This window comes from Kitasatospora sp. NPDC005751 (genome assembly GCF_040630835.1).
Lineage (GTDB): Bacteria > Actinomycetota > Actinomycetes > Streptomycetales > Streptomycetaceae > Kitasatospora.
The window spans coordinates 1-54,628 of the sequence record NZ_JBEXYC010000047.1 but is presented as its reverse complement, the minus strand read 5'-3'; the positions used below and the strand labels follow the sequence as shown (position 1 = coordinate 54,628).

At 72.3% G+C, this 54,628-nt stretch carries 50 protein-coding genes and 2 pseudogenes; 22 read left to right on the top strand and 30 right to left on the bottom strand.

Features of this window, described 5'->3' with window-relative positions:
* The first annotated feature begins 107 nt into the window (after nucleotides 1-107).
* From ABZ497_RS28760 to ABZ497_RS28745, 4 genes are all read left to right on the top strand, one after another.
* A complete protein-coding gene (locus ABZ497_RS28760) occupies nucleotides 108-278 on the top strand; it encodes a hypothetical protein (protein ID WP_359809359.1) in 171 nt (56 codons plus the stop codon).
* 207 nt (nucleotides 279-485) lie between these two features.
* Nucleotides 486-626 (top strand): hypothetical protein, encoded by a 141-nt coding sequence (locus tag ABZ497_RS28755; protein ID WP_359809357.1) that lies wholly within the window; start codon nucleotides 486-488, stop codon nucleotides 624-626.
* A gap of 366 nt (nucleotides 627-992) precedes the next feature.
* Nucleotides 993-1,430, top strand: coding sequence for a very short patch repair endonuclease (locus ABZ497_RS28750; RefSeq protein WP_359809355.1), 438 nt, complete (start codon nucleotides 993-995; stop codon nucleotides 1,428-1,430).
* Nucleotides 1,427-2,803, top strand: coding sequence for a DNA cytosine methyltransferase (locus tag ABZ497_RS28745; protein ID WP_359809353.1), 1,377 nt, complete (start codon nucleotides 1,427-1,429; stop codon nucleotides 2,801-2,803). Before ABZ497_RS28750 ends, ABZ497_RS28745 begins: the two co-directional genes overlap by 4 nt.
* Here the strand turns inward: ABZ497_RS28745 and ABZ497_RS28740 are convergent.
* Genes ABZ497_RS28740 through ABZ497_RS28730 form a run of 3 tightly spaced genes read right to left on the bottom strand, consistent with a single transcriptional unit; the run spans nucleotide 2,731 to nucleotide 6,769 of the window.
* Nucleotides 2,731-3,630: a DUF6339 family protein gene (locus ABZ497_RS28740; RefSeq protein ID WP_359809351.1), complete on the bottom strand. Its 900-nt coding sequence runs from the start codon at nucleotides 3,628-3,630 to the stop codon at nucleotides 2,731-2,733. The two genes, ABZ497_RS28745 and ABZ497_RS28740, sit on opposite strands and share 73 nt — an antisense overlap.
* Nucleotides 3,627-4,631 (bottom strand): hypothetical protein, encoded by a 1,005-nt coding sequence (locus tag ABZ497_RS28735; RefSeq protein ID WP_359809349.1) that lies wholly within the window; start codon nucleotides 4,629-4,631, stop codon nucleotides 3,627-3,629. Before ABZ497_RS28735 ends, ABZ497_RS28740 begins: the two co-directional genes overlap by 4 nt.
* The gene (locus tag ABZ497_RS28730) at nucleotides 4,628-6,769 is read right to left on the bottom strand and encodes a helix-turn-helix transcriptional regulator (protein ID WP_359809348.1); all 2,142 of its coding nucleotides are present in this window, start codon (nucleotides 6,767-6,769) and stop codon (nucleotides 4,628-4,630) included. The genes ABZ497_RS28735 and ABZ497_RS28730 overlap by 4 nt, the downstream gene beginning before the upstream one ends.
* Before the next feature lie 482 nt (nucleotides 6,770-7,251).
* On the opposite strand from ABZ497_RS28730, the gene ABZ497_RS28725 reads away from it, so the two are divergent.
* From ABZ497_RS28725 to ABZ497_RS28705, 5 genes are read left to right on the top strand one after another with little or no spacing between them, the layout of a single operon-like run.
* Nucleotides 7,252-7,461, top strand: a complete 210-nt coding sequence (locus tag ABZ497_RS28725; protein ID WP_359809346.1) for a hypothetical protein — start codon at nucleotides 7,252-7,254, stop codon at nucleotides 7,459-7,461.
* 54 nt (nucleotides 7,462-7,515) lie between these two features.
* The gene (locus tag ABZ497_RS28720; RefSeq protein WP_359809345.1) at nucleotides 7,516-12,282 is read left to right on the top strand and encodes a DEAD/DEAH box helicase family protein; all 4,767 of its coding nucleotides are present in this window, start codon (nucleotides 7,516-7,518) and stop codon (nucleotides 12,280-12,282) included.
* Nucleotides 12,279-14,195 carry a UvrD-helicase domain-containing protein gene (locus ABZ497_RS28715; RefSeq protein ID WP_359809343.1) on the top strand — a complete coding sequence of 639 codons (1,917 nt, stop codon included), beginning with the start codon at nucleotides 12,279-12,281 and terminating at the stop codon, nucleotides 14,193-14,195. The genes ABZ497_RS28720 and ABZ497_RS28715 overlap by 4 nt, the downstream gene beginning before the upstream one ends.
* Nucleotides 14,192-17,455 (top strand): helicase-related protein, encoded by a 3,264-nt coding sequence (locus ABZ497_RS28710; protein WP_359809341.1) that lies wholly within the window; start codon nucleotides 14,192-14,194, stop codon nucleotides 17,453-17,455. Before ABZ497_RS28715 ends, ABZ497_RS28710 begins: the two co-directional genes overlap by 4 nt.
* A complete protein-coding gene (locus ABZ497_RS28705) occupies nucleotides 17,452-19,317 on the top strand; it encodes a DUF1998 domain-containing protein (protein ID WP_359809339.1) in 1,866 nt (621 codons plus the stop codon). The genes ABZ497_RS28710 and ABZ497_RS28705 overlap by 4 nt, the downstream gene beginning before the upstream one ends.
* A 53-nt stretch (nucleotides 19,318-19,370) precedes the next feature.
* On the opposite strand, the gene ABZ497_RS28700 is transcribed toward ABZ497_RS28705, so the two are convergent.
* The 6 genes from ABZ497_RS28700 to rpe form a co-directional block, all read right to left on the bottom strand.
* Nucleotides 19,371-20,378, bottom strand: coding sequence for a DNA cytosine methyltransferase (locus tag ABZ497_RS28700; protein WP_359809338.1), 1,008 nt, complete (start codon nucleotides 20,376-20,378; stop codon nucleotides 19,371-19,373).
* 1,198 nt (nucleotides 20,379-21,576) lie between these two features.
* Nucleotides 21,577-22,044, bottom strand: a complete 468-nt coding sequence (locus tag ABZ497_RS28695) for a hypothetical protein (RefSeq protein ID WP_359809337.1) — start codon at nucleotides 22,042-22,044, stop codon at nucleotides 21,577-21,579.
* 97 nt (nucleotides 22,045-22,141) lie between these two features.
* Nucleotides 22,142-22,276 (bottom strand): hypothetical protein, encoded by a 135-nt coding sequence (locus tag ABZ497_RS28690; protein ID WP_359809336.1) that lies wholly within the window; start codon nucleotides 22,274-22,276, stop codon nucleotides 22,142-22,144.
* Nucleotides 22,277-22,366: 90 nt separating this feature from the next.
* On the bottom strand, nucleotides 22,367-23,326 hold the full coding sequence (locus ABZ497_RS28685; protein WP_359809335.1) for a pirin family protein: 960 nt from the start codon (nucleotides 23,324-23,326) through the stop codon (nucleotides 22,367-22,369).
* A gap of 161 nt (nucleotides 23,327-23,487) precedes the next feature.
* Nucleotides 23,488-24,633, bottom strand: coding sequence for an alpha/beta hydrolase-fold protein (locus tag ABZ497_RS28680; RefSeq protein WP_359809333.1), 1,146 nt, complete (start codon nucleotides 24,631-24,633; stop codon nucleotides 23,488-23,490).
* A gap of 121 nt (nucleotides 24,634-24,754) precedes the next feature.
* A complete protein-coding gene (gene rpe, locus ABZ497_RS28675; RefSeq protein ID WP_329486720.1) occupies nucleotides 24,755-25,438 on the bottom strand; it encodes a ribulose-phosphate 3-epimerase in 684 nt (227 codons plus the stop codon).
* 371 nt (nucleotides 25,439-25,809) lie between these two features.
* Between rpe and ABZ497_RS28670 the strand changes: the two genes are divergently transcribed.
* Nucleotides 25,810-26,667, top strand: a complete 858-nt coding sequence (locus ABZ497_RS28670) for a hypothetical protein (protein ID WP_329486721.1) — start codon at nucleotides 25,810-25,812, stop codon at nucleotides 26,665-26,667.
* Between the two features lie 114 nt (nucleotides 26,668-26,781).
* Here the strand turns inward: ABZ497_RS28670 and ABZ497_RS28665 are convergent, their stop codons facing one another.
* The 5 genes from ABZ497_RS28665 to ABZ497_RS28645 form a co-directional block, all read right to left on the bottom strand.
* Nucleotides 26,782-27,534 (bottom strand): C39 family peptidase, encoded by a 753-nt coding sequence (locus tag ABZ497_RS28665; protein ID WP_359809330.1) that lies wholly within the window; start codon nucleotides 27,532-27,534, stop codon nucleotides 26,782-26,784.
* Nucleotides 27,535-27,639: 105 nt separating this feature from the next.
* Complete coding sequence (locus ABZ497_RS28660) at nucleotides 27,640-28,191, bottom strand: DUF4188 domain-containing protein (RefSeq protein ID WP_359809328.1); 552 nt, start codon at nucleotides 28,189-28,191, stop codon at nucleotides 27,640-27,642.
* Nucleotides 28,192-28,322: 131 nt separating this feature from the next.
* Nucleotides 28,323-28,925, bottom strand: coding sequence for a TetR/AcrR family transcriptional regulator (locus ABZ497_RS28655; protein ID WP_359809327.1), 603 nt, complete (start codon nucleotides 28,923-28,925; stop codon nucleotides 28,323-28,325).
* Nucleotides 28,926-29,114: 189 nt separating this feature from the next.
* Nucleotides 29,115-30,101, bottom strand: a complete 987-nt coding sequence (locus ABZ497_RS28650; protein ID WP_352290815.1) for an aldo/keto reductase — start codon at nucleotides 30,099-30,101, stop codon at nucleotides 29,115-29,117.
* 212 nt (nucleotides 30,102-30,313) lie between these two features.
* Nucleotides 30,314-30,694 carry a helix-turn-helix domain-containing protein gene (locus ABZ497_RS28645; RefSeq protein WP_359809325.1) on the bottom strand — a complete coding sequence of 127 codons (381 nt, stop codon included), beginning with the start codon at nucleotides 30,692-30,694 and terminating at the stop codon, nucleotides 30,314-30,316.
* A gap of 228 nt (nucleotides 30,695-30,922) precedes the next feature.
* Here ABZ497_RS28645 and ABZ497_RS28640 point away from each other — a divergent pair, with 228 nt between their 5' ends.
* Both ABZ497_RS28640 and ABZ497_RS28635 read left to right on the top strand, forming a co-directional pair.
* Complete coding sequence (locus ABZ497_RS28640; protein ID WP_359809323.1) at nucleotides 30,923-32,113, top strand: serine hydrolase domain-containing protein; 1,191 nt, start codon at nucleotides 30,923-30,925, stop codon at nucleotides 32,111-32,113.
* Between the two features lie 453 nt (nucleotides 32,114-32,566).
* Nucleotides 32,567-33,781, top strand: coding sequence for a serine hydrolase domain-containing protein (locus ABZ497_RS28635; RefSeq protein ID WP_359809321.1), 1,215 nt, complete (start codon nucleotides 32,567-32,569; stop codon nucleotides 33,779-33,781).
* Nucleotides 33,782-33,910: 129 nt separating this feature from the next.
* Here the strand turns inward: ABZ497_RS28635 and ABZ497_RS28630 are convergent, their stop codons facing one another.
* Nucleotides 33,911-34,738 (bottom strand): alpha/beta hydrolase, encoded by an 828-nt coding sequence (locus tag ABZ497_RS28630; RefSeq protein ID WP_359809319.1) that lies wholly within the window; start codon nucleotides 34,736-34,738, stop codon nucleotides 33,911-33,913.
* Nucleotides 34,739-34,815: 77 nt separating this feature from the next.
* Here ABZ497_RS28630 and ABZ497_RS28625 point away from each other — a divergent pair, with 77 nt between their 5' ends.
* Together ABZ497_RS28625 and ABZ497_RS28620 are read left to right on the top strand one after the other, a co-directional pair.
* On the top strand, nucleotides 34,816-35,466 hold the full coding sequence (locus tag ABZ497_RS28625; protein WP_359809318.1) for a sigma-70 family RNA polymerase sigma factor: 651 nt from the start codon (nucleotides 34,816-34,818) through the stop codon (nucleotides 35,464-35,466).
* A 63-nt stretch (nucleotides 35,467-35,529) separates the two neighbouring features.
* Nucleotides 35,530-35,982 carry a carboxymuconolactone decarboxylase family protein gene (locus ABZ497_RS28620; RefSeq protein WP_359809316.1) on the top strand — a complete coding sequence of 151 codons (453 nt, stop codon included), beginning with the start codon at nucleotides 35,530-35,532 and terminating at the stop codon, nucleotides 35,980-35,982.
* 136 nt (nucleotides 35,983-36,118) lie between these two features.
* Here the strand turns inward: ABZ497_RS28620 and ABZ497_RS28615 are convergent, their stop codons facing one another.
* The 3 genes from ABZ497_RS28615 to ABZ497_RS28605 all read right to left on the bottom strand — a co-directional run bounded on the left by ABZ497_RS28615 (nucleotide 36,119) and on the right by ABZ497_RS28605 (nucleotide 38,338).
* Complete coding sequence (locus ABZ497_RS28615) at nucleotides 36,119-36,928, bottom strand: alpha/beta hydrolase (RefSeq protein ID WP_359809314.1); 810 nt, start codon at nucleotides 36,926-36,928, stop codon at nucleotides 36,119-36,121.
* 589 nt (nucleotides 36,929-37,517) lie between these two features.
* Nucleotides 37,518-37,727 (bottom strand): hypothetical protein, encoded by a 210-nt coding sequence (locus ABZ497_RS28610; RefSeq protein WP_359809312.1) that lies wholly within the window; start codon nucleotides 37,725-37,727, stop codon nucleotides 37,518-37,520.
* A 167-nt stretch (nucleotides 37,728-37,894) separates the two neighbouring features.
* Entirely contained in the window at nucleotides 37,895-38,338 is a 444-nt protein-coding gene (locus tag ABZ497_RS28605) for an ATP-binding protein (protein WP_359809310.1), read from the bottom strand.
* Nucleotides 38,339-38,524: 186 nt separating this feature from the next.
* On the opposite strand from ABZ497_RS28605, the gene ABZ497_RS28600 reads away from it, so the two are divergent.
* The 3 genes from ABZ497_RS28600 to ABZ497_RS28590 all read left to right on the top strand — a co-directional run bounded on the left by ABZ497_RS28600 (nucleotide 38,525) and on the right by ABZ497_RS28590 (nucleotide 41,323).
* Nucleotides 38,525-39,385 (top strand): helix-turn-helix transcriptional regulator, encoded by an 861-nt coding sequence (locus ABZ497_RS28600; RefSeq protein WP_359809308.1) that lies wholly within the window; start codon nucleotides 38,525-38,527, stop codon nucleotides 39,383-39,385.
* A complete protein-coding gene (locus ABZ497_RS28595) occupies nucleotides 39,382-39,615 on the top strand; it encodes a DUF397 domain-containing protein (protein WP_329486737.1) in 234 nt (77 codons plus the stop codon). Before ABZ497_RS28600 ends, ABZ497_RS28595 begins: the two co-directional genes overlap by 4 nt.
* Before the next feature lie 178 nt (nucleotides 39,616-39,793).
* Nucleotides 39,794-41,323, top strand: coding sequence for an IPT/TIG domain-containing protein (locus ABZ497_RS28590; protein WP_359809306.1), 1,530 nt, complete (start codon nucleotides 39,794-39,796; stop codon nucleotides 41,321-41,323).
* Nucleotides 41,324-41,344: 21 nt separating this feature from the next.
* Here ABZ497_RS28590 and ABZ497_RS28585 read toward each other — a convergent pair whose 3' ends face one another.
* A complete protein-coding gene (locus ABZ497_RS28585) occupies nucleotides 41,345-42,163 on the bottom strand; it encodes a methyltransferase (protein WP_359809304.1) in 819 nt (272 codons plus the stop codon).
* 275 nt (nucleotides 42,164-42,438) lie between these two features.
* Here ABZ497_RS28585 and ABZ497_RS28580 point away from each other — a divergent pair, with 275 nt between their 5' ends.
* On the top strand, nucleotides 42,439-42,567 hold the full coding sequence (locus ABZ497_RS28580) for a hypothetical protein (RefSeq protein ID WP_359809302.1): 129 nt from the start codon (nucleotides 42,439-42,441) through the stop codon (nucleotides 42,565-42,567).
* A gap of 184 nt (nucleotides 42,568-42,751) precedes the next feature.
* Here ABZ497_RS28580 and ABZ497_RS28575 read toward each other — a convergent pair whose 3' ends face one another.
* The gene (locus ABZ497_RS28575; RefSeq protein WP_359809300.1) at nucleotides 42,752-43,273 is read right to left on the bottom strand and encodes a putative immunity protein; all 522 of its coding nucleotides are present in this window, start codon (nucleotides 43,271-43,273) and stop codon (nucleotides 42,752-42,754) included.
* Nucleotides 43,274-43,391: 118 nt separating this feature from the next.
* On the opposite strand from ABZ497_RS28575, the gene ABZ497_RS28570 reads away from it, so the two are divergent.
* Nucleotides 43,392-43,745: an NUDIX hydrolase gene (locus ABZ497_RS28570; protein ID WP_359809298.1), complete on the top strand. Its 354-nt coding sequence runs from the start codon at nucleotides 43,392-43,394 to the stop codon at nucleotides 43,743-43,745.
* Nucleotides 43,746-43,859: 114 nt separating this feature from the next.
* Here ABZ497_RS28570 and ABZ497_RS28565 read toward each other — a convergent pair whose 3' ends face one another.
* The 6 genes and pseudogenes from ABZ497_RS28565 to ABZ497_RS28540 form a co-directional block, all read right to left on the bottom strand.
* Nucleotides 43,860-43,985 (bottom strand): hypothetical protein, encoded by a 126-nt coding sequence (locus tag ABZ497_RS28565; protein WP_359809296.1) that lies wholly within the window; start codon nucleotides 43,983-43,985, stop codon nucleotides 43,860-43,862.
* Between the two features lie 116 nt (nucleotides 43,986-44,101).
* Nucleotides 44,102-45,415: a UDP-glucose/GDP-mannose dehydrogenase family protein gene (locus tag ABZ497_RS28560; protein ID WP_359809295.1), complete on the bottom strand. Its 1,314-nt coding sequence runs from the start codon at nucleotides 45,413-45,415 to the stop codon at nucleotides 44,102-44,104.
* A gap of 69 nt (nucleotides 45,416-45,484) precedes the next feature.
* Nucleotides 45,485-45,931 carry an NUDIX hydrolase gene (locus ABZ497_RS28555; protein ID WP_359809293.1) on the bottom strand — a complete coding sequence of 149 codons (447 nt, stop codon included), beginning with the start codon at nucleotides 45,929-45,931 and terminating at the stop codon, nucleotides 45,485-45,487.
* A 28-nt stretch (nucleotides 45,932-45,959) separates the two neighbouring features.
* Nucleotides 45,960-46,631: pseudogene (locus ABZ497_RS28550) on the bottom strand (asparagine synthase-related protein); the annotation flags it as partial.
* Between the two features lie 120 nt (nucleotides 46,632-46,751).
* Nucleotides 46,752-46,918, bottom strand: a pseudogene (locus ABZ497_RS28545) (hypothetical protein); the annotation flags it as partial.
* Nucleotides 46,919-47,235: 317 nt separating this feature from the next.
* Nucleotides 47,236-47,724 (bottom strand): hypothetical protein, encoded by a 489-nt coding sequence (locus ABZ497_RS28540; RefSeq protein ID WP_359809291.1) that lies wholly within the window; start codon nucleotides 47,722-47,724, stop codon nucleotides 47,236-47,238.
* A 273-nt stretch (nucleotides 47,725-47,997) separates the two neighbouring features.
* Here ABZ497_RS28540 and ABZ497_RS28535 point away from each other — a divergent pair, with 273 nt between their 5' ends.
* Complete coding sequence (locus ABZ497_RS28535) at nucleotides 47,998-49,389, top strand: sporulation protein (protein WP_359809289.1); 1,392 nt, start codon at nucleotides 47,998-48,000, stop codon at nucleotides 49,387-49,389.
* A 114-nt stretch (nucleotides 49,390-49,503) separates the two neighbouring features.
* On the opposite strand, the gene ABZ497_RS28530 is transcribed toward ABZ497_RS28535, so the two are convergent.
* A complete protein-coding gene (locus tag ABZ497_RS28530; protein WP_359809288.1) occupies nucleotides 49,504-50,061 on the bottom strand; it encodes a MarR family transcriptional regulator in 558 nt (185 codons plus the stop codon).
* Nucleotides 50,062-50,189: 128 nt separating this feature from the next.
* Here ABZ497_RS28530 and ABZ497_RS28525 point away from each other — a divergent pair, with 128 nt between their 5' ends.
* Nucleotides 50,190-51,074, top strand: a complete 885-nt coding sequence (locus ABZ497_RS28525; protein WP_359809287.1) for a haloalkane dehalogenase — start codon at nucleotides 50,190-50,192, stop codon at nucleotides 51,072-51,074.
* Nucleotides 51,075-51,139: 65 nt separating this feature from the next.
* Here the strand turns inward: ABZ497_RS28525 and ABZ497_RS28520 are convergent, their stop codons facing one another.
* A complete protein-coding gene (locus ABZ497_RS28520; RefSeq protein WP_359809285.1) occupies nucleotides 51,140-51,643 on the bottom strand; it encodes a carbonic anhydrase in 504 nt (167 codons plus the stop codon).
* A gap of 429 nt (nucleotides 51,644-52,072) precedes the next feature.
* On the opposite strand from ABZ497_RS28520, the gene ABZ497_RS28515 reads away from it, so the two are divergent.
* On the top strand, nucleotides 52,073-52,975 hold the full coding sequence (locus ABZ497_RS28515; protein ID WP_359809283.1) for an aminoglycoside phosphotransferase family protein: 903 nt from the start codon (nucleotides 52,073-52,075) through the stop codon (nucleotides 52,973-52,975).
* Here the strand turns inward: ABZ497_RS28515 and ABZ497_RS28510 are convergent.
* Complete coding sequence (locus ABZ497_RS28510; RefSeq protein WP_359809282.1) at nucleotides 52,965-53,942, bottom strand: AraC family transcriptional regulator; 978 nt, start codon at nucleotides 53,940-53,942, stop codon at nucleotides 52,965-52,967. The genes ABZ497_RS28515 and ABZ497_RS28510 overlap by 11 nt on opposite strands.
* A 49-nt stretch (nucleotides 53,943-53,991) precedes the next feature.
* Complete coding sequence (locus ABZ497_RS28505; protein ID WP_359809280.1) at nucleotides 53,992-54,462, bottom strand: NUDIX domain-containing protein; 471 nt, start codon at nucleotides 54,460-54,462, stop codon at nucleotides 53,992-53,994.
* Between the last annotated feature and the right edge of the window lie 166 nt (nucleotides 54,463-54,628).

Sequence of the window (54,628 nt, the reverse complement as noted above, 5' to 3'; positions counted from 1 at the left end):
TCAGTTGCGCTCGCGTCACACACCACGGTCTACCGGATCAGGACCCGCCGCGAAGGTGAATCGCCAAGATTGATCACGACCGAATACGTGCCCTAGGCAACCGGGTTGTGCTGGAGGCTCTCTCGGCGATCGCGCGGCGTCGCAAGGATCAACGCGACGACACCGCCTGGGACCGCCGCGAACCGCTGTTGCATGGACGAGTGGCCGACGAACAACTCGCGCGTATCGACAACGGCCAGGTACACGGCCACACGCACACTGCGGGTGACGGCCAGTAGCGGACCGCCTGCCGGATCGGTGGGACACCTGGTGCGCTGCCGTCCGGCACACCCACGCGCAGCCGTGGTGGGCGGGGGCCTTGGGCTTGCGGCTGATCAGGGTGCCGGCCGACGGCCGAATCCGCCCGCCTCGTGCTGTTCTCGGTCGTCGACCTTCCGGACCTACTCGGCCACTGATCGGGCCGGCTGCTCCTCTCCCTCGGGGTCGTGCTCACCGCGTCGTTCGCGATGATCCGGCTCGTCCCCGGCGACCCAATCCGCGCCGCGCTCGGCGTCGACGCCGCCCCCGCCCTGGTGGCCGCGCGCCGTCAGCAGCTCGGGCTCGACGCGCCGTTCCCGTCCCAGTAGCGGCACTACCTGAGTGGCCTCGCGCACGGCGACCTCGGCACCTCGCTGGTCACCGGGACCCCGGTCGCCAAGCTGGTCCGCACCCGGCTGCCGGCCACCCTGGAGATCGCCGGCCTTGCCTTCCTCGTCACTCTCGCCGCCGTCCGCACCCGCGACGGCCGCCACCCACGCAGCGAGCTGGCGTTCACGGCACTGACCTCCGGGCTGGCCGGCGTGCCGGACTTCGTCCTGGCCGCGCCGACACCGACCTCACCAACACCCCCATGTCCACCGCCCTCACCCGCCTCCACTACCACAACACCACCCGCCGCCTGATCCTCTCCACCCCCTGACCCCACCCCGCCCCCGAAGCGTCAGAATGGAACCATGCCCTCCCTGGAGACCACTCCGAAGATCCGCGCGCGGATGAGCAAGCAGCGCAGCCGCGACACGGACATCGAGATCGCCCTCCGCAGGACCCTGCACGCCGCCGGTCTCCGCTACCGGGTCCACCGCCGGCCGCTCAAGGGCGTGCGACGCGAGGCCGACATCCTCTTCGGTCCGGCGCGCGTCGCGGTCTTCGTCGACGGCTGCTTCTGGCACGGCTGCCCCGAGCACGCGACGTGGCCGAAGAACAACGCCGATTTCTGGCGGGAGAAGATCGAGAAGAACCGCACCAGGGACCACGACACGGACACCCGCCTCGCCGAGGCCGGCTGGCTGTCGGTGCGCGTCTGGGAGCACGAGAACCCCACCCAGGCCGCCGAGCGGATCGTCACCCTGGTCCGCGACCGCCGCGCCGCCGGCTACACTCTCACCACATGACCAGCTCCGACGCAGCCGCCCCATTTCTCGAGAAGCCGTACATGCTGGACCTGTTCGCCGGTCCGGGCGGGCTCGACGTGGCTGCACACATGCTCGGGGTGCAGTCGCTCGGGATCGAGTGGGACAAGAACGCCTGTGACACGCGCTACAAAGCCGGGCTGGAGACGTGGCACGCAGACGTCAGCGCGGTGCGTCGGGACAGGTTCGACGAGCTCCCCGCAGAGCTGAACGTGCTGGCTGGCGGCCCGCCGTGCCAGACGTACTCGGTGGCGGGCAACGGTGCCGGCCGCAGGGCGCTGGGCGAGGTGGAGAAGCTCATCCACGCGTTGATCGAAGGTTCCTCCGACGAGGAGATCGACGCGCAGCTGGAAGAGCTCGAGAAGCTGACCGGGGACCACCGGACGACTCTGGTCCTGGAGCCCCTGCGGTACGCGGTCAAGGCGCTCAGCTGCGAGAAGCGGGGCAATCGCCCCTTCGACGTGATCGTTCTCGAGCAGGTTCCCCAGGTCAAGAACCTCTGGAAGGTCTACAAGGAGGCCTTGGAGAAGGGCTTGCCTGGAACGGACGGGACGAGGGTGAAGTACAAGGTCGCCGAGGTCGCGACCCTGCACACCGAGGCGTACGGCGTCCCCCAGAGCCGCCGGCGGACGATCCTGATCGCGCGACTCGCCGAACACGGCAACCCTCACCTTCCGCGCCCGACTCACCACACGTTCAGCCCGCACAATCCGGCACTGGGCGGCCCGGACGACGAGAAGGTGATGGCCCAGCCTTGCCAGACGGCACTGCCGGTGGCGGAAGGCACCACACCGCTCAAGCCCTGGGTCTCGATGGGTGAAGTGCTCGGGGTGAAGTCGGGACCCGAGCGCAGGAAGGTTCCGTTCCAGATCAGGTCGAACTACAGCACCGGTGGCGTCTCGGAGAATCGCGGTATCCGCACAGACCGGCAGCCGTCGTTCACGGTCACCGGGAAGGTCTCCCGCAACGCCGTCCAGCACCCGGATCTCAGTCCGCACCATCCGGAGCGTCTGTCCATTCGGGAGGCCGGCGTCCTTCAGACCTTCCCGCCCGACTACCCCTGGTCGAGCGGCGACCAGTCACAGCAGGTGGGCAATGCCGTGCCCCCACTGTTCGGCATGCACGTGCTGGCCTCGGCCCTGTCCCTGCCGACCGCGGCGGAGGAGAGGTTCCGGGACGCCTGGAAGGTGCCCACCCCCGAGGATCACGTCCTTCTTCGCAAGAAGGGTGGCTGCGACATTCCGGAGGTGGGCTGCGGCCCGAACTGCCCGAAGCCCGAGGATCAGTCCTCCCCCTCGACCTCCTCCGCCGCCCGTCCCCGGACGGCCGCATCCGCGAAGAGCTCGGCGAAGTAGTCCACCAGCCTGCTCACGGAGAGTTCCGGTGCCGGTTCCTCCTCGGGCCCGGTCGGGAGCACGTGCCGTGACACCTGGCGGGCGGTTTCGGCCTCGGCGATCCAGTCGAGCAGGGGCCGGGACTCACGGTCGGCGTCGGGGGCGATCACGTCGTACATCAGTGTCGCCGCGGAGACGTTCACGGCTCCGGCGAGCGCGTTGACCTCGCGGCCGGTGGTGACGACCCCCTTCGCGACCAGCCGGACGATCGCCTGGGCCGTAGGCCGGTGGTTGATCACGGACATGCGCAATGCGGTGTTGAGGATGTCCTGGCTCCCGCAGGCCGTGACGACGGGCTCGTAGTCCGCGCCGTCGCGGAAGAGCTCGGCCGCCCACCAGAGGCGGGCGAAGGCCTGCTTGTGGTACTGCCCCCGGAAGCGCTCGGCCGCCACCTTGCCGGGCTTGCCGTCCTTGGGCTCCGCCAGGTGCCGCCAGACCACGTAGTCCGGGGCGACGCCGAGCGCGAGGAAGTTCCAGAAGGCGGGGTCGGCCGCCTCCCTGCGGGAGAGCCGCAGCGCCGCATGGAGGCGCGGAGCGAGCCAGGCGTCGGCCTGGGTCGCCTTGAACCCGTTGCCGCGGCAGTAGCTCATGGCGTCCTCGGCCAAGTCGCGGACGGGTCGCAGCTCCCCCCTCCGGTCCTCGTGCGGAAGCCGTTCGGTGAGTTCATTGAGCTTGATGCTGGGCACGTCCCCGCGACCGCTGAGCAGCCCGTCGGTGAGGAAGTCCGCCGCCTCGGCGTTCGGCAGCAGGGCGAGGCGCTCCGGGAGGTGGACGGGTCGGTCGGTCATGCGTCGTCCCCCTGTGTGAGGCGTTCCAGGTCACGGATGGTGGTGGACAGCGTCCGGGGGACGCCGGCGCGCCGGGAGGCGGCGAAGTGGATCCGGGATTGGAGTTCCCCCCATCCGGTGGCGGAGGATCCTGTGCGCGCCGCGTGGACCGCCCGCAACGCCTGCTCCGGCTCCCGGTCGGCGTACATGTCGGGGAGCATCTCCCGGAGCACCTCGCCCTGCCAACCGTGCGGGAACACCGGGGTCCCGTCTTCCTCGACCTCCAGGTCACCGACGGCGGAGTGGAAGACCGCCGTCCAGATCTCGGAGCACATCTGCGCGAGGAGGAGTTCCCGTACGGTCGCCTCCGGTCCGGTGCCGCCGTCGGCACCCATCAGGTCACCGAGGCCGTCGAAGTCGGTGTTGACCCGGACGGCGGGGATCCGACCGGTGGTGTCGACCAGCCACGGGGAGTCCTTGTAGCGCTGGAGGCGGCTGGCCCCTGCCGCGAAGTTGACCATCCTGACCTCTAGTTCGCGAGCCAACGAGGGCGCGGTCTCGATGACGTCGACGAACCACTCCACGTCGGATGTGGCGATCACGCGACCCGGCACTCCGTCGACGGTGGCCACCACGTGCACCGTGAGGGAAGCCCGGTCGAGGAGGTCGCAACGATGAACGTACAGCTCGGCGGTCCGCTCGCGGGCATCCTCGGAGACGGCGGCGAACTCCACCGTCGTACGGGTGTTAGTGGCCCGCTCGGCGAGGACGGCGACCAACTTGACGTCCTGCCAAGGGCCCGAGGGATCGAGGGCCTTGGCCGGGAGGCCCGCGGAGAGGCGCAGTCGGGCCTGGGTCCAATCGGGGCGGTCCTCGTCGGGCCCGAGGGCGACGACGCGTTCGACGGTGGACAGGTACTTGCTCTCCACGTCCTCCCAGGGCTCGCCCTCCGCCTTGAGCTGGGCGCTGTCGACGCGCCAGGAGACGTTCCCGGTGAGCCGCCGATAGGGGTAGACCTTCACGCCTGCTCCCCCTTTCCGCTGCGGAGTTCGACGACCAGTCCGGTCAGCTGGGCCCGGACCGGGTGCCGGGAGACGTCGGTGACGCCCCGGAAGACGGCCTTGCGGCTTCCCGGCGACAGCTGCAGGGAGCCGTCGACGACCTCGCAACCGCTGATGGCGACGAGGTCCTTCCAGGGGGCGGCCGGCCGGGGGCCGGAGCGCACGTCGAACTTGGCGACCGGGGTGACCGGACGGTCCGTGTCCACCCCGGGGGACACCCGAAGGTCGACCGTGACCGACCACGCTCCCGTCTCGTCGATCAGGGCATCGACGTTGTCCAGCTCGGGCAATGCCGCTGCCACGGGACGTGCTTTCTTCGGGCCGCCGCCCACCTTGAGCCGGCCTGCGATCTTGGCTTCCCCCCCGTTGCGGCGCTTGGCCTTCGGCACGGCCACGAGGTCGCGCACGGCCGTGTTCGCAGCGGTGGTCAGCGCGGCGATCCGCCGGTAAGCGGAGGGTGAGTACGACAGCCGCAACTCCTCCGTCTGCCCCCACTTGTTGTGCTCGGGGGGCTCGGAGGCCCGCAGGAACTCCTCGGCCGCCTCGGCGCCGAGGGCCTCCGGGCCCGCCGCACGGCCGGCGAGGAGGATGGCCTGGAAGGGGTTGGTGCCGACCGGGATGTTGGTGACGGCACTGTCCTTGACGGTCATGCGGCTGCCACGCATCGAGACCATCCGGTTGGGACGGCCGTCGGCGTCCTCGGCGTCGGTGACCAGGACCACGGCCTCGTGCGGCACGGCACCGCGCGCCTGACCTCCGTGCAGCGGCACGTTGATCTGGACGCAGGCTCGGGCGACCTGCCCCGGGCCCGTGAGCCGGTCGACGGTGGCCCCCTCCAGGAAGGCCCGCAGGGCGCGGGTGCGGGAGGGCTGGGCCACGGCCGGATCCACGTGTTCCTCCGGGATCAGCACTTCGCCGTTGCGGTACGAGCGGACGGACGCCTCCAGGTGCGGCTTGCGATCGCCGCCTCCGGTCATCGCGGCCCAGAAGTTGCGACCGAGCGCGTCGACGAGCCGGGCGTGCATGCGGTGGACGGAATCGTCGTCCTCACCGGTCTCCTCGTCGTCCACGGCGCCGTTGACGGCCAGCAGGCTGGCCACGTCGTGGGCACCGACGATGAGGAAGGAGGTGCCGGGTGCCGCGCTCTCACGCGTGAGGTGCAGCTTCTCGACGGTCTCTTCGTCGGCCCACCAGGAACGGACCACGTCCGCGGACTCGCTGGTCGGATCGGGACGTCCGAACCAGGCCGGACCGGCACACGCCCGGTCGTCGACCTCGCGCCAGGGGAGGTCGAGCCGGCCGATGAGACGTCGCTCGGTGCGGCCCTCGTGGGGCTCCGAGAGGGTGGAGTTGATCAGCACCAAGCCGAGTCGGCTGGTGGCCCACAGAGTCGCCTTGCCCAGACCGTAGGAACCGCCGGCGCCGAGGTCCCGTTTGTGACTGTCGAGTTGACGACGGACGACGGCGGCGAAGAGCCCGTCCTCGTAGTCGCCGCCGGTCAGACCGGTGGCGTTGTAGTCGTCGACGCGGAGCAGCACGAGGCGGTCGTGCTGGTACATGTCACGCAGTCCGGCCGCGATCGTGCGCGAGACCTTGCTCTGCTTCCCGCCGTCGGCGGTGAGCGCGTCGTAGTGCGGCCGTAGGCGCTCCCAGTCGATGGCCTCGCGGAAGCGGGCGAGGGGCTCGCCGGTGAGTTCGTGCAGGGTGTACCGCACCCGCACGGGCTCGGCATGCTCGAGGCGCGCGTCGAGGCTGTTCTGCGTGGCTTCGCGGGCGAGCACCGAGACGTCGGCCTCGAACGCGAACGCCGCGGCGTTGCCGTACTCCCTGCCACCGTCGGCGTGGGCCGGCCTGTGATACCACTGGACGGGCAAGGCGAGTTGGGCGTCGGCGCTGCGCGTGTGGACGGTCTCCAGGTCGGTGTTGAGAACTTCGGCGATGCGCCGAATTGTCTCGTCCCGGGGCACGGACCGGCCGACGATCCAAGCCGAGACGGCGGCCCGGGTCACCTCCAGCTCCAGCGCCAGATCGGTCTGACTCTTCCCGGCATTCCTGAGCTGGCGTGCCAGCCAGGGGCCGAACTCCTCAGCCGCCTTCACGTCCTACCTGCTTCCGAATGGCCTGTCTCACGAGGTGAGGGCCACGCTATCGCATCACTGTTGACAGCGACACCCCCTTGTCAATCGACCTTTGACAGGTGGCATGTCCAGTGGAACCGAGCGTCGAACACGATCGAATATCGAAACGGGGAAGGACTCCCGAACCTGCCCGATTTTGCGCGAAAAGCCCGAAGAATCCGCGTTCGACCCGGGGTTGCACACCGCCGGGCTCCATGTGCTAAGTTTTCTGCCACTTCCGCGGCGGGCGCCGTGGAAGTGGCCCTGCAACAGGGTGTGGCATGCCCGTTTTCCTGGGGGAATTCCTTACGGCCGCCTCCGGAGTCCTTCACGGATTCCGCCGTTCCGCACGCGATCCGTCTCCCTCCTGCACCACCTCGCACCACTCCATCGTGCAAGTCCACGAAAGCGAAGCGAAAGCGCAGGTAGCTCCGGTGTCCCCGCAGAATTCCCCGCTCCACCGCATGCGTTCCATCGTCACCACGTACGACCGGCTCACCGCCGAGGCCCCGCAGGACCTCGGCGCCTACCTCTACCTCTACGGCATCGACCACGACATGGTCGCTACCTACCGGAACGCCATCTGCGACGCCGAGGCCCGGGCGCGTCGCCCGCGTCGAAACCCCGGTCACTGCCAGCGCATCGTCAGGATCACCGTGCGCCGCGCCCGCTGACGGCGCCTCCGACATACGTTCCCACCGCCCACCGCATCCGAAGTGGAAACATTCGTGGCCGATCCGCAGTCCCCGGTGATCCGTACCGTCGTCGAGCAGTCCCTCCGCGTCCTGGAGACCTACGGCATCGATCCGGGCCTGATCCCCGAGCACGCCAACGGCGAACGCCGCATCACCCAGGGTGGGTACGGCGACCGGCAGCTCTTCGAGCTCGTCCAGAACGCGGCCGATGAGCTGCGCGGCGAGCCCGGCGGCCGGATCCACGTCGTCCTCACCGGCACCCACCTTTACTGCGCCAACCAGGGTGACCCCGTGACGCCCGAGGGTGCCGAGACCATCCTGCGCATGAGCATGTCCCGCAAGCGCGGCGGGCAGATCGGCCGCTTCGGCGTGGGCGTGAAGTCGGTCCTGGTGGTGACCGACGCACCCGAATTCTTCAGCAGCGGAGGCAGTTTCGGCTTCGACCGGGCCTGGTCGTACGAGCTGATCCGGAATGTGCCCGGCGTTCGCGAGCGGCTCGGCGAGGACTTCGAGGCGCCCGTGCTGCGAATGGCCCGCGAGCTGGACATGGCCGCCGAGCGCCGCCGGGACCCCGTACTGGACGAGCTGCTGGAGTGGGCCACCACGGTGGTCCGCCTTCCGCTGCTCCCCGGCGCCGCCGATCGGCTGGGCAAGGACATGCACGGCCACCAGGGCGTGGCCGGCCACGACACCCGCGAGGAGTTCCCCTCGGGCTTCCACCTCTTCTCCCCGCACGTGGGCCCGGTGGTGCTGGAGGACCGCCGGCCGGGCCGGATCGCGCGCCGTGCCCTCCGGTCCGAGCAGGACGGCAGCCTGCACACGATCCACGAGGACCGCGTCGGCAAGCAGCCGGCGAGCTCGCAGTGGCGGGTCTTCACCATCGCCCACGAACCGACCGAGGCGGCCCGCCGCGACGCCGGCGAGCTGCACGACCGGGTCTCCATCGACCTGTCCTGGGCCGTTCCGGCCTACCGCGCCGACGAGAAGACCGGGGTGCTCAGCGCGGCCGACGCCCGAGGCCGGGGCAGGTTCTGGTCCTTCTTCCCGACCAAGTACGAGATGACCCTGAGCGGCATCCTGAACGGCGCCTGGAAGACCAACGAGGACCGCCAGAACCTGCTCGATTCCTCGCCGTTCAACGTCGAGATGATCCGGGTCGCGGCCCGGCTGGTGGTGGAGTCGCTGCCCGAGCTCGCCCCGGCGGAGGACCCCGGCGCGTACCTCCCGCTGCTGCCCGGTCGCAGCAAGGGCGTGGAGACGATCAGTTGGGCCGACCGCCTGCTCACCGAGCAGATCTGGGCCGCCGCGGCGGCACGCCCGTCGTTGCCCGACCAGGACGGTGTGCTGCGCACGCCCCGTGACCTGAACATCCATCCCGACCTGGGCAAGGACAGCAGCGCGGTCAACCGCTGGCTGCGGATCTGGCACGCGTACGCCGGCCGTCCTCGCGACTGGGTGCACCCCTCGGTCGAGGTCACGGACCTGCGGTCGGGCAAGGTCCAACACATCCTGGCCGCCGCCGGACGGCAGCGGGCCTCGGTCGTCACCTGGTTGGAGGCGCTGGCCTCGGACGGCTCGGCGCCGGCCTCGGCGGCCGCCATCCGGATCGTCGCCGACATGATCGTTTCGAACGCCGCCTGTGCCGCCGAGGCCCGGAAGGCGAGGATCGTCCTCACCGAGGAGCACGGACTGGTCGCCCCGCTGGGCAGCGTGGTGTACCGGCGTACCGAGGAGGACGGGCTGCGGGAGTCGCTGGTCTACGTCGACCGCGCCCTGTCCGACGACCCATCGCTCTCCTCCGTCCTCACCACCCTCGGCATCCAGGAGGCCGACGTCCGGGGGCGTTTCGTGAGCGTCCTCGACCAGGGCTTCGCCTCGTACGGTCCGCAGAAGTGGACCCGCTTCTGGGAGTTGTTCCACCGGGCGGGTTCCTCGGTGGTGGGCCACGAGGTGACCGACCGGGTGCCGGCGCCGACGGACACCCTGATGGTGCGCACCGCGGACGGTCGCTTCCGCCTCGTCCGCGACTGTCTGCTTCCCGGGGTCGTCGTCACCGCGGAGAGCGACCCCGAGATCGCGGTGGACATGCGCTTCCACTCCGATGACGCGGGATTCTTCCGTGAGTTGGGCCTGCGGGACCGTCCGACTCCCGGCCACCGGCCCAAGGACGAACCCTGGTTCGAGGAGTACCGGGAGGCCATTCACAGGGCGTACTGCCGCAGGCTCGACGACCAGGCGAGTCGGCCCACCCTGGCCAGGACCAGGATCGAGGGCTCGCCCGTCGGCGGGCCGCTGCACCTGCTGCCCCTGCTCTCGGACGAGGCCCGCGCGGCCTTCCTGCAGGCGCTGCCCGAGGAAGCCCTGATCGAGAGCTGGACCCTGCAGATCGGAGCACAGGCCGGCACGCGCCAGTCCGTGGCGTCCCCGATCCGCTGGATGCTCGGTCGGCACGGTCGGGTGAGGACCTCCCAGGGGCTCAAGCTCCTCAAGGAGGCCGTGGGACCCCAGCTCGACGCGTACCGTGACGTGCTCCCGGTGGCGTCGCTCAGTACCGAGAAGGCGCGCAAGCTCGGACTCGCGAGCAGCGTCGAGAAGGTCCGCCCGCAGCAGTGGGAGCAGCTCCTCGGGAAGCTGCAGGAGAGCGAGGACGACGCGTTCGTCGGCTCGACCTACGCTCTGTTGACCCGGTTGGAGATCGACTTCCCCGAGGACTCGCTGACCCGCTGCCGGGTCGGCGACGCCTGGGACACCCGGGAGGACGGCGAGATTGCCGTCGCCGCCGACCGGAACGAATACCGCTCGCTGCGCTCCGAGCGGGTGCCGGCGCTGCTGATGCCGGACCAGGAGTCCGCCGAGCTCATGGTCGAGCGCTGGGGCATGCTGCGCCACGACGACGCCGTCACCCGGGAGACCCGGCACGAGTCGACCGTGGAACCGGTCCCGCTGGTCGAGGAGTTCCCGACGCTGCGCCAGAGGATGGGCAACTCGGTCGGCACGTACACGTTGCTGCGCTGCACCGCGTTGGAGGAGGTGGTCCGCACCCCGCACCGCCCCCGAGCGAAGTCCCTGGAGAGTGCGCGCGACGGGAATGTGATCAAGGTCCTGGACTCCCTGGACCGACTCGGCGTGCTCCGCGCCGTGGACCAGGAGCTGGGTCTGCGCATGGGCGAGACGGGCTGCCGGGCGGTTCTGGACGCACAGACCCGCCAGGAGCAGGACGAGCAGGTGCGATCCACGCTGAAGGCGATCCGCGGGGCCGAGGACGTGACGGCCAAGCTGGAACTGCTGATCGGGGCGCAGGCGCTCCGCGACCGGCTCCCCGCCGGACTCCTGGAGGCCGAACTCCAGGAGTCGGACGGCAAGGAGCCCTCCGGTCTGCGGATCGCCCAGATGGCGTTCAACGCACACGGCGACACCGTGCTCAAGATCCACGCACGCGACATCCTGGAGCGCTTCCCGAGCGCTCCCTCCTCCTACACCGGTGGTCCGTCGGCGGTCTCCTTCGTCGCCGACCTCGGTCTGCCCGCGCCCTTCGCCGGCTACCGGGCCCCGGCCCTCGAACAGAGCCTGACCGTGGAAGGCCCCCGGGACTTCCCACGCCTGCACGACTACCAGGAGCGGCTCGCCCTCAACATCTTCGAGATGCTGGACCGGTTCACCCCACAGCGCGCCATGCTGTCCCTGCCCACCGGCGCGGGCAAGACGCGCGTGACCGCCGAGGCGGTCATCCGCTGGGTCAAGCAGACCGGCGTACTCAAGGGCCCCATCCTGTGGATCGCCCAGACCGAGGAACTGTGCGAACAGGCCGTACAGAGCTGGCAGTTCGTCTGGAGCAGGGCAGGGGCACAGGACCGGCTGACCATCAACCGGCTGTGGACCTCCAACGAGGCGGCCCCGGTCACCGACGGGCCGCAGCTCGTGGTGGCCACCGACGCCAAGCTGCGGGTGTGCCTGGACACCGACCGGTACGCCTGGCTCCGCGCCGCCGCACTGGTGGTGGTGGACGAGGCGCACGTCGCGACCAGCCCGAGCTACACCGAGATCCTGAGCCTGCTCGGCCTGACCCAGCACCGGACCGAACGGCACCTGCTCGGCCTCACCGCCACCCCGTTCCGCGGCCACAACGAGGAGGAGACCCGCCGGCTGGTCAACCGGTTCGGCGCCCGCCGGCTGGACGAGGGCGTCTTCCCCTCCGGCGACGCCTACGGGCACCTCCAGGAGCTGGGCGTGCTCGCACGCGTCGAACACAAGGAACTGATCGGCGGCACCATCGTGCTGGACCGCCAGGAGCGAGCGAGCGCCGAACAGTTCAGCCTGCTCTCCAAGGCCGCCGAACAGCGACTGGCCGACGACCACGACCGCAGCCGACGCATCATCGCGGAGATCACGGCGATGGACGACGACTGGCCGGTGCTGGTGTTCGCCACCTCGGTGGAGCACGCCAAGTATCTGGCGGCCAAGCTGAGGGACCAAGACATCTCCGCCTCCTCGGTGGACGCCACCACCTCCGACAACGACCGCCGCGCCCGCATCCGGGACTTCCGTGACGGTCGCGTGCGGGTGCTCACCAACTACGGTGTCCTCACCCAGGGCTTCGACGCCCCCGCCACCCGCGCCGTGGTCGTCGCCCGACCCGTCTACAGCCCGAACGTGTATCAGCAGATGATCGGGCGCGGTCTGCGTGGCCCACGCAACGGCGGCAAGGACACCTGCCTGATCCTCAACGTCCGAGACAACATCCGGAACTTCGACACCGCCCTCGCCTTCACCGCGTTCGAGCACCTCTGGAGCAAGAAGTGACCCTCCCTGCCGAGGACGACCCGGTCCTCACGGCCGAGCAACAGGCCGTCGTGGACCAGCCCTGGGACACCCGCCTGCTGGTCACCGCCGGAGCAGGTACGGGCAAGACGCACACCCTGGTGCGCCGCATGGACGCGCTCGTCGGCAATGCCGACCCGGACGGGGCGCTGGAGGCCGGCGAGCTGCTGGTCCTCAGCTTCTCCCGCGCCGCCGTCCGCGAGCTTCGCGACCGCATCGCCCGGCACGGCGAGCACGCCCGACGGGTGCGGGTGCAGACCTTCGACTCGTGGGCGTACTCCCTCCTGGTGCAGGTTCACCCGGACGGCGAGTGGTCGGCACTCTCCTTCGACGAGCGGATCCGAGCCGCCACCGACGCGATCGAGAAGGGCGCGTTGGATGCCCTGGAGGCAGGTCCGCCCGCCCACCTGATCGTCGACGAGGTGCAGGACCTCGTGGGTGCGCGCCGCGAGATGGTGGAGGCACTGCTCGACCGCCTCCAGGACTCCTGCGGATTCACCCTCGTCGGGGATCCCGCCCAGGCGATCTACGACTTCCAGATCCAGGACCCGGAGGAGTACGCCGACCGGACCGACCTCTTCCTGCGCTGGGTCCGTGCCTCGTACGCCGACGACCTGGTGGAACTGCTGCTGACCCGGAACTTCCGGGCCGTCACGCCCGAAACGCGCACGGCGCTCCCGCTCGGCCGCGCCGTCCAGGGCATCGGCAGCGCGCCCGAGGGCGTCGACGCGGCGGCCGAACGGCTCCACGGCGAGCTGCGCGAACTGCTGCTCGACCTCCCGGACCTGGGTCCCCTCACCGACTCGTTCACCCTCGACTCGCTGCGCTCCTTCCCCGGCACCTGCGCGATCCTGACCCGCGACAACCGACAGGCCCTGCTCGTCTCGCAGCTGCTGCAGGAGCAGGGCGTACCTCATGCCCTGCGCCGCTCGCTCCAGGACCGGCCGGTACCGCACTGGGTCGCCGAACTGCTGCGCCGCACCGAGGCCGCCACCCTCACCGAGGCACGGCTGCGCGAACTGCTCCTCGCGATGCCACTGCCCGAGGGCACCGACCCGGACCGGGTGTGGCGGGCCCTTCGCGGGGCGGCCCGCGGCAACGGACGGGGCACCCTCGACGTGGCGCGGCTGCGCGGGCTGGTGGCGGAGCGCCGGTTCCCGGACGAGCTGGCCGACCCGGAGCCTGCCCGGCTGATCGTGTCCACGGTGCACCGTTCCAAGGGATTGGAGTTCGACCGGGTGGTGCTCCTCACCCCGCCGACCGTGACCGAACTGCGTCGACAGGACAACGAGCTCGACACGCCCGCTGAGGCCCGCGCGCTCTACGTCGCGATGACCCGGGCCCGCGAGGACCTGTACCGGATCGCGGCGCCCGTGACCGCGACGCTGCTCAAGCACAGGCCGACCGGCCGCTGGTACCGAGGTGTCCTCAACCCACGCCTCAAGTGGCGCCGCGACGGCATCGAGGTGCGGGCCGGCGACGTCTGCGCACGGGAACCGGCCGACGCCGCACACGACGCCCCCGCCGCCCAGTCGCACCTGCTGGAACGGGTGCGGCCGGGGGACGCGGTGACGTTCCGACTGCGGGACGCCCTCCCCCTGGGCGCCGAGCAGAGTCCCGGGTACGCGTTGCTGCACGAGGGACGGGAGATCGGGGACGCCTCCGAGGTCTTCAGATGCCACCTGTACGCGGTTCTGAAGGTGGGCCCGACCTGGGACATCCGGTGGCCCGAGGAGATCTCCGGCCTGCGCGTCGACTGTCTGGAGTCGGTCGCGGGCAGCACGGCCGCCGGGGCCAACGCGGGCATCGGCGACCGCGGGGTGTGGATCGCCCCGCGCATCAGCGGAATCGGACGATTCCGGCACCTCGCCGGAGCCGAGGAGGAGCAAAAATGACCATCCATGCAGGGCGCCACGAGGCGCACTACGAGGTCCGCGAGGACCTGGTGGCCCGGCTCCGCCGGGAGCTGCTGGGCCCCGACATCGACGCCGCCGCCGAGGACCGCGCCGAGGTCCTGGACCAGGACGCGCCGATCACCCGCTACCCCGTCGGCGTGCTCTTCCCCCGCCCGGCCGATGCCGACGCCCGCCTGCGCATCCAGGAGGACGCCGCCGAGGAGGAGGGCCTGGACGAGGAACCCGTCACCGGGGCGGACGGCGCGGACGAGTCCGGCCCGGGTGCCGAGCGCCCCCATGCCGGCGACCGACGCCCCTCCTCCGTCGGCCTGACCTTCGCGGTCGACCTCGACGAGGCGCGGGAGATCGTGGTATCGGCGCGCGCCGCGGTCTACGAGCCGGAGGACGCCGAAGGTCGCAAGGTCTCGGCCCGGCGCAGCGAGGCCCGCACCACCTCCGACCAGCGGGAACGCTGGCGCCGGGTGGAGCTGGACCTGCCGGACACCACGATCGACGTCACACGCCCGGGTCGTGGCGCGTCCCGTGACCTGTTCGACGGGACGGCGCGGTTGGAGGTCCACGTGCGCCGCCCGTCCCCGGAGACCGTCACCGTCACCGTCACCGTCGCCCTGGTCAACGTCCGGAAGGTGGGCGAACGCGAATTGCAGGACGCCTTCGCCCTCTTCCAGACCGGCCTGACGGTCCGCGCCGCCGACGGTTCCAGCGCCTTCGTGGAGCGCCCCGCCGCCCTGTCCGCCGTGGACGCGGAACTGGAGACCAGCCGACTGCTGCACCGGCACGCCCCTACCTTCGCCACCGGCCACGGCTGTGCGGCGGTGTGGGACTGGACGCCCGCCCCGGTCGGCCTCATGGACAAGACGGACGCGGCCGTGGCGGAGGTCCGCACCGAGTTCGTACCCACGCACGAGGTGCTGCTCACCGACTCCAATCCGGAGATCGACGACGAGGCGCTCACCATGCTCGGCCTCGCCGAGGCCCCCGACGTCGAAGTGATCGCCGCCCTGGAGGGCCTGGCATCGGGCTACGAGCGGTGGATCGGACGGAAGCGGGACGAGGCCGCGGAGCTCGCGGGCACGCCGTACGAACAGGCCGCGTCCGAGGCGATCCGGTCGTGTGGTGAGGCCCTGGACCGGATCCGGGAAGGCATCGCGCTGCTCCGCGACAAGCCCGACCTAATGCGCGCGTTCCGCCTGGCCAACCGAGCCATGGCGACCCAGCGGGCCCGGAGCGACTGGGTCCGGCACGGTCGGGAAGGCGAGCCGGACCTGGCATCCGCGCGCTGGCGTCCGTTCCAGATCTCCTTCGTGCTGCTGTGCCTGGCCGGGGTGGACGACCCGAACCACCCCGACCGCGGTGTGTCGGACCTGTTGTGGTTCCCCACCGGTGGTGGCAAGACCGAGGCGTACCTGGGCCTGATCGCGCTGACCACCTTCCTGCGCCGGATGCGACTGGGGCCTGCGGGCGGCGGCGTCACCGTACTGATGCGGTACACCTTGCGCCTCCTGACCCTCCAGCAGTTCGAGCGCGCCGCGATCCTGATCTGTGCCATGGAACGGATGCGCCGCGAGAATTCCGCCGAGCTGGGGCACGAGGAGATCTCGCTCGGCATGTGGGTGGGACGGTCCGCCACCCCGAACACCCTGAAGGCCGCCGCCGAACAGCTCGGCGCGGCCCGCGCCGGACGGGTGCTCCAGAAGGAGAACCCGGTCCAGCTGCACGCCTGCCCGTGGTGCGGGTCCGCCCTCGACGCCCACCACTACTCGGTCGACGAGGAGGCCGTCCGGATGGACGTCCGCTGCTCCGGCCCGGACTGCGCGTTCTCCGACGGACTGCCCGTGCACCTGGTCGACCAGACCATCTACCACGCCCGGCCGACCCTGGTCATCGCCACCGTCGACAAGTTCGCCTCGATGCCCTGGCGGAAGGAGAGCGCCGCCCTGTTCAACCGGGACCGGCAGGACTCCACCCCGCCCCCGGAGCTGATCGTGCAAGACGAGCTGCACCTGATCTCCGGTCCGCTGGGTACCCTGACCGGCCTGTACGAGACGGCCGTCGACGTGCTCGCCGACCGTCCCAAGGTGATCGCGTCGACCGCCACCATCCGCCGCGCCGCCGAGCAGGGCAGGGCGCTGTTCTCCCGTGAGGTCCGGCAGTTCCCGCCGGCCGGTCTGGACGCCCGGGATTCCTGGTTCGCCGTCGAGACCTCCGCCGGTGAGAAGGCGTCCCGCCGCTACGTGGGTCTGCTCGCGCCAGGGACCAGCCAGTCCACGCTGCTGATCCGTACCTACGCCACGCTGCTCCACCAGGCGATGCAGGCCGACACCACCGACCGGGTGCGCGACGCCTATTGGACCCTGGTCGGCTACTTCAACAGCCTGCGGCTGCTTTCCGCCGCCGAACTCCAGGTCCACGACGACGTCGTGGCCTACCTGGAACACCTTGCCGAGCGGGACGGCTGCGAGCCCCGTCCCGTCGACAACTACTCCGAGCTGACCAGTCGGGTCGACGCCAGCGACATCCCGACCCGCCTGAAGCAGATCGAGCGGCGGCTCCCGGGCGACGACGTGGTCGACGTCCTTCTGGCCACGAACATGATCGCCGTGGGCGTGGACGTGAACCGGCTCGGACTGATGGCCGTCATGGGCCAGCCGCAGACGACCGCCGAGTACATCCAGGCGACCAGCCGGGTCGGCCGCGCGCACCCCGGCCTGGTGGCGGTGATGCTCAACGCGGGCCGTTCCCGTGACCGATCCCACTACGAGAACTTCCAGCACTTCCACTCCGCGCTCTACCGCGAGGTCGAATCCACCTCGGTCACCCCGTTCTCGGCCCGCGCCCGCGCCCGGGGCCTGCACGCGGTGATCGTCGCCCTCGCCCGGATCGTGATCCCCGCCGCCCGCGAGAACGAGAACGCGGGTGACATCGACCTCTTCGTGGACGAGCTTAGGGAAACGATCCGCCCGAGGATCCTCGAACGGGTCGAGCAGGTCTCCCCGCCGGAGACCGCCGCCAAGGAGGTCGCCCACGTGGCCGCGGCCTTCGATGAGTTCGTCGACTGGTGGTACGACGAGGCCGAGGCGCACAACGGTCTGCTCTACGAGCCCAAGCGCGGAAACCCCGCCCGCTCGCTGCTCAAGCCCTACAACGACGCCCTGGAGGACGTCGAGGCGTGGGAGACCTTGTGGTCCCTCCGCGACGTCGACGCCGAGTCCGCCCTCTTCGTGGAGGCATCCCGATGACCCCGCCCCCTTCCCGCCGCCGACGCGCCGGCGTCGGCTCCGCCGCACCGGCCCGCACGCTGCCCCGCCGCGGGGCGATCCGCCGGGCCCAGGCCATCACGACCTACGGCGTGGGTTCCTTGATCGCCGTGGAACAGGAGTCGTTCATCGTCGCGGGCATCGACGCCGCGCAGGAGCAGTGGCCCCGCGACGAATCCCCCGTGATCCACGAGCCTCGCCTCGCCCGCGTACTGAACGTGAGCCACTTCCGTCTGCCGCCCGCTTCAGGCGACGACAGTCGCGACGGCATCCGGGTCCGGCGCTTCCCCCTGTGGCACCACTGCCCCGGGTGCCACGCGCTGGACCACGTCCGGAAGTTCAATTCCCCGGCGGGGCGCAACGAGTGCGGCGAGTGCGCCGAGACCCTGGTGCCCTCCCGGTTCGTGGTGGCGTGCGAGGACGGGCACCTCTCCGACTTCCCGTACTGGACGTGGCTGCATCGGGGGCGCCGCGGCGACGGCGAGGCCGGTTTCTGCGGCGGCCGGATGAGCCTTCGGTCCTCGGGCCGCACCTCCTCGCTCCGCTCGGTGGTGCTCTCCTGTTCCTGCGGAGTGCCCGAGGTGTCCATGGAGGGCTCCTTCCGGGCCGGTGCCCTCAAGGAGCTGCACATCGGTTGCCGGGGCGAGCGTCCGTGGTTGAAGGACGCCTCCAATGACGCCTGCTCCCTGACGCCCCGGACCCTGCAGCGCGGCTCCTCCTCCGTGTGGCAGCCGGTGCTCCGCTCGGCCCTGTCCATCCCCCCGTGGAGCGACACCCGGGTCCAGGCGCTGGGCGAGCACTGGGAGAAGCTCCGCGCCTGCTCCACCCTCGCCGAGATCGGGATCCATCTGGGCTACATCTTCCAGGGCTCCCGCCCCCCGGTGACCCCCGAGCAGGTGGTGGAACTGCTCTCCGCGATGGAAGCCGAGGACCTCGACGGCGAGGAGGGTCTCGAGCTCGACCAGGAGCAGCGCTACCGTGCCCTGCGCGAGGTGGAGTACGAGCGCCTGTGCATGGGGAACCCGGAGGAATCCGGCGGTCACACCGAGCAGTTCGTCTGTGAGCCCCCGACGGGCGACCCGAAGCCGCTGGCCGGCCTCGGGCTGGCCGGACCGATGCTGGTGAAGAAGCTTCGCGAGGTCCGCGCTCTCAAGGCGTTCACCCGGGTGATCGATCCCGAGACCTCGCACGAGGGCCACGAGGCGGCACTCTCCCTGACCCCCACCGACTGGTTGCCCGCCATGGAGGTCCACGGCGAGGGTGTCTTCCTCCGGTTCGACGAGGAGCGGGTCGACGCCTGGGCCGAACTGGCCGCCGTGGCCGCACGCGTCGAGCGCATCCGACACCGACACCAGCGGGTCCTCGCCGAGCGGGCCTCGGACCCAACCCGGGTCCCGGTCTCCCCCGCCACTCCGCGCATGGCGCTGCTGCACACCTTCGCGCACGTGATGATCAACGAGTGGAGCCTGGACTCCGGCTACCCGGCCGCCTCGCTCCGCGAGCGGATCTACTCGGGCGAGACGATGGCCGGTGTGCTGATCTACACGGCCACCAGCGACTCGGCCGGCAGCCTCGGCGGCTTGGTCGCCCAGGGCGAGATCGACCGCCTCGCGCGGGCCGTGCACTCGGCGGCGCATCGGGCCGAATGGTGTTCCGCCGACCCGCTCTGCATCGAGACCGAGACCTCGGGTGCGGGCGGTACCAACCTGGCGGCCTGCCACGCCTGCGTCATGCTTCCGGAGACCAGTTGCGAGCACAACAACGGCCTGCTCGACCGGGCGCTCCTGGTCGGCCCCCCGGAGGACCCGTCGATCGGCTTCTTCTCGCACCTGCTCGGCCGGTGAGCCTCGGGAAGTGACACGGGGTGGGACCGCCGTGTGTGCCGTCCCACCCCGGCTCACCGGTGCTTCGGATCCGTCGGGCGCCCGAGCGCCGTCCGGATCGCAAGCCCGAGGGCCCGGCTCACCGGGGGCGGCGAAGCCTGGCCCACTTGGCGGTAGCGGGCGGTCTTGCCGCCGGCGAAGGCCCAGTCCGCCGGAAAGCCCTGGAGCCGCGCCGTTTGCTCGACGGTCAGCGGCGTCATCTCCTTGACTCCGAGTGAGGCGTCCCAGGGGAAGTCGGCTCCGGGGACCTCGTCGGCGACGGTACCGCCGTTCACGCGCATCCGAGCCCAGGCCCGCTTCGACCCGGTCAACCCCAGATCCGCCCCACCACGCTTCCAGGAGCCCCCGACCAACGTCGGGGCGACCCGGTCGGCCTGCGCGGCCCAGGCGGTCGCGTGGGGCCAGCCACGTGCGGCCATGGAGGTGCCCAGCGCCTCCCCCACGGTGATCGGCGGCGCAGTTTCGGGCGCCGGCTCGACGAAGCCGTCCATGGCGTCCCCCTTCAGCGCCACCAGGATCCCTTGCTTACGGTCCTGCGGGACGCCGTGGTGCATCGCGTTGAGGACGAACCACCGGTGCCGGTATCCGAGGTGCTCCAGCTCGGCCGCGACGGTGGTGCGGATGGGGTCAAACGCGGGCTTGGTGGCCAGCTCGGGAAGGTTTTCGATGAGCAGGGCCCGCGGCCGTACGGCGTGCATGAGCATGATCGTCGCTTCGAGGAGCCGGAGCTCCTCGGTGCTGTCCTCTCGTTTCACCGCGGCGCTCGCCTTCACCCGGGGCAGGCCGGCGGCCAGCAGGTCAACGTCGTAGACCATCTGATGGTCCAACGGGTCGAAGTCCAGCAGGTCGGTTTCGAGGACCTTCCAGTCGGGACGGTTCAGCCGTAGGGTCTCGCAGGCCACGGGTCGGTTGTCCAGGAGCAGAACGGGGTCGAAGCCCGCCTGCTCAAGGCCGAGCGCGAGGCCCCCTGCACCGGCGCACACGGCGAGGCAGCTGAGGCGTTCGGGGTGGGGTTCCTCCATGATCACCGTTCATGCTCGTCGGGAGAGAGTGACCCGAGCGGGCCCCCCGAGCGTCGATGATCGCATCTCCCATCGGCAGCAGTCGACGGTTGTGACGCACACGACGCACTCCCGGAAACCGCCGGCAACACCGGTTGCGCCGCATTCGAACATCTTTGCTTCGACGATCCGGCCAGGTCCGGTCCGGGGCGATCGTCCCCGATCGTCGACCGGACCGGACGCCGGATCGATCCACAGCCGGCCTGCGGAACGGGGACCCGGGTGGGAGTGGGGTCGAGGGGGTGGGTGGTGCGGGTGTGGCCGCAGTGGTCGTAGTGGCGGGTAGCGGCGAAGCCGATGGTGAGGGCGAGGAGGAGGTAGCAGCCGAGGGTGAGCCAGGCGGAGGAGAGGCGGGCGGTGGCGCGGGCGTCGAAGAGGAGCACGGCCCGGACGCCGTCGACGACGTGGCGGGCGGGGGCGCCGAACAGGGGGTGACCAGCAGCAGGGCCAGCAGCTGGCCCGGGGTACCGAGCGCCGCGACCAGGCAGAGGGTCAGGGTGGCGACGGTGGCGAGGACCGCGGTGCCGCTGAGCACGACGGCTCCGGCGCGGATGCCGGCCTTGGCGAGCAGGGTCTGGGTGCGGGAGATCGGTGCGGCCAGCTGGAGCACACGCTTCGGGCCGAGTTCCATCGGGAGGTAGCCGAAGGCGACGTCCAGGCCGGTGGTGACCATGATGGCAGGGAGCAGTCCGGCCAGCAGCAGCATGATCGCGCAGTACAGGGGCAGGGTGCCGCCGCCGGACTTCGCCGGGACGGTGGCCGGGGACAGTGGTGACCTGGACGGGGTCGGCGAGCAGCAGGCGCAGCGCCGGGGCCGAGGTCCTGCCAGGCGATCCGGTGCTGGGTGGTGCCCTGCTGGAGGACGCCGTCCAAGATGGTCCGGCCGAGTTCGACCCGTTCGCCGCTCGCGGTGGTGGCGCCGGTGTCGGCGTTGACGATGCCGACCGGCAGGTCGTGCAGCCGGCCCTGCGGGTCGATGCTCTACCCGAGGTAGGTGGACGGGCAGATGACGGCGAGCAGGGCGCCGACGATGGCGGTCAGCCAGGCTTTCGGCCGGCGCCAGATGGCCGTTGCGCGCATGCGTTTCCTCTCGGGGGGGAGCAGGGGGTAAGGAGCGGGGAGCGGGCGGCAGGGAGCGGGGGCGGGCGGGCCCGCGGTCTCAGTGGTGGGTGTCGGACCAGGCGCGGATCCGGTCCGCGATCGCGCCGGAGTCGCGGACCCAGCGGAAGTGGTCCAGCGGCTGGTCCGGCGTCCGGGTGGCGTCGGGGCCGTGGTGGCGCCGGGTGAGCGGAGCGGCCGGGACGTTGGCGCAGAGCAGGTCGACGGCCGGGACGGGCGCCAGCCGGTCGCCGGCCACTGACACGGCCAGCACGGGCCCGGCGGCGGCGAGCAGCGCCTCGTAGTCCCGGTCGGCGCCGGCGGGCTCGAACCGCCTGGTGCGGCAGATCCGGGCCCAGTCGCGCATCAGGATGGCGGACTGGCGGCCGGCGAGGCGCAGCCGGTCGCCGGGCCAGTAGCCGACCGCGCCGGCCACGGCCGCCGTGAGGTGGGTGGCGGCGAGCACGCGCGGGCCGGCCAGGCCGGGGAAGTCGCGTTGGTCGACGGAGCCAGCCGCGACCAGCACCACGCCGTCGACCTCGCCGGGGTGGGCGGCCGCGTGCAGCAGCGAGAGCTGTCCGCCGAGGCTGTGGCCCGGCGCGGGCCAGCCCGGCGCCGAACGCCCCCTAGTGGGCGGCTTTGACGCCGAGCGCGGGCCAGAGCACGGCGACCGCGTCCGGTGGCCGGCCATCGGGCACCGTGACCGCCGCAGCCAGGGTGGTGGCGGAGCGGCCGGGCAGGGGGATTCCCAGCCGCTCCACCGGCTCTTTCGTGCGGCCGGTGCTCACTCGGCGGCGCCGAGCAGCATGTAATCCAGCCGGGACGAGGTCAATGGCCTCTATTTCCGCAGGTCAGCGCACTCGACCCCGAGCCTTCAGGGGGATGTCGGGAAGCGAGGGCGCGCGCAGGCGGGCGCCCTCGTAGCCGTGGACCTCGCCGAACCGCGAGCTCTTCTCCCAGTCGTTGCGCGCCTGGAGGATCTCCTCACCGGATCGGCCGATGAAGTTCCACCACATGACCAGCTTCTCCTCGAACGGCTCGCCGCCGAGGAGGAGGACGGCGGCGTCGGTGCGGGCCAGGAGGGGGAGTTCGCGGCGGTCGGTGCCGAGGTAGAGCATGGAGCCCGGTTCGACGCGGACGCCGTCGACGTCGACGCTGCCGGACATGGCGAGCACGGCGTACTCGAAGCCGGGCTCCAGGGGGAGCTTGAGGTCGGCGCCCTCGGTCAGGGCGAGGTCGGCGCCGACCAGGGGGGTGTAGGCGGTGCCGGGGGAGGTCGCGGTGTCGAGGCTGCCCAGGATGACGGTGCCGCGCAGGCCGGGGGCGGTGACGACGGGCAGGTCGGCGTGGTGCTCGAAGGCGGGGGCGGTGTGCCGGTGGGCGTCCGGGAGGGCGACCCAGAGCTGGGCGCCCTCCAGGAAGCGGGCGTGCGCGCGCGGGGACTCCTCGGAGTGGGAGATCGCACGGCCGGAGGTCATCAGGCCCAGCTCGTAGGGGCGGACGGTCTGCAGGCTGCCGAGGCTGTCGCGGTGCAGGACCTCGCCCTGGTGGAGCCAGCTGACCGTCTGCAGGCCCATGTGCGGGTGCGGCGGGACCTGCATGCCGGGCTCGTCGGCGATGTCGTCCGGGCCGTAGTGGTCGACGAAGCACCAGGCGCCGACCATCCGGCGGCCGAGGTTGGGCAGCAGGCGGCGCACGACGGTGCTCTCACCCAGCGGGACCTGGCGTCCGGTCAGCAGTTCGCGGACCGGTCCGGCGCCGGACTCGCCGCCGCAGGGGGTCGGAGCGGGCTTCTGGTCGAGGTTGCTCATGTCGCGGATCCACCACCGTACGGGTCGGGGCCGGCCGGGGCCGTGCGGTCCGGGCCGGAGGGGCGTCGACAATGATCATCCACCATGCGGGGGCGGCGCTCCACCCACTCCGGACGGCCGGCCCCCGGTGAGCCGATCAGCCGGCCCCCCGCCCCGCCCCGTCAGCCGGCGCCGCGGCCCGCCAGCGCGCGGCCGAGGAAGGCGACCGCGTCCGGCAGGACCTTGCGCCAGTACGCCGCGTCGTGGACCCCGGGGGTGAAGCGGGCCTGGACGGTGTCGCCGGCCAGTTTGCGGGCCGCGTCGCAGAACGGGTCCTCGGTGCCGCACCAGACGCCGATCGGGCGGCCGTGCGGCTGGTCCTGGTGGAGCAGCGGCTCGTTCTCGCGCCAGTCGGCCTCGTCCTTGAAGACGCCCACCGCCTTGGCGTCGCCCCAGCTGCGGAACAGCGCCGGACTGAGCACCGCGACCGGGCCGAAGCCGGCGCCCCGGTTGCGGGCGTAGCGGAGCGAGCCGAAGCCGCCCATGGATATGCCCATCGCCGCGTCGGGCGCGCGCAGCCCCTGCTTGGCGAGCCAGCCCGGCAGCTCCTCCAGCAGCATCTTCTGCGGGTCGTCGCCGGACGGTGTGCGCCGCCAGTAGGTGGCGTCGCCGCCGTCGACGGCGACCACCGCGAACGGGGGGACGCCCGCCGCGATGGCGGCCACCAGGATCTGCGGCAGTCCGAGGTCGGTCCACGCCTGGGCGGTGGCGCCGCGCCCGTGCAGGGCGACGCAGACCGGCAGGTCGGCCGGGCGGGCGATGCCCTCCGGGACGATCGTGATCATCTTCACCGCGGCGCCGTTCCGGGCCGCCGAGTGCTGCTCCTCGCTGCGGAGCGAGGGGACGACGGCCGTGGCGCCGGACGGTGCCGCCGTACCGGTGGGCGCCGTGGCGGGGGTCGTACCGGCGGCGGAGGGCACGCCCGGGCCACCGGAGCCGCCGGACCGGCTGCCCGGGCCGTCCGAACCGCCGGACAGGGCCACCGCGGTACCGGTGCCGACGACGGCGAGGCCGCCGAGGCCGAGGCCCGCCCTGAGCAGCCGGCGCCGCCCGAGCGTGCCGGGGCCGAACGCCCCCGGGCCGAACAAGCCCGTGCGGGCCGGGCCGGTCACGCCGATCACGGGCGGCACGGCGGGCGGCGGCGCCATCACGGGCGGCGGCGGGGCGACGGGGGGCGGCGGCACCGGAACGCCGCCCGCCACCCCGACACCCACCGCTCCGACACCCACCGCTCCGGCGTGTCCACTCCCCTGCTGGTCCAGGTCCACGGTTCTCCCCTCCGACAGTCAGCCGGCACTGTACGTCGGGCCCGGCCCGCGGGCCGCACCGTGTCCGTCACAGCTGATCAACAACTCGTCACCGCGGCCCGGGGGCGGTGTCCCCGACGACTCAGTGCTTGCAGGCCCACCAGGAGTCCGCGGTCGCCGCGTCCGCGAGCGCGCGCAGCTTGGCGACGGCCTCGGCCGGGTCCTCCGCGCCGTACACCGCCGAGCCGGCCACGAAGACGTCCGCGCCGGCCTCGGCGCAGCGCTCGATGGTGCTCGCGGAGACCCCGCCGTCCACCTGCAGCCACAGCTCCAGGCCGTGCTTGTCGATCAGCTGCCGGGTGCGGCGGATCTTCGGCAGCATGATGTCCAGGAACGCCTGGCCGCCGAAGCCCGGCTCGACCGTCATGATCAGCAGCATGTCCAGTTCGGGCAGCAGGTCCTCGTACGGCTCGATCGGCGTGGCGGGCCGCAGCGCCATGGACGCGCGGGCGCCCTTGGCCCGGATCTCCCGGGCGAGCCGGACGGGCGCGGCCGCGGCCTCGACGTGGAAGGTGACGGAGCCGGCGCCGGCCTCGACGTACTGCGGGGCCCAGCGGTCCGGCTCCTCGATCATCAGGTGGCAGTCGAGCGGCGTGCCGGTGGCCCGGGCGAGGGCCTCGACCACCGGGACGCCCAGGGTCAGGTTGGGCACGAAGTGGTTGTCCATCACGTCGACGTGCAGCCAGTCCGAACCCCTGACGGCCTCGGCCTCGTCGGCGAGCCTGGCGAAGTCCGCGGACAGGATGCTGGGGTTGATCTGCGCCATTTCCGATGCTTCGCTTCCTACGAGGGTTCCCGGCGCCCGAAACGGCCACCTCGCCCCATCATCTCGCGGGGAGCGGGCGGGAACTGAACGGCGAACCCTCCCCGTGACCCGCATCACACCCGCTCGGGGGTTAACGCGAGCGCCGCCGTGGTCATCAGCCCTGTGAAACCCGTCGTTCGCACCTCCGGCCGCCCTCGTTCCCGCCCCTTTTCCGCCACACACCCTCCGCGGAGCCCGCACCGGAACTCCCCCCGCGGGCCCCTGCCCGCTCCGCGGAGCCACCCCCCTCCCTGCTCCCTCACGCAGCCGCAGAATTACCCCCTCCCACCCCCTCACGCACTCTTCGTGCTCACTCCGAGGAAGGTCCTCCGTTGGCCGATCTGGTCCATCCCGCCCGGGCCCTGTGGTGGCTCTTCGAGCCGGTGCACGCCGTCACCTACTTCTCCCCCGAGGGCCGCGCGGCGTTCGAGGAGGCCGGACTGCGCGGTGGCTGGCGCGGCTACTTCGCCGGGCGGGCGGCGCCGCTGGGCGCGGTCGACGCACCGCCGGTGGTCGCCGCGTTCTTCAACTTCGCGCCCTCGATGGTGGAACGCGCCCTGCCGGACGTCTGGAAGCGGGCGGATCCGGACAGCGCCCTGGCGGCCCGGGTCGCGGGCGCCTCGGCGGCGCTCGCCCGGCTGCTGGAGCACGTGGAGCCGGAACAGGTCGAACGGGTGGCCGACCTGCTGGAGCGGGCCGTCGACCGGCTGGACTGCGCGGGCCGGGTGCTGGCCGCCGCCAACGCCGCCGTCCCCCGCCCGGCCGGCCTGTACGGACGGCTCTGGCAGGCCGCCACCGTGATGCGCGAGCACCGCGGCGACGGCCATGTCGCGGCGCTGGTCTCCGCCGGGCTGGACGGTTGCGAGGCGCTGGTGGTGCGCTGCGCGCTGGACGTCCGCCGCGAGGTGCTGCAGCCGATGCGCGGCTGGACCGACGAGGAGTGGGCGGCCGCCACCGCCCGTCTGGTGGAACGCGGTTGGCTGACGGAGCGCGGCACGATCACCGAGTGCGGCCGGATCCGTCACCAGTCCCTGGAGGCCGCCACCGACCTGGCCGCCGCCCGGGTGTGGGAGAGCCATCCGCGCACCGAACTCGACCGGCTCGCCGCCGCGCTCACGCCGATCTCGGCGCTCTGTCGCAGTGCGCTGCCCCCGATCAACCCGATCGGCCTGCCGGCCACCACGGCCTGACACCGAGGACCTGATCCATCGACACCGGACGCCCGGCACCGGCCACTTCGACCGCCGGTGCCGGGCGGCCGGGCTGATGGCCGGTTCCCCCCAGCCGCCCGATCCGGCCGCCGCTCAACTCCCCGCGTTCGCCGCCCCCGCCGCACCCGCCGCCCCCGCCGCGTCCGCCGCCCCCGCCGCGTCCGCCGTCTCCGCCGCCTCCCGCTCTCCCGCCTCGGCCGACCGGCCGTGCGCCGGCGGGCCGAGCACGATCCCGCGCCCCGCGTAGAACCGGTCGAACAGCCGCCAGGGCACGTGCGCGTAGGCCTGCGACTCCCCCGCGAACCCGGACGGGTTGTGGATCACCAGCGCCGTGCCGGTGACGCCCACCGCCAGCACCAGGTGCCCGCCGCGCCGGTGCGGCTCGGGCCCCTCGGGTTCGCGGATCGTGGGGTGCACGGACAGCATCACCAGGCGCCCGGCGGTCACCTCCGCCGCCACCTCGTCGGCCGTCAGCTCCCGCGCCTGCGCGGCCAGTCCCCAGCGTTCCCGGACATACGCGGCGAACGGCGTGTGGATCAGCCCGTGCAGCCGCTCGCCGTCTTGCTCGTACGCACCGGCCGCCAGGCACTCCGCGGCCAGCGGGACCTGCGGCGGCGCCACACCCCACCAGCGGTCGAGCGCCATCCGCAGGCACGCCACTCCGCAGAGCCGCCAGGACCAGTACGCGTAGTCCTCCGGCGTCTGCGCCCCCGACTGCCCCCAGCGCGGGTCGTCCGCCGCGCCCACCGATCCGTCGATGATCTCCTGTACCAGCTCCGGGGATTCCCACTGCGCGTAGTACGGCACCTCGTGCACCACGGCCGCCCGGCCACCGCTCTCCACCATCCCCCGACGCTCTCACGCCGCCCGGCCGCCACGGGCCCGCGACACACACTCGCTCAGGCCGGGGCCCGGGCGGCCCGCCGAACCCCCCGGGGGTCGCCCGGCCTACTACTGCGGCGCCGTCCCGCCCCCGGAGGTCTCCCCCGGCGCCTTCCGGCCGCCCGCCGCCGAGCGGTAGGCGAGCCGGTCCGACGCCCGGCGCCCCCGGCTCTCCAGCGGCAGCGACCCGTGCGCCCCGGCCAGCCCGAACGGCGGCATGTCGAAGTAGATCGCCTCGTACGACCCCTCCGGCACCATGTACGTCTCGTGCCAGAGCCCCACGTGCCCGCGGACCTTCCCGGCGCGTATCTTGCGGTTCACCATCCCCCACACCTTGTGGTGGAAGGCGTCCGGCGCGGACGCGTAGGCGTACAGCTTCTCCTTGGACTCCCAGTACTGGACGATGTAGTACGTCCGGGGCGAGGCGGTCAGGAGGATGCGGCCGCGCAGGCCGCGTTCCGGCTCCTTGGCCAGGTCGTGGAGCATGCGGAACATCGCCGCCATCACCGGCATCCAGTGGTGGACGGCCCAGAAGCGGTTGATGCGCATCCCGATCAGCAGCACCACGGTGTCCCCGGTGACGGCCGCGGTGGTGTATCCCGGAGTCGGTTTGGCGAACATGTGTGCCCCCAGCTCTCTGCTCCACCTATGTAAGCGGTGATTACATCAGCGGGCGGGAGTCCGGTCAAGGCTCCGCGTTCCATCAAATCCGCTACCGGAAAAGGTGATTGACGATCGGGACTGACGCTCAGTCAGCTCCGGCCGGCGATCCCCTGGCCGAAGGTGTCCAGCACCCGCACCGCCAGCTCCTCCGCCTTCTCCGGCGGCAGGTACCCGTCCAGGATCATCTGCGCGAGCCCGTAGACCAGCGCCTGCCCGGCCAGGCCCACCAGGGCCGGGTCCCCGGGGCGCAGCCGGCCCGCCTCCTGGTCCGCGACGATGAAGCCGGTGAGCGCCTCGTCGATCCCGGCGAGCCGCTCCCGCAGCTCCGGCTGCCGGGAGGCGGTGAACACCCGGGAGCGGACCAGCTCGAACCGGTGCGGGTGATGGATGGTGTAGCGGACGAACCCCAGCCCCATCGCCTTCATCGCGGGGCCCTCGCTCCGCTGGATCTCGGCCAGTTGCCACCGTTCGAAGTCGGCCAGCACCTGGTCCGCCAGCTCGGTCAGCAGCGCCTGCCGGTCGGGGAAGTGCCGGAACGGCGCCCCCGGGGACACGCCCGCCCGCCGTGCCACCTCCCGCATGGTGACCTTCGCCTGCCCCTCCTCGTCCAGCAGCGCGAGCGCCGCCGCGACCAGCGCCGCGGGGAGGGACCCGTGGTGGTAACTACTGCGCTCGGCAGGCCTTTCCGTCATGTCAGCCAGTGTTACCACAGCCCACCGGGGTGACCGGCGGGTACGCCGAAGGCCCGCGGCCCACACGTGCGCGCCGCGCCGAAGCCCTTCGCGCCGCGCCCGGGACCGGGGCACGGCGCGAAGGGCGCGACGAGCGGGATGAGACGAGAGGGACGGGACGAGAGGCACCGCGCCAGAGGCCGGCCCGTCCTACCAGGCGTAGTCCTCCGGGGCGGGGCGGTGGCCGGGGAAGATCTCGTCCAGGCGGTCGAGGGTCTTCTGGTCGAGCTTGAGGTCCAGCGCGGCGACGGCCGCGTCGAGGTGGGCGGCCGTGCGCGGGCCGATGATCGGCGCGGTGACCACGGGGCGGCTGAGCAGCCAGGCGAGGGCGAGGTCGGCCGGGTCGGCGCCGAGTTCGGCGGCGAAGTCCTCATAGGCCTGGATGCGCTCGCGGTTGGCCTCCAGGACCTCGCTCGCGTGGCCCATCGCGCCTCGGACGGCGGCGCCCTCGCGCAGCTTGCGCAGCACGCCGCCGAGCAGGCCGCTGCGCAGCGGGGACCACGGCAGCAGGCCGAGGCCGTAGTGCTGGAGGGCGGGGACGACCTCCAGCTCGATCGTGCGGTCGATCAGGTTGTAGAGGGACTGCTCGCTGACCAGGCCGAGGAAGTGCCGGGAGCGGGCCGCCTCCTGGGCCTGGGCGATGTGCCAGCCGGCGAAGTTGCTGGACCCGACGTAGATGATCTTGCCCTGGGCGACCAGGACCTCCATCGCCTGCCAGATCTCCTCCCAGGGCGTGTCCCGGTCGATGTGGTGCATCTGGTACAGGTCGATGTGGTCGGTGTTCAGGCGGCGCAGGCTGGCCTCGACGGCGCGGCGGATGGCGAGCGCGGAGAGCCGGCCCTCGTTCGGCCAGTCGCCCATCGGCGCGTACGCCTTGGTGGCGAGCACCGTCCGCTCGCGGCGGCCGCCGCCCTGGGCGAACCATCTGCCGATGATCTCCTCGGTGCGGCCCTTCTGGTTGCCCTCCTCGTCGCGGCCGTAGGAGTTGGCGGTGTCGAAGAAGTTGATGCCCCGCTCGTGGGCGGTGTCCATGATCTGGTGGGCGTCGGACTCCGTGGTGTGCGGGCCGAAGTTCATGGTGCCCAGGCAGAGTCGGGAGACGGTCAGGCCGGTACGGCCGAGATGGGTGAACTCCATGCTGCCCACCATCTGCCGCTCCGGCCCCGCTGTCCAGCACATTCCCCCGACCGGATAGCAGGTCCGGCGGGTCCGGCGGCCGGCGGGTCAGGCGGGTCCGGCGCCCGGCGGGTCCCGCGCCCGGCGCCGGTCGAACACCGCACCGGCCGGGACAGTCCGGACAGCACAGGCCGGACAGCGCAGTCCGGACAACACGGGCCGGACGCAACACCTCAGGCGTCGAAGCGGCTGCGTGCGGTCTCGATGTGGTCGAGGTTGCGGCGGGTCCAGTCGCACATCCGGTGGACGGTGTCGCGCAGGCCCAGGCCCGGCTCGGTGAGGGTGTACTCGACCCGCGGCGGCACCACGGGGAACACCCGCCGCTCCACCAGCCCGTTGTGCTCCAGCATGCGCAGGTTCTGGGTCAGCATCTTGTGGCTGATGCCCTCCACCTCGGCACGCAACTCACCGAACCGCAGGGTGCGTTCACCCACGGCCTCGATGATCAGGAGCGCCCACTTGTTGGCGACGTCCGAGAAGATCTCCCGTGCCAGGGAGTCCGCCCGCCGGAGGTCCGCCTCCTCGGGCGAGTCACCGAACTGCTTGGTCACCATGAGGCTCCCCCGTCACTGGAAAGGGCGTTCTTCCATGTCAGCGCTCACTCTCCTACGGTTCCTGAGTAACCACAAGTGACCACGGACGGCGCGGGAGCGGGGCGGGGCAGGCCCGTTCCGGCCCCCGCTCCCCCCGTAAATCGTTCGTGGCCGGGCCGCCCCGCGCCGTACCGTGGGCCGGTCGATGATCTTGGCCGCCGGGTGCGGTCGCACACGGAGGGACGGACGATGCAGCAGCACCAGGGGTGGGCCGACGAAGGGTTCGGGGCGGTCGCCGACGCCTTCGCGCGCAACTACGCCGACTTCCCCGAACTCGGCTCCGCCGTCACGGTGTTCGCCGGCGGCCGCAAGGTCGTCGAGCTGTGGGGCGGCGTCGCGGACGAGCGGACCGGCCGGCCGTGGGAGGCCGGCACCGTCGTCCCGGTCTTCTCCTGCGCCAAGGGCCTCGTGGCGATCTCGGTCCACCTCCTCGCGCAGCAGGGCCTGCTCGACCTCGACGCCCCGGTGAGCCGCTACTGGCCCGAGTTCGCGGGCCCGGACGCCGATCCGAAGCGCACGGGCCGGTACGACAAGGACGCGATCACCTGCCGGATGGTCCTGGGCCACCGGGCCGGGCTCCCGGCCCTGGACGCCGCGCTCTCCTTCGAGGAGATCGCCGCCTGGGCGCCCGTCGTCCGCGCCATCGAGGAGCAGCAGCCGCTCTGGGAGCCGGGTTCGACCTTCGAGTACCACGGCCACGTCTTCGGCTTCCTGCTCGGCGAGGTCGTCCGGCGGATCACCGGCCTCACCCCGGGCGCCTTCTTCCGCCGGACCATCGGCGAGCCGCTCGGGCTGTCCGCCTGGCTCGGCCTTCCGCCGTCCGAACTCGGCCGCCTGGCGCGGCTGGTGGAGGCCGAGGGCCGCCGCCCGCTGCCCGGCCCGGAGCACCTGCTGACCCGGATCGTGACGATGAACGGCGCGCTCGTCTTCCCCGGCCTGGACGAGCCGCGCGGGTGGAACGACCCGGCGCTGCACGCCGTCGAGCTGCCGGGGGCGGGCGCCGTCGCCTCCGCGACCGGTCTGGCCGGCCTGTACGCGGCCGCCGTCACCGGCGTCGAGCGCACCACGGGCGGGCGGAGCGAGCGACTGCTCTCCCCGGCGACCGTCACCGACGCCATCCGTGAACTCTCCTCCGGCGCCGGCTTCCTGGGCTTCGACCTGGGCGCCCGCTGGGGCTCGGGGGTCCTGCTCCCCTCGCCGTCGTTCCGACCGATGCTCGGCGCCCGCAGCTTCGGCAACGACGGCGCCGGCGGCCAGTTCGCCTTCGGTGACGACGAGTTCGGCATCGGCTTCGCCTACACGGCCAACCGCATGATCGGCCACGGCGACGCGCGGGCCGATCGCCTGGTCGAGGCCGTCCGCGACTGCCTCGGCGACTGACCACCTCACCTTTGCGCGCGGGCCCCGGCGCACGGGGGCCCGCGCGGCTGCGCCCGTACGCCCCCTTTCGGCCTGACGCGTCCATGACTAGAGTCCCGGGCACACGCCGTCGAACCGTGGAGAGCCCCTCATGTGCAGAAGACCGAGCCCCACCGGAACCGCCGCCGCCACCCCCGGAACGCCCGACACCCGAGCCGTCCCCGATGCCCTCGCCGTCCCCGACACTCCCGGTAAGCCCGCCACGCCCGGCACGCCCGGCACGCCCGACTGACGCCGCCACCCCGCACCTGGCCTCCGCCCCCTCTCCACCGCTGCCCGATCGGACCGGTATGACGGGGGGTTAGCCCCACCCTCACCTGGGCGGACAGCAGGATCGTCCCGGACGGTCGCCCCTGGACATGCTGGGACCAGCACCTACCGCTGGATTCCCGACGATCACCCAGGAGTTGCCCCGTGCGCGAGCAGGCATCGCAGAGGTTCCGTTCTTCCGACCGGCAGCAGGGCGGTGGCCGGCGCAGGGCCCTGCGGGCCGCGGCCGCCGTGGCCGGGGGCGCCATGACGATGGGGCTCCTCGCGGCGCCCGCGGCCTCCGCGACCTCCGGGACGTCCGCGGCCTCCGGGACGTCCCGGCCGGACGCCGTCCAGCAGGGGCTGACCGCGCTGCTGCAGTCGGACGGCACTCCCGGTGCACTGGCGAGCGTCACCGACCGGTACGGCCGCACCCGCACCTACACCGCGGGGGTGGGCGACGTGACGACCGGCGCGAAGGTGCCCGACGACGGACAGGTCCGGATCGGCAGCAACACCAAGGCCTTCACGGCGGCGGTCGTGCTGCAGCTGGTCGGCCAGCACAGGATCGACCTCGGCGCCAAGGTCGAGGACTACCTGCCGGGCCTGGTCCGCGGCGAGGGCGCCGGGGCGGGCATCGACGGGAACGGCATCACCGTCCGCCAGCTCCTCCAGCACACCAGCGGACTCCCCAACTACAGCAAGTACCTCGACGACGACGTCCGCTACTACGACCCCCGCGAGCTCGTCGGCATCGCGCTGCGGCACCCGGCCGACTTCGACCCGGGGAAGGGCTGGGCATACAGCAACACCAACTACGTGCTGGCCGGCCTGATCGTCGAGAGCGTCACCCACCGGTCGCTCGCCACGGAGATCGATCGGCGCATCATCAAGCCGCTCGGTCTGCGCCACACCTACTTCCCCGCCCCCGGTGACGCGACCATCCGGGAGGCCCACCCCCACGGCTACTACCGGGACGAGGCGGGCGCCCTGGTCGACATCACGGACATGGACCCCTCCTGGGGCTGGGCGGCGGGCCAGCTGGTCTCCACCAACTCCGACCTCAACCGCTTCTACAGCGCGCTGCTGACCCCCGGCCGCCTCCTCCTGCCCGAGCAGCTCCGCCAGATGCAGGACACCGTTCCCGCCGAGGAGACCTTCGGCCCCGGCGCCGGTTACGGACTGGGCCTGGTGAGCATGCCGCTGCCGTGCGGCCCCGGCGTCTACTGGGGTCACGGCGGCAGCTTCCCCGGGTTCGAGACCCGGGGCGGCGTCACCACCGACGGCCGGGCCGCCAACGTGGCGGTGACCGTCCAGCTGACCGACCAGCCGTCCCGGTCCCGCGTCGACGACGTGGTGCGCACGGCCCTCTGCCGCTGACCCGCACCGGCCCGCACCCGGCCCGCACCCGGCCCGCACCCGGCCCGGACAACCCGCCGGCCCGTCACCCCGGGGAAGCCGGCCCACGCCACCCCGGGAAAAGCCCGGCCCGGACAACCCGCCGGCCCGTCACCCCAGGAAGCCGGCCACCGTCGCCACGAACCGGTCGGCGTCGTCCAGCCACGGGTAGTGGCCTGCCCCGGGCTGGACGACCGGCTCGGCGTCGGGGAACAGTGCGGCGAACTCCGCGACCGGGCGCGGCGGGCTGTTCAGGTCGAACTCCCCGGTCAGCAGCAGCGCGGGCGAGGGGAGGGCGGCGAGCGCCGCCCTGGTCGCCCCGGGGGTGAAGGCGCCGTCGGCCGCGAACCGCTCGACGGCCTCCGGGTTGCCGGGCCGCCCGGCCTCCTGGACCTGGCGCGCCGACGCGTCCCACCGCCCGTGGAAGAACGGGTCGACGGCCGCCCAGTCGGTGCCGGTCCCCTCGGTGATCGCCTCCAGCGCGGCGTACGCCGCCGGGAACCACGGCTCGCCGCTGCGCAGCCGCGCCACCTCGCGCCGGGTCCCCCCGTCGATCTCGATGCCGACGGCCCGCGTCCCGGGGCCGACCAGCACCAGCCTGCGGACGTTCGCCGGATGGCGGGCCGCGTACTGCGTGGCGATGTTCGCGCCGGCGGAGTGGCCGAGCACGTCCACCCGGTCGAGTCCGAGGTGGCGGCGCAGGGCCTCGACGTCGTCGACCAGGCGGTCGCAGCGGTAGGAGTCGGGATCCTCCGGGAGGGCGGAGCGGCCGGTGCCGCGCAGGTCCGGGACGATCAACCGCCGGTGCGCGGACAGGCCGCCGAGGTCGCCGAGGTAGCGGGAGTCCGCCGGTCCGCCGGGGATGCAGAGCAGCGGGTCGCCGTCCCCGTGGACGCGGTAGGCGAGTCGGGTGCCGTCAGGTGCGGAGTAGGTGGGCATGGCAGGGATCATGGCACTCATAACCAGGTTATACAACCCGGTTATGGGCAGCGCCGCCGCAGGTGTATAACCGAGTCATGGCAGGCGACCGCGACACCCACCCGACGTACGAGGCCCTGACCGAGGACCAGGCCGAGCGGATCATCGCCGGCATGAACGAGGTCATCCGGGCCGGTGAGGAGATGCGGACCCTGCGCACCGAGATGATCCAGGTGCTCGTCGGCCTCGGCTGGAGCCAGAGCAGGATCGCCCGGCTCACCGAGATGAGCCAGCCGGCCGTCTCCAAGCAGGTGGCCAGGCACGGGAGCGGCGAGCCGCAACCCCCGCTGGACGTCTCGCTCGACCAGCACGACACGCCCTGGCTCGAAGGGCGCCTCTGGGGCCTCGCCGAGGAGGTCTCCGAGACCCTCGACGACCGCGCCCACTGCACCCGGCACGTCACCGCACTCGCCCGGGGCCGCAAGCGCTTCACCCCCCAGGGCGTCGACGAGCTGCGCCGGCTGCTCGAAGAGGACCTGCGGGTGCACCGGGAGCGGCTGCCCGGCAGCCACCGCGCGGCCTACGACGCGATCAGCCGGGCCCTGGACGTCCCCGCCGCGCGTACCGCACCCCCGACCGGTCCACCGAAGGCCGCCATGGCCTCCGCCTCGGTGCGCCGCGCCCTCGCCCACCGGGTGCAGCGCGACCGGCTGCGGGGCGGCGAAGCCGGGACTTCCTCGCAGAATTGACCCACCGAATCCCCTGCGGAAAGCACCATCTCGCGGGCCGCATCCGCTCCTAGGCTCGTACGCATGACACCCGTTCAGATCCCCCAGCGCATGAACCTCTCCGCCGTCGCCCCGAAGGTCTTCAAGGCCGTCCTGGCGCTGGACGCAGCCTCCCGCCAGGGCCTCGACCCGGTCCTGGTCGAACTCGTGCAGATCCGCGCCTCGCAGCTCAACCACTGTGCCTACTGCATCGATTACCACACCGGCGACGCCCGCCGGGCGGGCGAGCGCGAGGAGCGCATCTACCAGCTGAGCGCCTGGGAGGACTCCAGCCTCTTCACGGCCGAGGAGCGCGCGGCGCTCGCCCTCACCGAGGCGGTGACGCTGCTGCCGCAGGGCGTCTCCGACGCGGTCTACGACGAGGCGGCCGCGCACTTCGACGAGAAGGCGCTGGCCCAGCTCATCGCGCTGATCTTCACGGTCAACACCTGGAACCGGATGAACGTCGCCACCCGCAGGACCCCCGGAGCCGCGTGAGGCGCTCCGCCGAGGCCCACCCACGGGGGCGGAGTTCCCGTAGGGCCGCACACATCCTTCCTCCCCTCAGGTGAACCAACCCCCGGCGGCCGTCACGGGGCGTGCACGCTCCGGGCGCACGCCCCCCGGACGCGCCTCACCCCAGGATGCGCGGGAGGGTGACCCGCACCCATTCCTCCGGCTGCGACAGATGCGGAGCGTGACCGGCGCCCGCGTACAGGTGCCGCTCCGCCTTCGGGAGCACGAGATCGATCATGTCCAGCACCTCGCCGTACATCGGCGCGTTGTCATCGCTCTGCGTGAGCAGCGCGGGCTCGGTGAAACGGGACAGCGCGGTCAGGTCGAGGTCCAGCGCGTCCGGGTCCCGCAGCTCGTCCAGGTACGTCGGGGCGTTGCGGATGTAGGTGTGCCGGATCGGCGCGGGCAGCTGGGCCCACGCTCCCGGGCCGAAGGCGAGCGTCTCCACGAACAGCTCCGCCGCGGCCGCCGACTCCGCCTGTTCCAGCAGTTCCCGCACGTCGGCGATCCGGCCGGCGAACGCGGTGGCGATGGGCCGCAGGTCCGGGTCGGCCAGCAGCATCGACGTCCCGGGCGGCTCGTGCACGGCGACGCCGCGCACCAGGTCCGGGCGGGCGGCGGCGAGGCGCAGCGTGATCAGCGAGCCGTAGGAGTCCCCGCAGACGAAGACGGGCGCGAGACCGAGGCCCTGGATCAGCCCGGCGAGGTCGGCCGCGTCCTCGTGGACCGATCCTTGGGTGAGCAGGTCGTCGCTGCGGCTGTGCCCGCGCCGGTCGTAGGCGACCACGGTGGCCTGCTCGGCCAGCCCGGGCACCACCCGCGCCCAGCTGTCGGCGTCGCTCCAGGACCCGTGGACCAGCACCACGCCCGGCCCGGCACCCCGGGCCTCGTAGTACAGCGCCACCCCGTTCACCTGTATCTCGGCCATCGCGAGCCTCCCGACCGCGGTCGTGCTCCAGCCCCTCTCCGACAAGCCTGACACACCCGTGTGGGCACCGGTCGGATCAGCGCACCGAACAACCTCACGCCCCCGGTGCCCCGACCGGGAGGCGGTGACGGAGCGCTGTTCCTGCCCCTCGACCGCCCCTCGACCGCCCCTCGACCGCCCCTCCCCGGGGCCCACCGCCACAGCTCTCACCGAGGGTGACGGGCACGGGCGACCGGACTCAGACCGCCACCGGCCACCGGTCGGCGAGCAGCAGGGCCGGCGGGCCGCCCGGAAGGAGGAATCACCCCTCGCCGACTGCGGCGAGGGCGTCGTCCATCGACCACCACATCAGCCCGAACCCGTCCTCACCGGGCGCGAGCTGCGCGGGCCGACGGTCAGGCCACGGGCCTCGAAGAGCTGGAGTCGCGCGTGGAGCCCGGCACGGAGGAAACGGCGCGGTCAGTACGGCGACCAAGCCTCGGGAGTCACGGGCGACGACGACGGTCGCGTCCCGGTTGGGCAGCTGCGTGTTGGACATGTACGGAGACCGGGCCCCGGCGCTCCGCCATGCAGGCGAACGGCACGTTGGTCACGGTGGGGTGGACGATCCCGAGCCCCTCGGGTCCATGGGCTGCTCCCTCCCCCGGTGGCGGCGGTCGAGGAGGGTGTCCGACCAGGTGACGCCCCGCATCAGGGCGGCGGCGAGGGTCGTCCACCAGACGACGCGGGCGGTGGCGGGCTCACCGGGTCCGACCAGGGCCGCAGCGAGGAAGGCGAGCCCGAGGCTGAGCGCGAACACGACCGCTACGGTGACGAGTTCGGCGGTCGAGGGGCGGCTGGAGGGGCGATCGGCGGAGCCGGCTCGCGGGACCGGATGACCTTCGCGCGAGGCGTGATCACGTCCGGTGAGGATGTGGCGGCGGTGCTTGGGACGGCGGCGGTGCTTCGCTCGGCAGTGCATGGTGCTCAATTCCTGAGAAGGGGAGGAGGATCGGCGTCCGCCAGCAGGACGCGCACCCAGACGCGCTTGCCCGCACCGCGCCGCACGACCACGCCGAAGTCGAAGGCCAGCTCCCGGACCAGCTCGATCCCGCGCCCGCCCTCGTTGAAGCGGCGCGGACGCCGCTCCTGGAGCGGCAGGTCGTAACGCGGGTCCCACACCTCCAGGCGGCAATCGCCGCCGAACTCCTGGAGGTAGATCCGGACTTCACCGTGGCCCTGGCAGGCGTGCACCACGGCGTTGGTGACCAGTTCCGAGGTGATCAGGACGAGATCGTCGACGCGCTCGCCCTGCCACCCCCACTCGGTGAGTCGTTGACGGACCTGATGGCGAGCCGTCCGCACCGAGCCGGCGTGCTCGGTGAGGACTGCTTCCCAGGTCTGGAGGACAGGTCTGCTCAAAGTGGACATCGTTCGCCCCTTCGCATCTCAACACCCCGTCAGGAGCGTGTTCGTGCGGTCACGTTGAGTGTGGAGCTTGGCGATTCGAAATAGCAACTAGAACGCCTTAGAAAATCGGTGGATCTTGAAACGGCTTGAGTCGAACGGTTCTGTCCGGCAAGACTGGTCGTCCACACCCGAGGGGAGGGGCCCCACTTGAGCAAGGACCTGTCCGCGATCAGGCAGATCAGGCTCGGCGACGAGCTGCGCGCCCTGCGGCTGGAGAACAACAAGACCCTCATCGATGTGACGAGTGGCCTGGACGGCTGGAGTCCGGCTCGCCTCAGCAAGATGGAACGGGCAGACCAACCTGTCGGTGCCAACGACCTGGCAACGCTCATGGACTACTACGGCGTGACGGGTGCGGATCGGGACTACTTCGAGAACCTTCTCGGGAGCGGTCCGCCCAAGCAGTGGTGGCGAAGCCTCGACTACGCCGAGGCGATCACGCCGGCCTTCGCGGAGTATCTCGCTCTCGAAGCCGACGCCTCACACATGCAGAACTACTTCCCCTCAGGGTTCCCCGGACTCGTTCAGACCGAGGGCTACGCGAAAGAAATGATCGCCGCCGGAACGGACGCGCCCAACGAGGAGTTGGTCGAAGCTGGAGCGGAGGTCCGTATCCTTCGCCAGCGACGGCTGAGTGAGGCGCCCACGCTCAGCTTTGAGGCGTACTTCGGCGAGGTCGCGCTGCTCGTGGCCGGGGACCAGAAGGTACTTGTCGAACAGATTCGGCACGCGATCAGGGTCTCCGGACAGCCCAACATCACCCTGCGAATGGTCCCCTTGAGCGCGGGACGACAGGGCATCCTGAACTCGGGCATCACTCTCATGCGATTCCCCGACGACCCCGAAAATGGCTTCGTATTCGTCGAAGCCATCGGCGGTATGCTCCCCCGGAGAACGGGACGCGACGTACGGCGAGCCGAGCGGGCCTTCGCACGAGTCGAGCGGTGCGCGCTGTCTCCGGAAGACACCATCACCGCCCTTGAGCGCAAGTTGGAAGAGCTGACGTGAGCGAGAAGCACAGTCCGTATGACCACGATCCCGCCACCGCTGACTGGGTCAAGTCCCCGTTCTCCGGGGAAGGCAACGGCGACTGCGTGATCATCGCCCGCTTCCCCAACGGCGACGTCTGGCTCGGCGACGACAAGGACCTCACCCGCCCCCACCTCGCCTTCGACCAGGCCGAGTGGAGCGCCTTCGTGAAGGCCATCGAAGCCCACTCCCCCAACTTCACCGCCTGACAGAGGTCCCAGGCCCTGCCCGCCCGGGCAGGGCCTGCACCGCACCTCCGGCGAACGCTCCCTCCTCCGCTAGCCCGATGGCGTGACCCCACAGTTGTGCTCCCGCCGGGCAGGCTCTCCGGTCCGTAGGTTGGACACGATCCATCGTGAACCGGCCGACGAACACGCAGGAGTGAGCATGGCGACCGCAGCGCCCCCTTCCGCCGCCGCCCAGGCGGCCATGACGCTCGCCGCGATCGCGGCGACCGCCGCCACCCCGCGCCCCTCGGGCGAGGCCCTCGCGGACCAGAGCACCCGGGTGGCCCGCGGCATCACCCTGCAGCTGGCCGACCCCTCGCTCGCCACCGGGGGCACCTGGGTGCTCTCCTGGGTCGGGTTGAGTCCGGACAACGCCAACATGGCGTACCTCGCCGTCAACACCGACGGTTCCAACACCTTCGCCGTGGTGATCCGCGGCACCGACGCCAACGTGACCGACCTGCTGGAGGACCTCGGCGTCGGCACGGTCGTCCCGTTCACCGCCGTCGGCACCCCGCCCGGCCCGGTCTCGGTCGCCAAGGGCGCGATGGAGGCGTTCACCGAGGTCGTCACCATGACCAGCGCGGGTGTCACCCTCGTCCAGGCCCTGACCACCGCCCTGCGCCAGGCCCCGTCGAACCCGACGGTCCACGTGATCGGCCACAGCCTGGGCGGCGCCATCGCGACCATGGTCGCGCCGTACCTGCGGACGTTCACCTGGCCCGACGGCACCCCCCAGTTCTCGCTCTACACCTTCGCCGCCCCCACCGCCGGGGGTACGGACTTCGCGACCTACGTCAACTCCCTGAAGTGGCAGGCGAACGAGCGCTACTACAACGCCTACGACCTCGTCCCGCAGGCCTGGAACAACCTCGACGAGGCCAGGACGTGGTACCCGGATCCGCCCGGCCCGGCGGCGAACGAGGACGTCAAGGCCGTGATCGGGGCGATCGCCGGCCTGCCCGGTCCCAACGTCTACGCCCAGCCGGGCGACGACATGAGGCTGAACGGCACGTACGGGCCGCCCGGGTCCTACGACCCGTCGGTGGTGAAGAAGTCGGTCCAGGACTTCATGGGGCAGGTGGCCTTCCAGCACGCCAACTCCACCTATCTGCGGCTGCTCTACGCGCCCGACGTGGACGCCGGTCCGGTGGTGACCGGCGTGAGCCCCAGTACCGGCGCACCGGGCACCCAGGTCGTCATCAGCGTCACCGGCAGCGGGTTCGACCAGTACACCGGCGTCGACTTCGGCACGGTGCCGTGCTCACAGGTGGCCATCGCCGTTCTCCCCACCGGCATCCGGATCTCCACCCCCGCGCCCCAGGGCGTCGGCGTCGTCCCCGTCCGCGTCACCACCGGCCTGGGCACCTCTCCGGCGGTCCCGTTCGGCCAGTTCGCCTACGGCGGCCCGGCCCCCGTGGTGGTGACCGGCATCGGCCCGGACACCGGCGAGTCCGGCACCTCCGTCACCATCACGGGCGTCAACTTCGGCTCGACGGCGACCGTCCACTTCGGTGACAAGGCCTCGAAGCACGTCAAGGTCAGCCCGCCCGACACGATCGTCGCCACCGCGCCGGAGCAGGGCATCGGCGTGGGCCTCGGCAAGACCAAGACCGTCAACGTCACCGTGCTGTCGAACGGTTACTCGTCCCCGGCCGGCCCCTCGAACGAGTTCGTCTACGAGAAGTGACCCCGGCGGGGCGGGGCCCCGCTACACCGGCTTCGTCGCGCGGATCGAGTAGATCAGCGGCACACGCGGCTGCCCGGCCGGGTAGCGGTAGGCGCCGTCCTCCGACTCCAGGACGGGGAAGCGGGGGAACAGCGTGAAGTCGTGCTCGTGCAGGAACTCCACCCGCAGGCCGACCGCCACCAGGGCGCTGAGCACCTCGCCGATCCCGTGCTGCCACTCGATCGTCACGTTGGCGGTGGTCGCCGCGCCCAGGTCGGCATAGGTGCCGGGCTCGTCCCAGACCATCGGGTCGCGCCGGAAGTAGTCCGTCTCCACGGTCCGGCCGTCCTCCGCCAGGATGTCGGCGAACGGGTGGAACTCGGCCAGGTAGAGGAAGCCGCCCGGAGCGACCAGCGCGGCCGCCGTCCGGGCCCACCGGTCGATGTCGGGGAGCCAGCACAGCGCGCCCAGCCCGGTGTAGACGATGTCGAACGTGCGGGCGTCGAGCACCTCGACGGCGTCGTACACATCGGCGGTGACGAAGCGGGCCGTGGCCGCGCCGATCTCCTTGGCGATCCCCTCGGCCTCGGCCACGGCCGGCGCCGAGAAGTCCAGCCCGGTGACCGTGGCGCCCCGCCGGGCCCATGCCAGCGTGTCCAGGCCGATGTGGCACTGCAGGTGGACCAGCGTCTTCCCGGTGACCTCGCCGACCTCGGCGAGCTCGAAGTCCCGCAGCGGGTCCTGGCCGGCGACGAAGCCGGGCACGTCGTAGAACGCCCCGGCGGTGTGGATCGGGACGCGCTCGTCCCAGTTGGCACGATTCACCGCGCGCCAGTCAGCGGCTCCCGGGGTCTCAGTCATACCGCCACGCTAACCAGCGACCCCGGCAACCCCCAACCGATTACGACGACCGGACGCACGGCACGGTCGGCTTCCGGCCGCGCCGACCGAACCGGCGGAACCACTACGGCCGGCCGCGACGCGCGAAGTACGCGCGACCCAGGAGGACACCGCCGATTCCGGCAAGGTGGTAGCCGACATCGCTGGAGGCATGGAATGTTCAAGAGCGTCACCACCGTGATGACCTTCGCGCTCGACCCCGGGGCGTCGGCCCGCGGTGGGGGGAGTTCCTGGGCGTGCCCGTGAAGACGAAACTCAGCGACACCGGGTCCGTCTACGCCTGGGTGGAGATCGCCGGGGTTGAGTTCGGGTTCCACCCCGCCGATGACGAGCGCAATCGCCGGGGCGCCGGCCCGGTCGTGTAATGGGGCGTGGACGACCTCGACCAGGTACCCGTTCGGCACCGTCGTCGGCATCGAGGGCCCGTAGCCGGACCGCGCCGAACACCGCTCCCCCTGCTGGTGGTTCGGCACCTTCCGCAGCCCGGCAGGCCCCGCCCGGCCGCCGCCGCCCCGGGCGGCCGTCCGCCCTCCAGGGCCGGGCCCCCGATCAGCCCCGCAGCTCGGTTTCGAGGCGGTCGCGGAAGGCGTCCAGGCGGCTGCGGCCGGGGGTGAAGACCGGCAGCTGGCGCAGGATCGCGCCGACGGCGGGCGGTGCGTGCTCGATCGCCCACCGGATCTCCGCATCACCGGCCGCCCGGTCGCCGGCCGCCGCGAGTTCCCGCGCGTGCGCCGCGTACATCGCCGGGCCGAGGGCGTGTTTCGCCTGGTGGGGGGTGGCCAGCGGGTGGATGTAGGGGCTCGCCGCCGCGTAGCCCGCGGCGCGGGCGGCCGCCGTGGCCGCCGGGTCGGCGACGTCACGCGCGGCTGCGAGCGCCGCGAGGGCGACGGCGCGGAGCCTCCCCGTCCGCTTCCCGTCGCGGGTGAAGACGCGGATGCCGTCGATCGCCTCGCCCGGGCGGGTGTCGGCGGGGGCCCGCGCCTCGAACAGCGGCAGGACGCGCTCGGCGCAGTCTGCGGTCCAGGCTCCGAGGAGCCGGCGGTCTTCGTCGCTGATCGTCACCGTGTCCATCCGCCCATCCTGCCCGCCCCCGCCACCCGCCGTCGCCCACCCGCCGTCGCGCGGCCGCCCGCCCACCCGCCCGCCGCCGTCCGCCGAGTCGCCCGGCCGGGGCCGTACAGTCCTGGCCATGGCGACCGAGACCCCCACCCCACCCTGGCGCGAGCTCGAACGCGCCACCGTCTTCGGCAAGTTCGGCCGGTCCGTCGACCGGGTCGACTTCGAACTGCCGGACGGCAGCCGGGCGGACTTCTACCTGAAGCGCGAAAGCCCGGCCGGTGCGGTGCTCGCGCTCACTCCCGACCGGCGGGTCGTCCTCGCCCGCCAGTACCGGCCCGGGCCCGGCCGGGTGCTGTACGAGCTGCCCGGTGGCCTGCTGGAGCCGGGCGAACTCCCGGTCGACGCCATCGCCCGGGAACTGCTGGAGGAGACCGGCTACCGGGGCGAGATCCAGCCGGTCGGGCAGCCCCCTGTCAAGTTCTAGTGTTCAGATCTTTGCGTCCCATCGCCCGGCAGAATCCGGCCGTCGGCAGGGGCAGGGCGGATGTGGGGTGCCCCCGAGCCGTCCGGACGGCTCGGCGCACTCATGTGTGGTGGGTCAGGCGCTCGGCTTGATGGGGGCGACGCCGCTGCCGGGACAAGGGACGGCGAGGTCGGCCGCGAACTCGGAGAGAGCACCGGCCAGCAGCTCGGCGCCGCGCGACCTGGTGAGGATGTCACTCATGGTGCTCCTCCTTGACCTCCTGTTTCGGGGGGTGCCAGGCCCGTGCCCAGCCGCCGTGCATCCGTGTGCGGCGGCCGGGCCGGGAGTCTGTGGATGTGCCGTGTGGCCGGTGCGGATCAGGGGCGGCCGAGGGCGCGGAAAGTCCAGCCGGCCGCGCGCCAGCGGTTCGCGTCGAGGCTGCCGCGGGCGTCGATGACCTTGGGGACAGCGATGTGCCGGGCGAGGTCGGCCGGGTCGGCGTCTGAGTACTGGGTCCAGTCGGTCAGGTGCAGAAGCAGCCCGGCGCCGGTGACGGCCCCGGTGGGGTCATCGGCGTAGTCGAGCTGGGGGTAGGCGCTGCGGGCGTTCTCCATCGCGGCTGGGTCGTGGACAGTGACCTCGGCGCCGGCCCGCTGGAGGGCGTCGGCGACCGAGAGGGCCGGGGAGTCGCGGATGTCGTCGGTGTGGGCTTTGAAGGCGGCGCCCCAGACCGCGATCCGCTTGCCGATCACGGTGCCGCCGAGGGTCTCGCGGGCGAGCTCGACGGTGTGCTCGCGCCGGCGCCGGTTGATCGCCGCGACCTGGCGGAGCAGACCGGTGTCGGCGCCGAGTTCTTCGGCGCGGTGGGTGAAGCCGGCCAGGTCCTTGGGCAGGCAGCCGCCGCCGAACCCGAGGCCGGGCCGCATGCCCTTGGCTCCGATCCGGTGGTCATAGCCCAGGGCGAGGGCGATCTGCTGGACGTCGGCGCCGGTCTTCTCGCAGAGCTCTGCCATCGCGTTGATGAAGGAGATTTTGGTGGCGAGGAAGGCGTTCGCGGCGCCCTTGATCAGTTCGGAGGTCGGGATGTCGGTGACGATGAGCGGGGAGCCGGTGGCCAGGATGTCGGCATAGACGGTCCGGAAGACGGCTTCGCTGCTGGCGTCTCCGTCCTCGATGCCGAGGACGAGACGGTCCGGCTCCAGGGTGTCCAGGACGGCGAAGGACTCGCGCAGGAACTCCGGCGACCAGGCCAGGCGGGCGCTCGCCCCGGCGCGGACGTGCTCGTCCAGGGTCTGCCGCAGCTTCGCGACGGTGCCGACCGGGACGGTGGACTTGCCGATGATCAGCGCGCCGTCGCCGAGCCGTGGGGCCAGCCGGCGGACGGCGGTGTGGAGGGGGGTGAGGTCGTAGGCCCCGCTGCCGTCCTGCTGGGGGGTGCCGACGCCCAGGAAGTGGACGTCGGCGAAGGCGGCGGCCTCCGCGTAGGAGGCGGTGAACCGCAGAGCGCCTGCGGCGGTGTGCTTGGCGAGTAGGTCGTCCAGGCCGCGCTCGACGAACGGGGCCTGGCCCTTGTTCAGGGCGTCGACCTTGTCGGTGTCGGTGTCCATGCCGAGGACCTGGTGGCCGAGCTCGGCCATTGCGGCGGCGTGGGTCGCGCCGAGGTAGCCGCAGCCGATCATGGTGAGCTTCACGAAACGTGTCCTTCCAAGGGGGCGGGGGCCGCCCGGCCAGGCGCCCCAACCCCCTTTGGGGACGGGGCGTCAGGCGCCTGGCTGGGCGGCCAGGAAGCGGTGGATGCCGTCGCGGATGAACGGCGGGATGGTCAGAACGGGCAGGTACTCGGGGGCGAAGAACTGGAGCTTGACGCCCTCGGCCAGCGGCAGCACGGTCTCGTCGCCGTCCCAGGAGCCGGCGAAGAAGGTGATGATCTGCCCCGAGCCGTGAACGTCCCGGGTCTCGAACAGCTCGGCCGGGCCGCCGTCGACGGCCAGGCCGGCTTCCTCGTCGAGCTCGCGGACGATCGCCTCGATCGGGCGCTCGCCGGGGTCGCAGCCGCCTCCCAGGAGGCTCCAATGGCCGGGCCAGGTCACACCGTCGAGGTCGTCGCGCAGGTGCAGGAGGAGTTCGCCGCGCCGGTTGGTGATGATCGCGACCGCTCCGCGCGGCTCGGCGGCGGACGGCTCGGTGGGGAGAGTCTGGGGATCCATGCACTCACCGTAGTGAGCCGACGGTGCGTCATGCCGCGGCCGTGAGGGCGTGGTCGCAGAACCAGGCCGCGGCCATCAGCGCCTGCATGCGGGTGCGGTCGAACCGCCCGCCCGGCTTCAGGCCGCCGGCCAGCAGCGGCCGCAGCGAGACGGGGGCCTGGTCGAGAGCGGTGGAGATCTGCACGGTCGCCCAGGGCTCCAGCGGGCCGGACAGCCAGCTCGGGACCGGGGAGGCGAAGCCGAGCTTGTCCCGGCTTCCCCAGACCTCTCGGGGCAGTCCGAGGGCCTTCGCGGCGTCCCGCAGGATCCGCTTCCCAGCCGCCGGATCGGCGATCTTGTGCTCGACCGGCAGCCGGTAGGCGAACTCGACCAGGTCCCGTGCCAGGAACGGTGAGCGTCGCTCCAGCGCGAAGGCGGAGGCCAGCTTGTCCGAGGTCATCACCAGCGGACGCCAGGCCGTGGCCAGGTCCGCCAGCGTCAGCCCCCGAGCCAGGTCCCCGTCGGCCCGGCGGAGGGCGTCGGCGACAACCTCCCGCAGGCGGCCGTCCGGGTCCTGCCCGCGCAGGATGAGCCTCACGATCGCCTCGGCTGGCTCCAGCGTGCCGCCAGCGTCGCCAAGGAGTTGGACGCGAGCGGCCGGTAGGCGTCCAGCCCGGCGCCCAGCACAGCCACCGGGCCGAAGAGGACGAGCGCGTGGCGGACGTAGCCCATCAGGAACTCGTCCGGCCCGAGTCCGCCGACGGCGACGCGGATGCCGCGTTCGGCGATCGCCCGGTAGGCCATGTGCTCGGAGAACGTGGACGCGTTGCCCATCGGATAGTCCAGTGCGTGCATGATTTCCGGCAGCGTGCGAGCGAAGTCGGCGGCGGTCGGCTCGATGACGACCAGCTCGGCACCGATGTCCCGGGCGACGACGGCTGCCGTCGCGGACTCGTCGAGGCGGTCCTGTCCGGGGTAGCGGACCGTGATGCAGAGCTGGGGCCGCATCAGGTAGGCCAGCACCGAGGAGTCCAGTCCGCCCGACAGCAGCAGCGCGAAGTCGCCAGCCGGCGCCCGCATCGGGATCCGGTCGGCCAGCAGGGTCGAGAGCCTGGCGAGCGCGGTGCGGTAGTCACCCTGCCAGGGCTCCAGGCCCTCCAAGGTCCACCAGGTCCGCTGGACCAGCGAGCCGGTGGCGACGTCGAAGGCAAGAAGCCCGGCGGGCGGGAGGAGCTGGATGCCCTGGAACGGGGTGTCGGCGCCGGTGGGCGTCTCGATGCTGGGCATCTCCGGGCGGACGACCAGCGGGGCGGCGCCGTAGCCGGTCAGGGTGGTGACCTCGGAGGCGAACGCGAGCCGGCCACCTCCAGGCGCCAGTAGAGCGGCTTCTCGCCGAGCCGGTCCCTGGCCAGGAACAGGCGTCCCTCGCGCGGGTCGTAGGCGGCGAGGGCGAACATGCCGTCCAGGCCGGCCAGGCAGCCGGGGCCGAGCTTGGCCCAGGCCCGCAGGACCAGGTGGGCGTCGGTCTCGCCGGGCTCTAGGACGATGCCCCAGGCCGCGGCGACCTGCCGGTAGTTGTGGATCTCGCCGTTGAAGGTGAGGACGATGCCGCTGGCCGGGTCCTGGTACGGGCCGGGGGCGCCGGCTGTGTCGACGATCAGCAGGGTGTTCATGGACAGCACCGCCCGGCCGTCGGCCGAGGTGAGGTGCCGGGTGCCGTCCGGTCCGCGGTGGTGCTGAGCGAGCCCCATCGCGGCGACTGTGGTCTGGTGGCGGACGGCGTCGGCGCCGGCCAGTCCTGCGATTCCGCACATCTGGTTGTCACCCCTGAGCGTGAAATCAGTGGTGGCCCCCGCCGGGAGGTTTCCCCCCAGGTCCCGGCAGAGGCCCGGAACACCAGGCAACCGCCTGACGGCCGATGAAGGCAGGGCTCGCAGGGGGGCTCACAACTCGTGAAAGCGGTTCACTGCGAGCGGTGGAGGCAATACTCTCGGTGATCCGGAATCAGGTGCCGGGCGTACGAATTCTCGTGCCCAGTCGAGTACGACTCCCCGTGCCCAGCCGGGGAACGGATTGAGGGGGACGCTGTGGCGTCGACCACCCGCCGGGCCAAGCCGCCGAACGACGCGCTGGCCCGGATGATCGAACAATGCGAGGGCGCCAGCCACAAGTCGCTGGCCCACCGCGTGAAGCAGCTGGCCGACGAGGCCGGGCTGGCCACCACATATACGCATACCTCGGTCGCGAACTGGTGCCGCCGGGGCATGGTCCCCGACTGGCCGGTGCCCAAGCTCCTTGCACGGGCGATCGGCGAACGGCTCGGCCGGCCCGTGCAGTTGGCGGAAATCGGTATGGCGGATGCGGAGACACCGGGCGCCGCGGTGGGGTTGGATTTCCCGCGAGAGCCCGCCGACGCCGTGCGCGTCGCCACTTCGTTCTGGAGTTCCGTGAACCGCCGCGACTTCCTCACCGGATCCAGCTTCGCCGTCGCCTCGTTCACGACCCCGGTGACCCGGTGGCTGGTGAGCCCGGCCGACGACCGTGCCGACCACCGCGGCGGCGCCCGCGTCGGTCGGGCCGACCTGGACGAGCTCCGCGACGCCGCCGACGAGGCCCGCCGCTGGGACTCGAAGTATGGCGGCGGCAACTGGAAGGCAAACTCCGTCACCGACTGCCTCCAGCGCCGGGCCGCCCCGCTGCTGTCCGGCACGTTCTCCGACGAGGTGGGCCGCGAGCTGTTCTCGGTGACCGCCGAGCTGTCCCGCCTGGCCGGCTGGACCGCTTTCGACATCGGCCAGCACGACGTCGCCCAGCGCCACTTCATCCAGGCCCTCCGCCTCGCCCGGGCCGGCGGCGACGTGCAGCTCGGCTGCTATGTGCTCACCACCATGGCGATGCAGGCCCTGCTGCGGGGCTTCCCCAGCGAGGCCATCGACATGACCCAGGGCGCCTTCGCGCGCGCCAACGGCCAGGCCACCCCCCGGGTGCTGGCCTTCACCAAGCTCATCGAGGCCCGCGCCCATGCCCGCGACGACAACGCGAAGGCGGCGGCCTCCGCTCTGGCGGCCTCCGAGATACTGCTCGACCGAGCCCGCGACCGCGCCGACGAGCCGGCTTGGATCGACTTCTATCACCACGCCCGGCTCTCCGCCGACGCCGCCGAGGTCTTCCGCGATCTTGAGAAGCCCAAGGAGGCCCTGGCCTGGAACGCTCAGGCCGCCGCCATGCAGCCCGGGGTGTTCACCCGCTCGGTCGGGATGCGCCTGGCGATCGTCGGAACCGCCCACCTCCAGAGCAAGGACCTCGACCAGGGCCTGGAACTCGGCAACCAAGCCGTCGACATCCTCGCCCGCGTCCAGTCCAGCCGGGCCAAGGACTATGTTCGCGAGTTCAACGCCGCCCTTACCCCCTGGCGCCGCGAGACAGCGGTCCGCGACTTCCTCCATCGGACCCGCAGCGAGCTCACCGTCGCCGCCTGATCCTGGCTGGTCCCGACAGCGGTGCTGCCGGGACCAGCGGGCCGACCGTCGACCGGTCCGGTCAGTGGTTGGGGAAGCGCAGGACGTTGTCGGGCAGCCGCGGGCCCGGGGCGGTCAGCCGGCGGAGCCGGGGGGCGCCACCTTGGCGTGGTGGCCCATGAGCCTGGCCAGCAGCCCGGTCAGCGTGCCGCGCTCCGCGGCGCTCAGCGGCGCGAGCAGCTCCTCCTGCGCCGCGTCGACGATCGCGTCGAGGCGGCGCAGATACCCACGCCCCTCCGAGGTGACCGTGACGACGTTGCGGCGGCGGTCGTCGGGATCGGGCGTGCGCTCCACGAAGCCGCGGTCGGCGAGGTCGTTGACGACGGCGACCATGTCACTGCGGTAGACGCCGGTGCGTCGGCTGAGCGTCGACTGGCTGGCCGGGCCGGCGTCGGCGAGGGCGACCAGGACCACGAAGTGCCACTTGCGGGCTCCCTCGGCGGCGAGGCCGTCGCCCACCAGGCGGTCGGCGTACATCGCGTTCATCGCCAGCAGCCTGCTCGGCAGCGCGCGCACCCGGGCGGGCGCCGGATGGTCGGCCGGGCGGTCGTCGCGGACGGCGGCAGCGGAGTCCGTCGGGGTCGGGGTCGGGGTCCAGCTCGGGGTCGGGCCCTTGGCGCCCTGGGTGTCCATGGCCCTGATTCTACTCATTGCGTTAGTCGCACTAACGACATACGGTAGGGAGCATATCGAAACCATTAGTGCTACGAACGTTAGCGCAGCTAACGAATTACGCGGCACCGCGAGAGGACCGACCGACCATGCCCACCGTCGACGTCATCGACTCCCACATCGCCTACACGGACAGCGCCCCCGCCGGCGGCACCGACAGCGGCCCGGGCCACCCGCCCGTGGTCTTCCTGCACGGCAACCCGACCTCCTCCCACCTGTGGCGCGGCGTCACCCCGCACGTCGCCGGCCGCGCCCGCACCCTCGCCCCCGACCTGATCGGCATGGGCGCCTCCGGCAAGCCCGACATCGCCTACGACTTCGCCGACCAGGCCCGCTACCTGGACGCCTGGTTCGACGCGCTGGACCTGCGGGACGTCGTCCTGGTCGGCCACGACTGGGGCGGCGCTCTCGCCCTCGACCGGGCCGCCCGCCACCCCGAGCGGGTACGCGGCGTGGTCCTGCTGGAGACCATGCTCAAGCCCCTCACAGCCGCCGAACTCCCCGCGCCCGCCCGCGCCCGCTTCGAGGCCTTCCGCACCCCCGGGGTCGGCGAGCGACTGGTCCTCGAACAGAACGTCCTCATCGAGACCGCGTTCACGGGCGGCGTGCTGACCCCGCTCGCCGAGCCGGACGTCCGGCCGTACCGCGCCCCCTACCCCACCCCCGCGAGTCGGCGCCCGCTGCTCGCCTGGCCGCGGATGATGCCGATCGACGGCGAGCCGGCCGACGTCGTCGCCCGGATGACCGCCTACGGCATCTGGCTCGCGAACAGCACGGACGTGCCCAAGCTGCTGCTGACCTTCGACTCCTCGCCGACCCTGCTGATCGACGAGGCCACGGTCGCCTGGAGCCGCGAGCACATCAGCCATCTGACCGTCGAGCACTGCGGCCCGGCGGGGCACCACGCCCCCGAGGACCGGCCCGACGCGATCGGCGGCGCGATCGCCGACTGGCTGGCCGCCCAGGCCTGGTGACGGCCCCGGCACCCCGCCCGCGCGACGTGGCACGACGCGGGGCACCGGGACCGCTCACCACCCCGCTACAGCACCACCTCCGCGAGCTTCCCGGTCGCGATGTCGAAGACGAAGCCGCGCAGGGCGTCGGTCCTCGGGACGAACGGACTGTTCCGGATCCGGGCGGCGGACTGCCGGACGTCCGCCTCCAGGTCGGCGAAGGCCTCGGCCGCCCACGGCGGCTTGATGCCCGTCTCCTCCCGGATCGCCTCCCGGAAGGCGTCGTCGCCGAAGGTCAGCATGCCGCAGTCGGTGTGGTGGATCAGGATGATCTCCTGCGTGCCCAGCAGCCGCTGACTGATCGCCAGCGAGCGGATCGCGTCGTCCGTGGCGACGCCGCCGGCGTTGCGGATCACGTGCGAGTCGCCCTCGTCGAGCCCGAGCGCCGCGTAGACGTCGAGCCGCGCGTCCATGCAGGCCAGGACGGCACTCCGGCGGCCCGGCGGGAGCGGCAGCGGCCCCTGGAAGTCGACCGCGTAGGCGGCGTTGTTGCGGAGGTAGTGCTCGGTGGCGGCACCGGCTTCGGTCATGACTGTCTCCTTCGAGGACGTTCGAGGACGTTCCAGGACATTCGAGGACATGCGAGGACAGGGGTTCACCGCGGGAGGCGCCCGACCGCGGGGCACCGGCGGGTACGCCGGAACGGCGTGGCCGCCTCGGGCGCTTCGGGACACGGGGCCGGCTCGCGGGACCGGCGGGGACCGGACGGCGACAGCGCGGGGCACGGGAGAGGCGCGCGCGGAAGGCCGTACGTCAGCGGTCGAGCGGACAACTCGCGCTGGACACGCGGCCGTAGTCGACGTGACGACGGCGGACGAGCTCGGTCATGGCCGCACGGTAATACCCAACTCGCCACCTCCGCCAGGGAATCGACCCGAGACCACCCGAACGAGGCAATCGGGCTCCCCCCCCGCCCGGGGCACAATGACCCTCCACAGCACAGGAACCCGGAGCCCCGCATGACCGACTTCGCGATCGACGAGACCCTGGTGCGGGAACTCCTGCGGGAGCAGCACCCGGACCTCGCCGGGCTGGACATCCGCCGGGTGGACGCCGGGTGGGACAACCAGCAGTGGCGGCTCGGCGAGGAGTCGGCCGTACGGATCCCCCGCACGGAACGGGCGCCGGAGCTGCTGCGGAAGGAGCGGGAGTGGCTGTCCGTGCTGGCCCCGCGGCTGCCCCTGCCGATCCCGGTCCACGTTCGGGCCGGTGAGCCGTCCGCGCTCTTCCCCCGGCCGTGGAGCGTGGTCCGCTGGGTCCCGGGCGAGCCGGCCGACCGGGCGCCGATCGAGCGTGGCGACCACGCGGCGGGCGTGCTCGCGGAGTTCCTCGCGGCGCTCCACCGGGAGGCGCCCGCCGGGGCGTTCCCCGGTTCGAACCGGGGCGCTCCGCCCAGGGAGGCCGCCGGTGGCTTCGAGCAGCTGCTCCACCTCGTCGCCGCCGACGTCGCGGCGGACGTCCGGCGAGTCTGGGCGGAGGCCGTCGCCGCGCCCGACCGGGAGGGCCCGCCGAGCTGGCTGCACGGCGACCTCCACCCGGCGAACGTCGTCGTCACGGACGGAACGCTGTCCGGCGTGCTCGACTTCGGCGAACTCTGCGCCGGCGACCCGGCGGCGGACCTCGCGGCGGCCTGGCTGCTCCTGCCCGAAGGCGCGGCGGACGGCTTCTTCGACGCCTACGCCGAGGCCACCGCGGCCGAGGTGGACACGGCGACGGTGCTGCGCGCCCGGGGCTGGGCGCTGCTGCGCTGCCTCTCCCTGATCGGCATCGGCCTGGCCGGGGAGCGCGGCCTCCCCGGTGGGCAGCGGACCTGGGGTCCGGCCGGGCGGGCGGCGCTCGCGCGGGTCCTGGCTACGGGGTAGACCCTGGGGCGGGCGCCCCGGCGGCCGCCCGGTGGCGTGCGCGGTAGGAGCGCGGCGTGGTGCCGGTCAGCCGGGCGAAGTGCTGCCGCAGGCTCGCGGCCGACGCGAAACCGGCCAGCGCCGCCACCCGTTCCACCGGCTCGTCGGTCTCCGTGAGCAGCTCGCGGGCGCGGTCCAGGCGCAGCCGGAGCAGGTACTGCGGCGGGCTGACGCCGGCCTGGGCACGGAACCGGCGGTTGAGGCTGCTGACGCTGATTCCGGCGTGCGCGGCGACGTCGGCGGGGGTCAGCGGGAGGTGCAGGCGGGCCTTCAGCCAGCGCAGGGTCGGTTCGAGGCCCGCGCTGTCGGCGAGTTCGCGGTCGATGCCCTCCTGGACGCGGTCCGCGTGCCGCAGCAGGGGGGTGAGGAGCTCCCGCGAGGTCTCGCCGGCCGTCCGCTCCCCGTGGTCCTGGGCCAGCAGGTGCAGGCAGACGTCCAGCCCGCCGAAGATCCCGGCCGAGGTGAGGAAGCGGCCGTCGGCCACCGCCGCGCCGACCGGGTCGACCTCGATCCGGGGGTGCCGCCGGGCCAGTTCCGCGGTGTGCCGCCAACCGGTGGTGGCGCGCCGGCCGTCGAGCAGGCCGGTGGCCGCGAGGGTGAACACCCCGGTGCCGATCGCGCCGATCCGCCCGCCCCGCGCGGCCGCGGCCCGCAGCACGTCGAGGACCTCGGACGGCGGCTCCACCGGGGCGCCGTCACGCCCCGCCAGCAGCACGGTGTCGGCGTCGGCGAGGCCCTCCAGCCCGTGCGGGACGGTGATGCCCAGCGGCGCCGGCAGCCCGATCCCGACCGGCCCGGGCGCGGCACACAACCGCACCTCGTAGGCGACCCCCGGGTGCTCACGTGCCGCCGTCCCGAACACCAGCCCCGGCGTGGTGAGGTGGTGTCCGGGCAGCCCGTCGGGCACGAGGACGGCGATGACCGACATACCCGGAATGTACCCGAAGCCCGGGGCGGCCTGGCCACCGTCCCGGCGGTCACCCCAGGTAGGGCGTCGCCCGGTCGTCGAGGTAGTGCCGGAGCCGGAGCCGCTGCGTGTGGTGCATCGGCAGGTCCCCGATGTCGTCCGGAGCCACGAACCGCAGGTCGGTCGACTCGTCGGAGATCCGGAGCTCCCCGCCCGTGACGCGGGCGGTGAAGCAGACGTTGAACTGCTGCCGCACCTCGCCGTCGGAGTAGGCGATCACATGCCGGGGGTCGGTGTAGGTGCCGACCAGCCCGGTGATCTCGACGACGAGCCCGGTCTCCTCGCGGACCTCCCGGACCGCGGTGCCGGGAAGCGACTCACCGAGGTCCATCGTGCCGCCCGGCAGCGCGTACAGGCCGTTGTCGGTGCGCCGTTGGAGCAGCACCCGCCCCTCCTCGTCGGCCACCACGGCCGACGCCGCCACCACCAGCCGGTTCGGCTCCGGCGCGCCGGGATCGTCGTAGAACTCGGTTCGTGCCACGTGGTCAGCTCTCCTCGACTCTTCGGCGACCGCTGGGGCGGCGTTCCCATACTGCCCTGGCGGCCGGGGGCCGGGCGGCGGCGGGGGGGGGCGGGCGCCGCCGCCGCGCGGAGCACGGTTTTTTGGTTTTTCTTGTGTGTGTGCGTATCTGTGAGCCCGTCAGTGG

Bases quoted from the DNA above. Each gene is read 5' to 3' on its own strand.
- ABZ497_RS28585 (WP_359809304.1), bottom strand. From the start codon at position 42,163: ATGACTGAGACCCCGGGAGCCGCTGACTGGCGCGCGGTGAATCGTGCC.
- ABZ497_RS28540 (WP_359809291.1), bottom strand. From the start codon at position 47,724: ATGTGCGGAATCGCAGGACTGGCCGGCGCCGACGCCGTCCGCCACCAG.
- ABZ497_RS28710 (WP_359809341.1), top strand. From the start codon at position 14,192: ATGACCATCCATGCAGGGCGCCACGAGGCGCACTACGAGGTCCGCGAG.
- ABZ497_RS28745 (WP_359809353.1), top strand. From the start codon at position 1,427: ATGACCAGCTCCGACGCAGCCGCCCCATTTCTCGAGAAGCCGTACATG.
- ABZ497_RS28645 (WP_359809325.1), bottom strand. From the start codon at position 30,694: ATGGTGACCAAGCAGTTCGGTGACTCGCCCGAGGAGGCGGACCTCCGG.
- ABZ497_RS28705 (WP_359809339.1), top strand. From the start codon at position 17,452: ATGACCCCGCCCCCTTCCCGCCGCCGACGCGCCGGCGTCGGCTCCGCC.
- ABZ497_RS28700 (WP_359809338.1), bottom strand. From the start codon at position 20,378: ATGGAGGAACCCCACCCCGAACGCCTCAGCTGCCTCGCCGTGTGCGCC.
- ABZ497_RS28590 (WP_359809306.1), top strand. From the start codon at position 39,794: ATGGCGACCGCAGCGCCCCCTTCCGCCGCCGCCCAGGCGGCCATGACG.
- ABZ497_RS28665 (WP_359809330.1), bottom strand. From the start codon at position 27,534: ATGGTGGAGAGCGGTGGCCGGGCGGCCGTGGTGCACGAGGTGCCGTAC.
- ABZ497_RS28510 (WP_359809282.1), bottom strand. From the start codon at position 53,942: ATGTCGGTCATCGCCGTCCTCGTGCCCGACGGGCTGCCCGGACACCAC.
- ABZ497_RS28625 (WP_359809318.1), top strand. From the start codon at position 34,816: ATGGCAGGCGACCGCGACACCCACCCGACGTACGAGGCCCTGACCGAG.
- rpe (WP_329486720.1), bottom strand. From the start codon at position 25,438: ATGGCGCAGATCAACCCCAGCATCCTGTCCGCGGACTTCGCCAGGCTC.
- ABZ497_RS28660 (WP_359809328.1), bottom strand. From the start codon at position 28,191: ATGTTCGCCAAACCGACTCCGGGATACACCACCGCGGCCGTCACCGGG.
- ABZ497_RS28620 (WP_359809316.1), top strand. From the start codon at position 35,530: ATGACACCCGTTCAGATCCCCCAGCGCATGAACCTCTCCGCCGTCGCC.
- ABZ497_RS28750 (WP_359809355.1), top strand. From the start codon at position 993: ATGCCCTCCCTGGAGACCACTCCGAAGATCCGCGCGCGGATGAGCAAG.
- ABZ497_RS28655 (WP_359809327.1), bottom strand. From the start codon at position 28,925: ATGACGGAAAGGCCTGCCGAGCGCAGTAGTTACCACCACGGGTCCCTC.
- ABZ497_RS28575 (WP_359809300.1), bottom strand. From the start codon at position 43,273: ATGGACACGGTGACGATCAGCGACGAAGACCGCCGGCTCCTCGGAGCC.
- ABZ497_RS28555 (WP_359809293.1), bottom strand. From the start codon at position 45,931: ATGGATCCCCAGACTCTCCCCACCGAGCCGTCCGCCGCCGAGCCGCGC.
- ABZ497_RS28570 (WP_359809298.1), top strand. From the start codon at position 43,392: ATGGCGACCGAGACCCCCACCCCACCCTGGCGCGAGCTCGAACGCGCC.
- ABZ497_RS28520 (WP_359809285.1), bottom strand. From the start codon at position 51,643: ATGACCGAAGCCGGTGCCGCCACCGAGCACTACCTCCGCAACAACGCC.
- ABZ497_RS28725 (WP_359809346.1), top strand. From the start codon at position 7,252: ATGCGTTCCATCGTCACCACGTACGACCGGCTCACCGCCGAGGCCCCG.
- ABZ497_RS28615 (WP_359809314.1), bottom strand. From the start codon at position 36,928: ATGGCCGAGATACAGGTGAACGGGGTGGCGCTGTACTACGAGGCCCGG.
- ABZ497_RS28530 (WP_359809288.1), bottom strand. From the start codon at position 50,061: ATGGACACCCAGGGCGCCAAGGGCCCGACCCCGAGCTGGACCCCGACC.
- ABZ497_RS28630 (WP_359809319.1), bottom strand. From the start codon at position 34,738: ATGCCCACCTACTCCGCACCTGACGGCACCCGACTCGCCTACCGCGTC.
- ABZ497_RS28515 (WP_359809283.1), top strand. From the start codon at position 52,073: ATGACCGACTTCGCGATCGACGAGACCCTGGTGCGGGAACTCCTGCGG.
- ABZ497_RS28740 (WP_359809351.1), bottom strand. From the start codon at position 3,630: ATGACCGACCGACCCGTCCACCTCCCGGAGCGCCTCGCCCTGCTGCCG.
- ABZ497_RS28565 (WP_359809296.1), bottom strand. From the start codon at position 43,985: ATGAGTGACATCCTCACCAGGTCGCGCGGCGCCGAGCTGCTGGCCGGT.
- ABZ497_RS28685 (WP_359809335.1), bottom strand. From the start codon at position 23,326: ATGAGCAACCTCGACCAGAAGCCCGCTCCGACCCCCTGCGGCGGCGAG.
- ABZ497_RS28605 (WP_359809310.1), bottom strand. From the start codon at position 38,338: ATGTCCACTTTGAGCAGACCTGTCCTCCAGACCTGGGAAGCAGTCCTC.
- ABZ497_RS28640 (WP_359809323.1), top strand. From the start codon at position 30,923: ATGCAGCAGCACCAGGGGTGGGCCGACGAAGGGTTCGGGGCGGTCGCC.
- ABZ497_RS28525 (WP_359809287.1), top strand. From the start codon at position 50,190: ATGCCCACCGTCGACGTCATCGACTCCCACATCGCCTACACGGACAGC.
- ABZ497_RS28650 (WP_352290815.1), bottom strand. From the start codon at position 30,101: ATGGAGTTCACCCATCTCGGCCGTACCGGCCTGACCGTCTCCCGACTC.